This is a genomic window from Micromonospora palomenae, assembly GCF_007829925.1.
Lineage (GTDB): Bacteria > Actinomycetota > Actinomycetes > Mycobacteriales > Micromonosporaceae > Micromonospora > Micromonospora purpureochromogenes.
Genome location: NZ_VIXA01000001.1, coordinates 2,399,320 through 2,456,990, shown reverse-complemented (window position 1 = coordinate 2,456,990; position 57,671 = coordinate 2,399,320). Strand labels below are relative to the sequence as shown.

Annotated in this window: 11 protein-coding genes and 3 pseudogenes (2 of these 14 only partly in view); 13 read left to right on the top strand and 1 reads right to left on the bottom strand. The window is 75.8% G+C overall.

Features of this window, described 5'->3' with window-relative positions; translation table 11 throughout:
- From FHX75_RS10910 to FHX75_RS10890, 5 genes and pseudogenes are all read left to right on the top strand, one after another.
- Positions 1-5,969: the 3' portion of a type I polyketide synthase gene (locus tag FHX75_RS10910; RefSeq protein WP_154938601.1), read on the top strand. Its footprint begins 10,828 nt before the window's first position; only the last 5,969 of its 16,797 coding nucleotides appear in the window; its start codon lies off the left edge, out of view; its stop codon occupies positions 5,967-5,969.
- A pseudogene (locus FHX75_RS10905) lies at positions 5,966-7,342 on the top strand (type I polyketide synthase); the annotation flags it as partial. The gene FHX75_RS10910 and the pseudogene FHX75_RS10905, both read left to right, overlap by 4 nt.
- Positions 7,343-7,362: 20 nt before the next feature.
- Positions 7,363-7,953, top strand: coding sequence for a flavin reductase family protein (locus FHX75_RS10900; protein WP_154938599.1), 591 nt, complete (start codon positions 7,363-7,365; stop codon positions 7,951-7,953).
- Between the two features lie 126 nt (positions 7,954-8,079).
- On the top strand, positions 8,080-9,363 hold the full coding sequence (locus FHX75_RS10895; RefSeq protein ID WP_154938597.1) for an LLM class flavin-dependent oxidoreductase: 1,284 nt from the start codon (positions 8,080-8,082) through the stop codon (positions 9,361-9,363).
- Between the two features lie 106 nt (positions 9,364-9,469).
- On the top strand, positions 9,470-10,243 hold the full coding sequence (locus FHX75_RS10890) for a thioesterase II family protein (RefSeq protein ID WP_154938595.1): 774 nt from the start codon (positions 9,470-9,472) through the stop codon (positions 10,241-10,243).
- Between the two features lie 246 nt (positions 10,244-10,489).
- On the opposite strand, the gene FHX75_RS10885 is transcribed toward FHX75_RS10890, so the two are convergent.
- Positions 10,490-11,272: a TetR/AcrR family transcriptional regulator gene (locus FHX75_RS10885; protein WP_211364384.1), complete on the bottom strand. Its 783-nt coding sequence runs from the start codon at positions 11,270-11,272 to the stop codon at positions 10,490-10,492.
- Between the two features lie 305 nt (positions 11,273-11,577).
- Here FHX75_RS10885 and FHX75_RS10880 point away from each other — a divergent pair, with 305 nt between their 5' ends.
- From FHX75_RS10880 to FHX75_RS10820, 8 genes and pseudogenes are all read left to right on the top strand, one after another.
- Complete coding sequence (locus FHX75_RS10880; protein WP_211364383.1) at positions 11,578-12,789, top strand: cytochrome P450; 1,212 nt, start codon at positions 11,578-11,580, stop codon at positions 12,787-12,789.
- Positions 12,786-13,037, top strand: a complete 252-nt coding sequence (locus FHX75_RS10875; protein ID WP_238450351.1) for a ferredoxin — start codon at positions 12,786-12,788, stop codon at positions 13,035-13,037. Before FHX75_RS10880 ends, FHX75_RS10875 begins: the two co-directional genes overlap by 4 nt.
- Positions 13,038-13,170: 133 nt before the next feature.
- Positions 13,171-14,364: a DUF993 family protein gene (locus tag FHX75_RS10870; RefSeq protein WP_154938589.1), complete on the top strand. Its 1,194-nt coding sequence runs from the start codon at positions 13,171-13,173 to the stop codon at positions 14,362-14,364.
- Positions 14,361-15,770, top strand: a complete 1,410-nt coding sequence (locus tag FHX75_RS31215; protein ID WP_154938586.1) for an NAD(P)/FAD-dependent oxidoreductase — start codon at positions 14,361-14,363, stop codon at positions 15,768-15,770. Before FHX75_RS10870 ends, FHX75_RS31215 begins: the two co-directional genes overlap by 4 nt.
- A gap of 89 nt (positions 15,771-15,859) precedes the next feature.
- A pseudogene (locus FHX75_RS31210) lies at positions 15,860-25,336 on the top strand (SDR family NAD(P)-dependent oxidoreductase); the annotation flags it as partial.
- Between the two features lie 6 nt (positions 25,337-25,342).
- Positions 25,343-30,130, top strand: a complete 4,788-nt coding sequence (locus FHX75_RS10830) for a type I polyketide synthase (RefSeq protein WP_154938584.1) — start codon at positions 25,343-25,345, stop codon at positions 30,128-30,130.
- 62 nt (positions 30,131-30,192) lie between these two features.
- Positions 30,193-46,116, top strand: a complete 15,924-nt coding sequence (locus tag FHX75_RS31570) for an SDR family NAD(P)-dependent oxidoreductase (protein ID WP_425463488.1) — start codon at positions 30,193-30,195, stop codon at positions 46,114-46,116.
- 29 nt (positions 46,117-46,145) lie between these two features.
- A pseudogene (locus FHX75_RS10820) lies at positions 46,146-57,671 on the top strand (type I polyketide synthase); its annotated part runs 357 nt beyond the window's last position; the annotation flags it as partial.

Genomic DNA, 57,671 nt, shown 5'->3' with positions numbered 1-57,671 from the left:
TCAACGAGGCGACCGGTCTGCGGCTGCCCGCCACCCTGGTCTTCGACCACCCGACCGCCGAGGCCGCCGCGCGTTTCCTCGCCGACCGGCTGGTCGGCGTCGCTCCCGCCGCCGCACCCGCGCTCGCCCCGACCACCCCGGCCGCGCCCGACGACGACCCGATCGCCATCGTCGCGATCCACTGCCGCTACCCCGGCGAGGTGCGCTCCGCCGACGACCTGTGGCGGCTGCTGATCGACGAGCGCGACGCGATCTCCGAGTTCCCGGCAGACCGGGGCTGGGACGTCGACGCGGTCTACGACCCGCAGCCCGGCGCGGCCGGGAAGACGTACGTCAAGACCGGGGGGTTCCTGCACGACGCCGCTGAGTTCGACCCGGAGTTCTTCGGCATCATGCCGCGCGAGGCGCTCGCCATGGATCCGCAGCAGCGGCTGCTGCTCCAGGGCGCCTGGGAGGCGTTCGAGCGGGCCGGTATCGACCCCGCCTCGATGCGGGGCAGCCGCACCGGCGTCTACGTCGGCGTCATGTACACCGAGTACGGCAGCCGGGTGCAGCAGCACGTGCCCGAGGAGATCGCGGCGTACCTCAGCGGCGGCAGCGGCGCCAGCATCGCCTCCGGGCGGGTGGCGTATGCGCTGGGGCTGGAGGGGCCGGCGGTCACCATCGACACGGCCTGCTCCTCGTCGCTGGTCGCGCTGCACATCGCCTGCCAGGCGCTGCGCCAGGGCGAGGTGGAGATGGCGCTGGCCGGCGGCGTGACGGTGCTGCCCACGCCGGACGTCTTCGTCGACTTCAGCCGGCAGCGGGGCCTCGCCCCGGACGGCCGGTGCAAGGCCTACGCGAACGGCGCCGACGGCACCGGTTGGTCCGAGGGGATCGGGCTGCTGCTGGTGGAACGCCTCTCCGACGCCCGGCGCAAGGGTCACCCCGTGCTGGCCGTGGTGCGCGGGTCGGCGATCAACCAGGACGGCGCGTCCAACGGGCTGACCGCCCCGAACGGCCCCTCCCAGCAGCGGGTCATCGAGGCCGCCCTGGCCGCCGCCGCGCTCGCCCCGGCCGAGGTGGATCTGGTCGAGGGGCACGGCACCGGCACCGCCCTCGGCGACCCGATCGAGGCGCAGGCCCTGCTGGCGACGTACGGCCGGGACCGGGACCGGGACCGGCCGCTGTGGCTCGGGTCGGTCAAGTCGAACCTCGGGCACACCCAGGCCGCCGCCGGCGTGGCCGGGGTGATCAAGGCGGTGCAGGCGATGCGGCACGGGCTGATGCCGGCGACGCTGCACGTCGACGCCCCCTCCGACGAGGTGGACTGGTCCTCCGGCGCGGTCGAACTGCTGACCCGGCCGCGGGAGTGGCCGAAGCAGCCCCGCCCCCGCCGGGCGGCGGTCTCCTCGTTCGGGCTCAGCGGCACCAACGCTCACATGATCATCGAGGAGGCGCCGGCGGACCTCGCCGGCCCGGCCCGGCCCGCCGACCCGCCGGCTGGTGACGCCGACACGGCGCCGGTACGGCCGTGGGTGCTGTCCGGGCGTACCGACCGGGCGTTGCGGGCGCAGGCGGAGCGGCTGGCCGCCCACCTCGACGGGCGGGACGACCTGGCCGACCGGGACGTCGCGTGGTCCCTGGCCACCGGCCGGGCCGCCCTGGAGCACCGGGCCGTGGTGCTCGGCGCGGACCGGAACGAGCTGACCGCCCGCCTGACCGCCCTGGCGGCCGGGGAGGTCGCCACCGGCGTGGTCACCGGCGTCGCGCGCTCCGGCGGCCGGTCGGCAGTGGTCTTCACCGGTCAGGGCGCGCAGCGCCTGGGCATGGGTCGCTCGCTGCACGCGGCCTTCCCGGGTTTCGCCGCTGCTTTCGACGCGGTCGTGTCCGAGCTGGACGCGCATCTGGACCGGCCGTTGCGTGAGGTGATCTGGGGTGATGACGAGGAGCTGATCCGGCGGACGGGTTACGCGCAGGCGGGGTTGTTCGCGGTTGAGGTGGCGTTGTTCCGGCTGGTGGAGTCGTGGGGTGTGCGGGCTGATTTCGTGGCCGGGCATTCGATCGGTGAGTTGGCGGCGGCGCATGTGGCCGGGGTGTTGTCGTTGGCGGATGCGGCGCGTCTGGTGGCGGCGCGGGGTCGGTTGATGCAGGCGTTGCCCGAGGGCGGGGCGATGGTGGCGGTGCAGGCGTCGGAGGAGGAGGTGCGGGCGGCGCTGGCGGGGTCGGGTGTGGTGGTCGGGTCCTTTGGAGCTGATGTCGTAAACGACTCAGCCTTCACCGGCAACGGCACCGGCAACGGCACCGGCAACGGCACCGGCACCGGCACCGCCGCGGCCGCGGCGAACGGCGATGGCATCGGCGCGGTCCCGGCGGTCGGCCACGACACCGGCGCGGTTGCGGGGAACGGGTACGGCACCGGCGCGGTCGCGGCCAGCGGCGGTGGCGATGGCACGGTCGCGGCCCACGGCACGGACCTCCTGGCGGCAGGCGCTGGGGTGGACGTCGCCGCCGTGAACGGTCCCCGGTCGGTGGTGATTTCCGGCCCGGAGGCCGCCGTGCTCGCGGTCGCCGAGCACTTCACCAACCTTGGCCGCAAGACCACCCGGCTGCGGGTCAGCCACGCCTTCCACAGCCGACTGATGGACCCGATGCTCGACGACTTCCGGGCCGTCGCGGCGAGCCTCACCTACGCCGAGCCGCAACTCCCGGTGGTCTCGAACCTGACCGGTGCCGTGGCCACCCGCGAGCTGACCGACCCGGACTACTGGGTGCGGCACGTCCGTGAGGCGGTCCGCTTCGCCGACGGCATCAACGCCCTGCACCAGGCGGGAGTCACGACGTTCCTGGAACTCGGCCCGGACGCCGCGCTCACCCCGATGATCGGGGGCGTCGTGACCGACACCGTCGTCGCGCCGGCCCAGCGCCGGGACCGACCCGAGGTGACCCAGCTGCTCGACGCCCTGGCCCGGCTGCACGTCACCGGCACCCCGGCCCGCTGGACGGAGGTCCTCGGCGGCGGCACCCGGGTCGACCTGCCCACGTACCCGTTCGAGCGGCGGCACCTGTGGTTGAACGCCCCGAAGACCCGGGCCGGCGACGCCACCGGGCACGGCCAGCGCGACGCCGACCACCCGCTGCTCAGCGCCGTCATGGTGGCGCCGCAGGGCGGTGGCGTGGTGCTCACCGGCCGGCTCGCCCTCGACACCCACGCCTGGCTGGCCGACCACAACGTGATGGGCATGGGGCTGCTCCCCGGCACCGGCTTCGTCGAGCTGGCACTGCGGGCCGCCGAGGAGGTCGGCTGCGACGTCGTCGAGGAACTGATCATCGAGCAGTTGATGCCGCTGCCCGACCACGGCGGCGCGGCCGTCCAGGTGGTGGTGGGGGAGCCGGACGCCGGCAACCGGCGGAGCATCGCCATCTGGTCCCGGTTCGACGACGCCCCGCCGGAGGTGGGCTGGACCCGGCACGTCACCGGCTGGCTTGCCACCGAGAACGCGCCGCCGGTCACCGCGGAGGAGTTCGGTGTCGGGGTCGGCCAGTGGCCGCCGGCCGACGCCCAGCCGGTCGACATCAGCGGCGTCTACGACTACCTGACCGCGCAGGGCTACCACTTCGGACCCATGTTCCGCGGGCTGCGTGCCGTCTGGCTGCGCGGCCGGGACCTCTTCGTCGAGGTGGCGCTCCCCGACGAGGCCCGGCAGGACGCGGCCGCGTACCGGCTGCACCCGTCGCTGCTCGACGCCGCGCTCAGCGCCACCGACTTCCTCGGCGGACGCAAGCCGCAGGACATCGGCGCCGGCCAGCTGCCGTTCTCCTGGACCGGGGTACGGCTGCACTCCGGCGGCCGCAGCCGCCTGCGGGTACGGATCAACTGGACCAACTCCGACGAGAGCGCCGGCTCCGAGGCGGTCCGCCTGGACCTGGCCGACACCGCCGGCACCCCGGTCGCCACCGTCGAGTCGCTGGTGGTCCGGCCGGTCACCGCGGACCGGCTGGTGGCCGCCGGAGCGGCGATGACCGGCACCCGCCACCTCGACTCGGTGTTCCGGGTCGACTGGCCCCAACTGCCGCTGGGCGAGGCCGCCGAGGCCGTACCCGGGCGGTGGGCGGTGCTCGGCGGCGAGGTCGACCTCGGCCGCGCGGACGTGCCCGCGTACCCGGACCTGGCGGCGCTGGCCGCGGCGGCCGCGACGGACGGCGTACCCGATGTGGTGTTCCTGCCGGTCGAGCCGGCGGACGGCGAGGTGCCCGAGGCGGTCCGCGACGGCCTGGCCGGGGTGCTGGAGACCACCCGGGCCTGGCTCGCCGACGAGCGGTACGCCGCCACCCGGCTGGTGGTGCTGACCTGGTTCGCGGCCGACGACGACAGCGGGCACCTCGACCTGACCGTCGCCCCCGTCTGGGGCCTGCTGCGCGCCGCGCAGGCCGAGAACCCGGACCGGCTGATGCTGGTCGACCTCGACTCCGACGAGGCCAGCCTGCGGATGCTGCCGGCCGTGGTCACGCTGCCCGAGCCGGAGGTCGCCGTGCGCGGCAACCAGGTGAAGGTGCCCCGACTCGCCCCCGTCCCGGTGCCGACCGAGCTGCCCCCGTCGCCCTGGCGGCCCGACGGCACGGTGCTGGTCACCGGCGGCACCACCGGCCTCGGCGCGCTGGTCGCCCGGCACCTGGTCGGCACGCACGGCGTGCGGCACCTGGCGCTGGTCAGCCGGCGCGGCCCGGACACCCCCGGCGCGGCGCAACTGCGCGACGAACTGGCTGCGCTCGGCGCCCAGGTGACCGTCGCCGCCTGCGACGTCACCGACCCGAAGGCCCTGGCGGCGCTGGTCGACGGGCTGCCGCAACCGCTGACCGCCGTGGTGCACGCCGCCGCCGTGCTCGACGACGCGCTGTTCACCTCGCTCACCCCGGACCGGCTCGCCGCGGTGCTGGCGCCCAAGGTCGACGCCGCCTGGGCGTTGCACGAGCTGACCGAGGAGCGGGAGCTGACCGCGTTCGTCCTGTTCTCCTCGGTGGCCGGCCTGCTCGACCCGGCCGGCCAGGGCAACTACGCGGCGGCGAACAGCTTCCTCGACGCGCTGGCCCGGCACCGCCGGTCGATGGGACTGCCCGCCACCTCGCTGGTCTGGAACCTGTGGGGCGAGGGCGCCGGCCTGGCCGGCGGCACCGACCCCGGCGTCACCCGGCGGCTCGCCGCGATGGGCATGCCGGCACTGTCACCGGCCGACGGGCTCGCCCTGTTCGACCAGGCGCTGCGGGTCGACGAGCCGGTGCTGGTGCCGCTGCGCCCCGACCCGACCGGCACCGAGATCCCGGCCAAGCTGCGCGACGTCGCCCGCGCCGCCGGTCGCCGGCCCGCCCCGGCGGCCACCCCGGCCGCCATCGCCGAGGCGCCGGCGGCCCCGGTGGACGAGGGCAGCCTCGTCCCGCGCCTCGCCGCGCTGCCCGAGGAGGGCCGGCAGCGGATGCTGCTGGACCTGGTCCGCGGCCACGTCGCCGCCGTCCGGCACGCCGAACCGGGCGAGATCGACGTCCACCGGGGCTTCACCGAGCTCGGTCTGGACTCGCTGGCCGCGATCGAGCTGCGCAACCGGCTCAGCGCGGCGACCGGGCTGCGGCTCGCCGCCACGCTGATGTTCGACCACCCGACGCCGGCCGAGGTGGCGCGGCTGCTGCGCGAGGAACTGGCCGAGGAGGTGCCGGTCGGGCCGTCCGCCGACGCGCCCGCCGGGCCGGCGGGCGCCGACGGCGAGGACGAGGACGAGGACGACGTACGCCGCCGGCTGGCCACCATCCCGCTGGACGCGCTGCGCGAGGCGGGCCTGCTCGACGCCCTGCTGCGGCTCACCGCGCCGGGCGTCGAACCCCCGCCCAGCGCGGCGCCCGCCGCCGCCGACCGCAGTGAGGAGATCCGGAACATGGCGGTGGACGACCTGGTCCGCGCCGCCCTCGGCGGCGCCGACCCGAACGGAGCGCACCGGTGAGCGGCGTGGACACCGACCAGATCGTCGCGGCGCTGCGGACCTCGCTGCTGGAGAACGACCGGCTCCGGCAGGAGAACGCCCGGCTCACCCAGGCCGCCGACGAACCGATCGCCATCGTGGGGATGGCCTGCCGGCTGCCCGGCGGGGTGGACTCCCCGGAGAGCTACTGGGAGCTGCTGGCCCGGGGCCGGGACGCGGTCACCCCGTTCCCCACCGACCGCGGCTGGGACACCGACGCCCTGTACGACCCGGAGCCCGGCCGCCCCGGCAAGACCGTCACCCGGGAGGGCGCGTTCCTGCACGACGCGGCCGACTTCGACGCCGACCTGTTCGGCATCTCCCCCAGGGAGGCCCGGGACATCGACCCGCAGCAGCGGGTGATCCTGGAGACCGCCTGGGAGGCCCTGGAGCACGCGCGGATCGACCCGCTCTCGCTCAAGGAGAGCCGCACCGGCGTGTACTGCGGGGTGATGTACCACGACTACGACGGCGCGGACGGCGGCGGCAGCATCACCAGCGGCCGGATCTCCTACACGCTGGGCATGCAGGGGCCGTCGGTCTCGCTGGACACCGCCTGCTCGTCCTCGCTGGTCGCGCTGAACCTGGCCGGGCACGCGCTGCGCTCCGGGGAGTGCACCCTCGCGCTGGCCGGCGGTATCACCGTGATGTCCACCCCGGAGACGTTCGTCTACTTCAGCTCCCAGCGCGGGCTCGCCCCGGACGGCCGGTGCAAGTCGTTCGCCGCCGCCGCCGACGGCACCGGCTGGGGGGAGGGCAGCGGCCTGCTGGTCCTGGAACGGCTCTCCGACGCCCGCCGCAACGGCCGGCGGATCCTCGCCGTGATCCGGGGCGCGGCGGTGAACTCCGACGGCGCGTCCAGCGGCATCACCGTGCCCAACGGGCCGGCCCAGCAGCGGGTCATCCGCCAGGCCCTCGACAGCGCCGGGCTGCGGCCGGCCGACGTGGACGCGGTGGAGGCGCACGGCACCGGCACCCGGCTCGGCGACCCGATCGAGGCCCAGGCGCTGCTGGCCACGTACGGGCGGGACCGGGTGGGGGAGCCGCTCTGGCTGGGGTCGGTCAAGTCCAACCTCGGGCACACCCAGGCCGCCGCCGGGGTCGCCGGGGTGATCAAGATGGTGCTCGCCATGCGGCACGGGCTGCTCCCCGCCACGCTGCACGTCGACGCGCCCACCCCGCAGGTCGACTGGTCGGCCGGGCGGGTGGAGCTGCTGACCGAGGCCCGGCCCTGGCCGGAGACCGGCCGGCCGCGCCGGGCCGCCGTGTCCTCCTTCGGCATCAGCGGCACCAACGCACACGTGATCCTCGAAGAGGCGCCGGCCGAGGGCGGGGACGCCCCCGCGCCGGCGCCGGGCTGACGGGCGGGAGAGCGATGACATCGCGTACGGGCACCACGGCGGGCCGGGTCGACCCCGGCGCCTTCCGGCACGTCCTCGGACTCTTCTGCACCGGGGTCACCATCATCACCGCCGCCGGCGACGGGGTGCGGCCGGTCGGCTTCACCTGCCAGTCGTTCGTCTCGCTCTCCCTCGATCCGCCGCTGGTCTCCTTCTCGGTGTCCCGCACCTCCCGCTCCTGGCCGCTGATCCGCGCCCGGGGCGCGTTCGGGGTGAACATCCTGACCGCCGAGCAGGAGGGGCTGTGCCGGACCTTCGCCAGCCGGGCCGTCGACAAGTTCACCGGGGTGGACTGGACGCCCGGCCCGGTGACCGGGTCACCCCGGCTGCCCGGCTCACTGGCCTGGGTGGAGTGCACCGTGGAGGCGGAGTACCCGGGCGGGGACCACGTCATCGCCGTCGGCCGGGTACGCGACCTGGAGGTGGTCGACGGCGACGCCGACCCGCTGCTGTTCTTCCTCGCCGGGTTCCGCCGTCCCGCCCCGGCCGTCCCGCCGGCCCCCGCCGTACCCGGGTCGGTGCTGGCCGCCGGCGGCACCGCGCCCGCCGTCCCGGGCACCCCCTAGGCCGCGCCGCCCGACCCCTGAACGGGCCCCGCCGGCCCCCTGATTACGGCCTCCGCCAGGCCGGATCCGGCGGCCGCGGCCCTAGCGTCATGGCCACCGGGCAGCTCTCGTCACGCGGAGGAACGCATGCGCTTCGGCTTGACCTATCACCACCAACTTCCCCGGCCGTGGGCCGAGGACAGCGAGGAACGCCTGTTCCAGGAGGCGCTGGCGCAGATCGAGCTGGCCGACCGGCTCGGCTTCGACTACGCCTGGGGCACCGAACACCACTTCTTCGAGGAGTACTCGCACTCCTCGGCGCCGGAGGTCTTCCTCGCCGCCGCCGCGGCCCGGACCAAGAACATCCGGCTCGCGCACGGCATCATCCACATGCCGCCGGCGGTGAACCACCCGGTGCGGATCGCCGAGCGCCTGGCCATGCTGGACCTGATCTCCGGCGGCCGGGTGGACTTCGGCTCCGGCCAGGGCAGCTCCCAGCTGGAGGTGGGTGCCTTCGGCATCGAGCTGGCGGACAAGCAGGAGCAGTGGCACGAGGCGCTCGAGGTGGTCATCCGGATGATGACCGAGACCCCGTTCACCGGCCACAAGGGCAAGTGGGTCGACGTGCCCGTCCGCAACGTCATCCCCAAGCCGAAGCAGAAGCCGCACCCGCCGCTGTGGCGGGCCTGCACCCGGCGGGAGAGCATCCAGGAGGCGGCCCGCGAGGGCATGGGCGCGCTCGCCTTCTCCTTCGTCAACCCGGAGGAGGCCGAGGAGTGGGTCGAGGCCTACTACCGGACGCTGGAGTCGGACGACTGCGTCCCGATCGGCCAGGCGGTCAACGCCAACGTCGCCATGGTGCTGCCGTTCATGTGCCACGAGGACGAGGAGGTCGCCCTCGACCGCGGGCTGGAGGGCGCCTACTTCTTCTCGTACGCCCTGATGCACTACTACATCACCGGTCAGCACCAGCCGGGCGTGACCGACATCTGGCAGAGCTTCCAGGACGCCCGGGAGAGCATGGGTTTCACCCGGGACGCGATCGTGCCGGACGAGAAGGACCTCCAGTCGGCCGAGTCGCAGGCCATGATGGACCAGGTCGGGCAGTTGCGCCGGGGCATCGGCACGCCGGCGCAGATCGCCGACATCATCCGCCGGTACGAGGCGGTCGGTGTCGACCAGATCATCTTCTCGGTGCAGATCGGCAAGAACAAGCACGAGCACATCATGGAGTCGCTGGAGCTGTTCGCCCGCGAGGTGATGCCGGAGTTCGTCGACCGCCGGGAGGCCCGCGAGGCCGCCAAGCGGGACCGGCTCGACGTCGCCGTCAAGGCGGCCCTCGGCCGGGTCAGGCGACGCACCAAGGACGTCTCCGACTTCGTCATCGCCCCGGAGATGTCGCTCTACGGCGACGCCGACGACGACGACTGACCACCGCCGTGTCCCCGGCCGGGTCGACCCCCGGCCGGGCCGGCGGCGGCCGGGCCGTTCCTCCCGCGCCGGCCGCGCCGGCGCACCGACGCGAAGGATGCACGAGATGGCCGTACCCACGGACAACGGCGCCTGGATCCGCCGCTTCCACCCCGCCCCGGACGCCCCCACCCGGCTGGTCTGCTTCGCCCACGCCGGTGGCTCCGCGTCGTACTTCTACCCGGTGTCCCAGGCGCTGAGCCCCAGCCTGGACGTCCTGGCCGTGCAGTACCCGGGCCGCCAGGACCGCCGCGCGGAGCCGGCCTTCGAGGACGTGCCCCGGCTGGTCGACGCCCTCGTCGACGAGGTGGCCGTCTGGGCCGACCGGCCGCTGGCGCTGTTCGGGCACAGCCTGGGCGCGACCGTGGCGTTCGAGGTGGCCCGGCGGCTGCAGGCGCGCGGGACCGAGGTGTCCGCGCTGTTCGCCTCCGGCCGGCGGGCGCCGTCGCGGCACCGCCCCGCCTGGGTGCACGAGGGCGACGACGACGCGCTGATCAGGGAGATGCTGAAGCTGGAGGGCACCGACGCCCAGATGCTCACCGACCCCGAGCTGGTCCGCATGATCCTGCCGGCGCTGCGCGCCGACTACAAGGCCGCCGAGACCTACCGCTACCAGCCGGGTCCGCCGCTGACCTGCCCGGTGTACGCGCTGACCGGCGACGCCGACCCGCAGGTCGACGTGCCGGACGCGGAGAGCTGGCGGGAGCACACCACCGGCCCGTTCGCGCTGCACGTCTTCTCCGGCGGGCACTTCTACCTCAACCGGCACGCCCCCCAGGTCATGGCCCTGATCCGCCGGCACGCCGCGGACGGGGTGGTGGCCGGCCACGCCCGCGCCTGACCGGCTCGGGCCGCCGCCGGCGGAACAGCCGTGCGCGGGCGCTGTCGAGCTGATGACGTGGACGACTCGCGACCCGCGCCGGCCGGGCAGCGGCGCCACCCCGCGAGCCGAGGTCCCAGGCGGGCGGGAGGGCGCGGGTCACCGCGACGGATCAGCGCGTGGGCTGAGTCGTTCACGACATCAGGTCCACAGCGACGGGAACAGGGTGCGCGTCGGTCGGCGGGGGCGGGCCGTCCGGGCGGAGGGTCAGTGCCCTTCGCCGCCCGCGTTCCTCGCCGCGGCGCGCTGCTCGAGCAGGGCGCCGACCCCGTCGAGGATGCGCTCCAGGCCGAAGACGAACTCGTCGTCCGGGCCGGCCGGGGTGTCCAGCACGCCGGCGTCGATCACCGCGGTGAACGCCGGGAAGCGGTCCGGCCCGGCGAGCTTGCGGACCAGCTGGCCGTAGGAGGACATTGCGGCCAGCTCGTCGGGGGCCTTGGCCATGAACGAGGCCTGCACGTCGGCGGAGACGGTGGCGTCGTTGCGGCAGAAGCCGCTCAGCAGCATGATCACCGACAGCTTCTCGCCCTCGCCCAGCGCGGTGCCGCCCAGGCACTCCAGCCCCCGCTCCAGCCAGATGATCTGGTTGGGGGTGACCGGCGGGCCGAGGGTCGGGATGTGCAGCGCCCAGGTGTGCTTGCGCAGGATCGCGTGCTGCTCCCAGGTCCACCGGGCCAGCCCGGCGCGCCAGCCCTCGTCCGGCGAGTCGGGCCCGGACGGCGGGGTCTGGTAGATCGCGTCCATCATCAGCTGGAGCAGCTCGTCCTTGGCCGACAGGTAGCGGTACAGCGACATGGTCGAGGCGCCGAGATCCGCCGCGACCCGGCTCATCGACACCGCCGACAGACCCTCCGACGCGGCGATGGCGACCGCCGCGTCGACGATGCGCGGAAGGCTCAGCGCGCGCTTGGGACCCTTGTTCGGTCGGTCCCGCAAACCCCAGGCGTCCCCGATGTATCCCGGCAGCCCCGGATCAATGCTTCCGCCCATCGACTCCACTTTCCCTCTGAGACGCCCGGCCGCGGTCATCCGCCCTTCGCCGCTGCCCGTCGCTGCGGTTCAGGGTATGCCGCCGCCCGAACGATGTCTGCACGGGATTGGAAACCGGACCGTCGGTGCCGTGACAGTAACCGTTCCGCCCCGTCCCGTGGTGCCGGCATAGGGGGCTCATCGCCGACCTTAGGGGGTGCGGAACCTGTCCGCCGTGCCGGCGCGCTGCTTGAATCGATCCGATCGATTCCCCGCCGCCCCCTGAAGAGAGAGGCGTCGCAGCGATGACCGAAACAGCCGATGCCGTGACCACCGGTACCGAGCGCCCGGATTTTCCGCTGGACCGGCGCCGGTGCCCGCTCGCCGTTCCGCAGGAATACGAGCGGATGCGTGAGGAGAATCCACTCGCTCCGGTGACCAACCGGATGACCGGCAAACCCGTCTGGGCACTGACCCGCTACCGGGACGTGCGCCAGGTGCTGGGTGACCCGTCGATGAGTTCGAATGCGCGTAACCCTTCCTATCCGGCGCAGTTCCACGTGCCGGAGGAGATGCTGCCGTACATCGCCTTCCCGTTCCCGGCGATGGACCCGCCGGAGCACACCGTCCGCCGGCGAATGGTGATCCCCGAATTCACCGCCGCGCGGATCAACAAGCTCCGCCCGCGGATGCAGCAGATCGTCGACACGCAGATCGACCAGATGCTGGCCAAGGGCGGCCCGCTGGACCTGATGGCCGAGCTCGCGCTGCCCGTGCCGGCGCTGCTGTTCTGCGAGATGCTCGGCGTCGACCCGGTGCACATCGGCTATTTCCGCCGCTACGCCGAGACCACCACCGGCCGGGACTCGACGCAGGAGGCGGTGGCCGGCGCGATCGCCGAGATGGACGAGTTCCTCGACGAGCTGATCACCGAGAAGACCAAGAACCCGGGCGACGACCTGCTCAGCCGGATCGCGGCCCGGCTGCCCGACGAGCCCACCCTCGAACACGAGGACCTGGTCGCCATCGCCCGGGTGCTGGTGATCGCCGGCTCCGACACCACCGCCAACGTCGTCTCCCTCGGCACGGTGGTGCTGCTGGAGCACCCGGAGCAGCTCGCCGAGCTCAAGGCGGACCCGTCGCTGTGGCCGGGCGCGGTCGAGGAGCTGCTGCGCTTCCTCAGCATCCTCGACTCGGCCACCGTGCGGGTGGCCACCCACGACGTCGAGGTCAGCGGCGGCACCATCCGCCAGGGCGAGGGCGTGCTGGCGCTCAACGGCGCGGCGAACTGGGACCCGGAGCGTTTCCCGGAACCGGATAGGTTCGACATCCACCGCAACGCCGAAGGGCACCTGGCCTTCAGTTACGGCAACCACATGTGCCCCGGCGCGAACCTCGCCCGGATGCAGCTCGAAACCGTCTTCCGTACGCTCTTCGAGCGCATTCCGGAGCTGCGCCTGGCCGCCGACGTCGACAAACTGTCGTACATGTTCGACGCGCACGCGTACGGGTTGCACGAACTGCCCGTCACCTGGTGAGCGACGGGTCGCCGACAATGCGTGTCGAGGTCGACCGGGAAACCTGCGTCGGTTCCGGCAACTGCGTGTACTTCGCGCCCACCGTGTTCGACCAGGACGACCGCGACGGTCTCGTGGTCGTCCTGGTGGAATCGCCGGAACCGGCGCTGCGCGCGGCGACCCGTACGGCCGCGCTGAACTGTCCGGTCGGCGCCATCTCGGTCGATCGGACCAATTCCGGCAGCCCGCCGGTCCGGCCCGCCCCCTAGGGGCGCGGTCGGGCCGGCGGAAGCCGTTCAGGGGTTGCCCCGGAATTAGGGGGTCGCCGCTATGGAACCGCACTCCCGTGAGTCGCTTGAATTGTGCCGACTCGATCCAGACGACGGTTCGGAGCAGAAAAAAATGATCAAGCTTCCGGAGTCGGACGGCACCCTGACCGTCTACCACCCGACCCAGGCGCCACGCGTGGTGCAGCCCGCCGACCCCTCCCCGTTCCGGACCCGTTCCGTGCTGGCCACCGCGCACGTGCTGGGTGACCCGCTGGCCGACAACGAGCCCTTCGGCCCGCCCGGCGGGTCGCCGCCGCCGCAGTCGCTGGACTGGGAGGCGACCCTGGCCTTCCGCCGGCACCTCTGGTCGTACGGCTTCACGCTCTGCGAGGGCATGGACACCGCCCACCGCGGCATGGGGCTGGACTGGCCCGGCGCCGCCGAGCTGATCCGCCGCTGCGGCGCCGAGGCGAAGGCGGTCGGCGGCCGGATGGCCGCGGCCGTCCTCACCGACCAGCTGGAGCCGTTCGCCCCGGTCACCCTCGCCGAGGTCCAGGCCGCCTACGAGGAACAGCTGGCCGTGGTCGAGGAGGCCGGTGCGCAGCCGGTGATCATGTGCAGCCCGCACCTGAACGTCGCCGTCCGCGGCCCCGAGGACTTCGCCACCGTGTACGGCAACCTGCTGCGCCAGTCGAGCCAGCCGGCGATCGTGCACTGGATCACCTCGGAGTGGGACCCGCGCAACTCGGAGTACTTCGGCTACGAGGAGCCCGACGACGCGTACGACGCGCTGATCGCCATCGTCCGCGACAACCTCGACAAGGTCGACGGCGTCAAGATCGGCCCGGCGTCGCTGGCCCGGCAGGTCGAGTGGCGCAAGCGGCTGCCCGAGGGCGTGAAGTTCTACACCAGCGACACCACCGAGTACCCGGAGATGTTCGTCGGCGACGGGTCCGGGCACAGCCACCCGCTCACCCCGGTCATCGACGCGGTCGTGCCGATCGCCGCCGAGGCCTTCCGGGCGCTCGACGCCGGCGACGACAGCCGGGCCCGGGGGCTGCTGGAGGAGACCCTGCCGCTGAACCGGCACCTGTTCAGCGGCGAGGGCCGGAGCATCTTCTTCTTCAAGACCGGAGTGGTCTTCCTGGGCTGGCTGGCCGGGCACCACGACCACTTCCGGATGGTCTGGGGCGAGCAGTCGGCCCGCTCGGTGCCGCACCTGGCCGCCGCGTACCGGCTGGCCGACAGCCTCGGCGCGCTGCCGGACCCGGAGCTCGCCGAGCGGCGGATGAAACTCTTCCTCGCCACCTCGGGGATCGAGCAGTGAGCCGGGCCGTCGTCCTCGGCGGCGGCCTCGCCGGGATGCTCGCCGCCGCCGCGCTGGCCCGCGCCGTCGACGAGGTCACCGTCGTGGAACGGGACCAGCTCCCCACCGAGCCGCAGCCGCGCAAGGGGCTGCCGCAGGGCCACCACAGCCACATCCTCATGCGCGGCGGCGTCGAGGCGCTCGACCAGCTGCTGCCCGGCGTCACCGACCGGCTGTACGCCGCCGGCGCCAAGCGCCGGGGGCTGCCCTCCGGGGCGCTGGCCCGCGGTCCCGAGGGCTGGATGGAACGGCTGGACACCGACGCGTACCTGCTGCTGTGCAGCCGGGAGCTGCTCGACCACGTGGTCCGCGAGCAGGTGCTGCGCGAGGAGCGGATCGGCGTCCGGGAGGGCACCCGGGTGACCGGGCTGGTCGGCGACGCCGACCGGGTCACCGGCGTGCGGATCGAGCAGGGTGGCGCGGAGCGCACCCTCGACGCCGACCTGGTGGTCGACGCCACCGGCCGGGCCACCAGCGCCCCGAAGTGGCTGGTCGACCTGGGCCTGCCCCAGGTCCGTGAGGACGTGGTGGACGCCGGCATCGTCTACGTCAGCCGCTGGTTCACCGCGCCGCCCGGCACCCGCGACGACTTCCCCGGCGTGATGATCCAGATGCAGGCGGGCACCGGCCGCCCCGGCCAGGGCGCCGGGCTGCTGCCGATGGAGAACGGCCGCTGGATCCTCAGCCTCTTCGGCAGCCGGGGCGGCGAGCCCCCCACCGACGAGGAGGGCTTCGCGCAGTTCGCCCGGGAACGGCACCACCCGATCATCGCCGACCTGATCGCGCAGGCCCGCCCGGCCGGGCCGATCCGCGCCTACCGGAGCATCCCGGACCAGCGGCGGCGCTTCGAGAAGCTGCCCGTGCCGGAGGGCTTCCTGGTGATCGGCGACGCCGCCCAGGCGCTGAACCCGGTGCACGGCACCGGCATGTCAGTCGCCGCGCAGTGCGCGCTGGCGCTGCGTACCGAGCTGGACGTGCGAGGCCTGCGGCCCGGCTTCTCCCGCAACGTGCAGGCCGCGATCGCGAAGATCAACCAGGGCGCCTGGCAGATCGCCGTCAACACCGACCAGGGGTTGCCGCACGTGCGGGCCAACGTGCCGCTGCGCGGCGGCGCGTTCGCCAACAAGATGGCCGCCCGGGTTGCCCGGACCGGCTGCGGCAACCGCATGGTCATCAACACCGTGTTCAACGTGGCGTCGCTCTGCGCGCCGATGACCCGGATGATGACGCCCGCCTTCCTCTGGGCGGTGCTGCGCGGCCCCCGTACGCCGGCGCTGACCGCCGAGCAGGCCATCGCGCAGTTCCCCGAGTTCGGCGACCTCGTCAAGGTCGACGCGGCGCCCCGGTCCACGGCCAGCCCGGCCTGACCCATGCACGACCCGCAGACGGCTCACCTCGCGATCGGAACAGGCGGTGGTACCCGGTGAACCAGGAGAAGCCGTCGCGGGACGGCGCGGTGCTGCCCTGGGTGCTCTCCGGGCGCGGCGCCGACGCGCTGCGCGGGCAGGCGGCCCGCCTGTCGGCGTACCTGGAAAAGGCCGCCGACCCGCGGGCGGCGGACGTCGGCCACTCGCTGCTGACCACCCGGGCCCGGCTCGGCCACCGCGCCGTGGTGCTCGGCGCGGACCGCGCCGAGCTGCTGACCGGGGTACGCGCACTGGCCGACGCCGCCGACGCCCCCGGCGTGGTGACCGGCACGGTCCTGCCCGACGCCCGGGCGGTCTTCGTCTTCCCCGGCCAGGGCTCCCAGTGGCCCGGGATGGCCCGGGCGCTGCTCGACGAGGCGCCGGCCTTCGCCGCCCGGCTCACCGAGTGCGCCACCGCGCTCGAGCCGTACGTCGAGTGGCGGCTGCTGGACGTGCTGCGCGACCCCGACTCCCCGCTCTGGGACTCCGTCGACGTGGTGCAGCCGATGCTCTGGGCGGTGATGGTGTCGCTGGCCCACCTCTGGCAGGAACACGGGGTACGGCCCGCCGCGGTGGTCGGCCATTCCCAGGGCGAGATCGCCGCCGCCTGCGTCGCCGGCGCGCTCACCCTGGACGACGGCGCCCGCGTCGTCGCCCTGCGCAGCCGGCTCATCGGCGCGGAACTCGCCGGCCTCGGCGGGATGATGTCCGTGCTGCTGCCCCGCGACGCCGTCGAGGCCCGGCTGGAGCGGTGGGCCGGCCGACTCCAGCTCGCCGTCGTCAACGGCCCGTCGTCCATGGTGGTCTGCGGCGAGGTCGCCGCCCTCGACGAGTTCCACGCCGAGCTGACCGCCGACGGCGTGCAGGTCCGCCGGATCGCCGTCGACTACGCCTCGCACTCGCACTACGTCGAGGGCATCCGGGAGAAGCTGATCGAGGCGCTCGCCCCGGTCAGCCCGCGTACCGCCGGGGTGGCCTTCTACTCCACCGTCACCGGGGGCCCGCTGGACACCGCCACGGTGACCGCCGACTACTGGTACCGCAACCTGCGCCAGACGGTCCGCTTCACGGAGGCCGTCCGGGCGCTGCTCGCCGACGGGCACCGCGTGTTCGTGGAGTCCAGCGCCCACCCGGTGCTCACCTCCGCCGTGCAGGAGACCGCCGAGGCGGCCGGCGTCACCGCCGTACCGATCGGGTCGCTGCGCCGCGAGGACGGCGGGCTGCGTCGCTTCGCCACCTCGCTCGCCGAGGCGTACGTGCAAGGCGCGCCGGTGGACTGGGCCGGTTTCCTCGCCGGCGGCCGGGTCGTCGACCTGCCCACCTACGCCTTCCAGCGGCGGCGCTACTGGAAGAACCCGACCGGGCGCACCACCGGCGCCGGCGAGGGCGCCCCGGGCCACCCGCTGCTGACCGGGCTGGTCCGGCCCGCCGACGGCGACGGGCTGCTGCTCACCGGCCGGCTCTCCGTGACCCGGCACCCCTGGCTCGCCGACCACGAGGTCCACGGCCGGCCGGTGCTCCCCGGCGCCGCCCTGGTGGAGCTGGCACTGCACGCCGGCGAGCAGGTCGACCTGCCAGGAGTGGCGGAGCTGACCCTCGGCGCGCCGCTGGTGCTGCCCGAGCGCGGCGCCGTCGCGCTCCAGGTGGTCGTCGGCGCCCCCGCCGCCGACGGCGCGCGCCCGGTCAGCGTCCACTCCCGCCCCGAGGACGGGGACCGGCCGTGGACCCGGCACGCCGAGGGGCTGCTGGCACCCGCCGCGCCGGCCCCCGCCGCCGGACCGGCCGACTGGCCGCCGCGCGACGCGACCGCCGTCGACATCCGCGACGGGTACGCCCGGCTGACCGGGCGGGGCTACGGCTACGGTCCGGCGTTCCAGGGCCTGACCGGGCTCTGGCGGCACGGCGACGACCTCTTCGCCGAGGTGACCCTGCCGGAGGCGGCCCAGCCGGACGCCGACCGGTTCGGGGTGCATCCGGCGCTGCTCGACGCCTGCCTGCACGCCGGCGTGATCGAGGACGCGGGCGGGGACACCCTGCTGCCGTTCGCCTGGACCGACGTCACCCTGCACGCAGTCGGGGCCACCGCGCTGCGGGTACGGGTGCGGCGCCTCGGGCCGGACCGGGCCACCATCGAGGCGGTCGACCCGGCCGGCGCACCGGTGATCTCGGTCGGCGCGCTGGTGGCCCGCCCGGTCGCCGCGGAGCAACTGGCCGCCGCCGGCGGTGCTCCGGCCGTGGAGCCGCTGCGCCTGGACCGCCGACCGGTCGATCTGGCGACGGGCGTCGGCTCGTTCGACGGCTGGGCGGTGCTCGGCGCGGACCCGCCCATCGGCGCGCCCGCCACCAACCACCCCGACCTGGCCGCGCTCCGGGCCGACCTGGACGCCGGTGCCGCCGTACCCGAGGTGGCGCTCTGGCCCGTCACCGCCGGCGACGGCGACGTGGTCGACGGCGCGCACGCGGCGGCCCGTCTGGCGTTGCGGGTCGTCCAGGAGTGGCTGGCCGACGAGCGGCTGGCCGGCGCGACCCTGGTGGCACTCCTGCCCGACGCCGACGACGACCTGCGCACCGCGCCGGTTCGGGGTGTGCTCCGGGCCGCCGCGGCCGAGCACCCGGGGCGCTTCCTGCTGGTCGACGCCGACGACGATCCCGCCTCCCTGGCGGCGCTGCCGGCCGTGCTGCGCCTCGGCGAGCCCGAGGTGACGCTGCGGGCCGGCGCGGCGGCCGTACCCCGGCTGGTGCGCGCCCCCGCGAAGGGCGACGCCGCGCTGGCGCTGGCGCCCGACGGCACCGTCCTGGTCACCGGCGGTACCGGCGGCCTCGGCGCCCTGGTGGCCCGCCACCTGGCCGCCGTCCACGGCGTGCGGCACCTGCTGCTGACCAGCCGCCGCGGCCCGGACGCCCCCGGCGTCGACGCGCTGCGCGCCGAGCTGACCGACCTCGGCGCGCGGGTCACCGTCGCCGCCTGCGACGCCGCCGATCCGGTGGCGCTGCGCGCCCTGCTCGACGCCGTGGACCCCGCGCACCCGCTGACCGGGGTGGTGCACGCCGCCGGGGTGCTCGACGACGGCCTCGTGCAGTCGCTGACGCCCGAGCGGATGGACGTCGTGCTGGCGCCGAAGGTCGACGCCGCCTGGCACCTGCACGAGCTGACCCGCGACGCCGACCTGGCGCTGTTCTGCCTCTTCTCCTCCGCCGCCGGGGTACTCGCCCCGGCCGGGCAGGCCAACTACGCCGCCGCGAACCTCTTCCTGGACGCCCTCGCCGCGCACCGCCGCGGCCGCGGCCTGCCCGCCCACTCCCTGGGCTGGGGGCTCTGGGCCGGCGGCACCGGGATGACCGGCCACCTCGACGAGACGGCGCTGCGCCGGCTGCGCCAGCAGGGCTTCGACGCCCTCTCCGAGGCCGACGGCCTGGCCCTGCTCGACGCCGCGCTGGCGGGCGACGTCACCGCGCCGGTGCTGCTCCGGCTGGACCGGGCCGGCCTGCGCGCCCAGGCCACCTCCGGTGCGCTGCCGGCCGTGCTGCGCGACCTGGTCCGGGTGCCCCGCCGCCAGGCCCATCGGGGCGCCGGCGCCGCTTCGCTGGCCGACCGGCTGCGGCGGCTGCCCGAGGAGGACCGCCGCCGCACCCTGCTGGACCTAGTCCGCGCCGAGGTCGCCGGGGTCCTCGGCCACGCCACCCCGGACGCCGTGGACGCCGGCCGCGCCCTCAAGGAACTCGGCTTCGACTCGCTCACCGCGGTGGAGCTGCGCAACCGGCTCAACGCGGCGACCGGCCTGCGGCTGCCCGCCACCCTGGTCTTCGACCACCCGACCGTCTCGGCGGTCGCCGCCCACCTCGCCACGACGTTGCTCGGCGCGGCTTACCCGACCAGCCCGGTGACGGCGGCCCCGGCGGTCGCCGACGAGCCGATCGCGATCGTCGCGATGGGCTGCCGCTTTCCCGGTGGGGTCGGCTCGCCGGAGCAGCTGTGGCGGCTGGTCGCCGACGGGGTGGATGCCATCTCCGGGTTCCCCACCGACCGGGGCTGGGACACCGACGGCCTGTACCACCCGGAGCCGGGACTGGCCGGGCGTACGTACACCCGGTCGGGCGGGTTCCTGGCCGACGCGGGGGAGTTCGACGCCGACTTCTTCGGGATCAGCCCGAACGAGGCCGTGGCGATGGACCCGCAGCAGCGGCTGCTGCTGGAGTGCGCCTGGGAGACCCTGGAACGCGCCGGCATCGACCCGGCCACGCTGCGCGGCAGCGACACCGGCGTCTTCGCCGGCCTGATGTACCACGACTACGCCGGCAGCACCGCCACCGGCTCCATCGCCTCCGGTCGGGTCGCGTACGCGCTCGGGCTGGAGGGGCCGGCGGTCACCGTCGACACTGCCTGCTCGTCGTCGCTGGTGGCGCTGCACTGGGCGGTCCGCGCGCTGCGCGCCGGGGAGTGCTCGCTGGCCCTGGCGGGTGGGGCGACCGTGATGGCCACCCCGGAGGTGATCCTGGAGTTCAGCCGGCAGCGCGGGCTCTCCCCGGACGGCCGGTGCCGCTCCTTCGGCGCGGGCGCCGACGGCACCGGCTTCTCCGAGGGCGTCGGCCTGCTCCTGGTCGAACGGCTCTCCGACGCCCGCCGCAACGGGCACCCGGTCCTGGCAGTGGTGCGGGGCTCGGCGGTGAATCAGGACGGCGCGTCGAACGGGCTGACCGCCCCGAACGGCCCGTCCCAGCAGCGGGTGATCCGGGCCGCCCTGGCGTCGGCCGGTGTGCCGGCCGCCGAGGTGGACGTGGTCGAGGCCCACGGCACGGGTACGACCCTCGGTGACCCGATCGAGGCGCAGGCGCTGCTGGCCACCTACGGCCAGGACCGGCCCGCCGACCGTCCGCTGTGGTTGGGGTCGATCAAGTCGAACCTGGGGCACACCCAGGCCGCCGCCGGTGTCGCCGGCGTGATCAAGATGGTCCTGGCGATGCGGCACGGGGTGCTGCCCCGCACCCTGCACGCCGAGGAGTCCTCCCCGCAGGTGGACTGGTCGACCGGCGCGGTGGAGCTGCTGACCGAGGCGCGCGAGTGGCCGGTCGACGGCCGCCCCCGCCGGGCCGGGGTGTCGTCGTTCGGCATCAGCGGCACCAACGCGCACGTCATCATCGAGCAGGCCCCGGACGACGCGTCGACCGGCGCGGCCGGCGCTGGCGCTCTCGGCTCCGGCACGTCCCGCTCCGACGTCGCCCTCTCCGACGCGTCCGGCTCTGGCGCGTCCGTCTCCGAAGCGTCCGGCTCTGGCGCGTCGGTCTCCGAAGCGTCCGGCTCTGGCGGGGACGGCACCGGCGCGGACTCCGGGGTGACCGGCGTGCTGCCGTGGCTGGTGTCCGCGAGGTCGGTACCGGCGCTGCGGGCCCTCGCCGGTCGGCTGGCGGAGGTCGCCGGCCCGATGGACCCGGCGGACGCGGCTGCGGCGGCTCGCACCCTGGCGACCGGCCGGGCGCTGCATCCTCACCGGGCCGTGGTGCTGGGCGCGGACCCGGTGGAACTGTCCGCCGGCCTGGCCGCCCTGGTCGCCGGCGAGACCGTGCCGAACACGGTGACCGGCACGCCCCGGGGCGGTCGGTTGGCGGTGTTGTTCACCGGTCAGGGCGCGCAGCGCCTGGGCATGGGTCGTGAGCTGCACGCGGTGTTCCCGGTCTTCGCCGCTGCCTTCGACGCGGTGGTGGCGGAGCTGGACGCGCACCTGGACCGGCCGTTGCGTGAGGTGGTCTGGGGTGACGATGAGGAGCTGAGCCGGCGGACGGGTTACGCGCAGGCGGGGTTGTTCGCGGTCGAGGTGGCGTTGTTCCGGCTGGTGGAGTCGTGGGGTGTGCGGCCGGACTTCGTGGCGGGGCACTCGATCGGTGAGTTGGCTGCCGCGCACGTCGCTGGGGTGTTGTCGCTGTCGGATGCGGCGCGTCTGGTGGCGGCGCGGGGTCGGTTGATGCAGGCGCTGCCCGAGGGCGGCGCGATGGTGGCGGTGCAGGCGTCGGAGGAGGAGGTACGGGCGGCGCTGGCGGGACCGGATGCCTCTGTCGCGTCCTACCGACCTGATGACGCAAACGACTCAGCCTCCGTCGGCACCGGCGCCGGCTCGGCCGCAGCCAGCGGCGGTGGCGATGGCACGGTCGCCGCCAACGGCACCGACACCGACTACGGCACCGGTGCGGTCGCGACCAACGGCAGGGTCGCGGCCCACGGCGTGGGTCTCGGCATCCCGGCGGCAGATGCTGCTGTGGACGTCGCGGCCGTCAACGGCCCCCGGTCCGTGGTCATCTCCGGCCCCGAAGCCGCCGTGCTCGCGGTCGCCGAGCACTTCACCAAGCTGGGTCGCAAGACCACCCGCCTGCGGGTCAGTCACGCCTTCCACAGCGGGCTGATGGACCCGATGCTCGACGAGTTCCGGGCCGTCGCATCGGAGCTGACCTACGCCGAGCCGCAGCTCCCGGTCGTGTCCAACCTGACCGGCGCCATCGCCACGACCGAGCTGACCGACCCGGACTACTGGGTCCGCCACGTCCGTGAGGCGGTCCGCTTCGTCGACGGAATCACCGCCCTGCACCAGGCGGGAGCCACGACGTTCCTCGAACTAGGCCCGGACGCCGCGCTCACCCCGCTCATCGAGGGAATCATGACCGACACCGTCGTGGTGCCCAGCCTGCGGCGGGGACACGACGAACAGCGGCAGGCCCTGACCGCCCTGGCCAGGCTGCACGTCACCGGCACCACCGTCGACTGGACCGCACTGCTCCCGCAGACGACCCGCACCGTCGACCTGCCCACGTACCCCTTCCAGCGGCAGCGGTACTGGCTCGCCGCGCCCTCCACCGCCGACCTCTCCGGCTTCGGGCAGGTCGCCACCGGCCATCCGCTGCTCGGCGCCAAGGTGAGCGTCCCCGACGACGACCTGCTGGTGCTCACGGGCAGGATCTCGCTGCCGGGGCAGCCGTGGCTGGCCGACCACGACCTGCACGGCCGCGTCGTCTTCCCCGGCACCGGCCTGCTCGACCTCGCCCTGCACGCCGGGGCGCAGGTCGGCTGCGACCGGCTGGTCGAGCTGACCGCCGAGACCCCGCTCGTCCTCACCGACGAGGCGGTCACCGTACGCGTGGTGGTCGGGCCGCCCGACGACCACGGCGCGCGGCCGGTCGGGGTGCACACCCGCGGCGCCGACGAGGAGCTGCCGTGGACCCGGCACGCCACCGGCGTGCTCGCCCCCGGCGGACCCACCCCGACCCCGCCGCCGGCCGCCTGGCCACCCCCGGGCGCGGTCCGCGCGGACGTCGAGGACGTCCACCGCGGCCTGCTGCGCCACGGCTACGGGTACGGCCCGACCTTCCAGGGCCTGCGGGCGGTGTGGCGACGGGGCACGGAGCTGTTCGCCGAGGTGAGCCTGCCCGAGGGGGTCACCGCCGACGGCCACGAGACGCATCCCGCGCTGCTCGACGCGGCCCTGCACCCGTACCGCCTCGACGACGCCGCCGGACCGGTCCAGCCGTCGGTCTGGCGGGACGTCACCCGCCACGCCGTCGCCCCGGCGACGCTGCGCGTACACCTGGTGCCGGTCGGCGGCGGGGTCACGCTGACCGCCACCGACGCCGACGGCCGCCCGGTGCTCACCGTCGGGCACCTGGAGAGCCGGCTGGTCGGCCCCGCCGAACTGGCCGCCGTCACCGGCGCCGGCGACGAGAGCCTGCTTCGCCTCGACTGGGTGCCCGCGCCCGAGGCCGCCCCCGACGTCGCGCCGGCCACCTGGGCGGTGCTCGGTGAGGACCGGTTCGGGGTGGCCCCCGACGCGCCCGCGCACCCCGACCTGGCCGCGCTGCTCGCCGCCGTGGACGCCGGGGCGCCGGAACCGGCGTACGTGCTGCACGCCCCGGCCACCCCCGCCGGGCAGGCACCGGAGGCGGTCCGCGCCCTGCTCACCGACCTGCTCGGCACGCTGCGGGACTGGTTGGCCCAGAGCCGGCTGCCCCGGACCCGGCTGGTGCTGCTCACCCAGGGCGCGGTCGGGGCGGGGGAGCTGCCCGCCGACCCGCTGCTCGCGCCGGTGTGGGGGCTGGTCCGCGCCGCCCAGTCCGAGCAGCCGGGGCGGCTGGTACTCGTCGACACCGACGGCAGCGGACCCTCCTGGGTGGCCCTGCCGGCGCTGCTCGCGTACGACGAACCGGAGCTGGCCGTCCGCGACGGCCGCGCCCTGCTGCCCCGCCTGACCCGCGCCGCCGCCGGGGCCGGCGCGCCGCCGCGCTGGGACACCGACGGCACGGTGCTGGTCACCGGCGGGACCGGCGGACCCGGCGCGGCCATCGCCCGGCACCTGGTCGCCGAGCATCGGATCGACCACCTGCTGCTCGCCGTCGACCCCGCCGAGGACGCCGACAAGGACCTCCTCGCCGAGCTGGCCGAGCTCGGCGCCGACGTCACCGTCGCCGCGTGCGACCTGACCGACCGGGATGCGGTGGCCGCACTGCTCGACTCGATCCCCGAGGAGCACCCGCTCACCGCCGTCGTGCACGCCCCCGCCGTACGCGAGGAGAGCCTGCTCGCCACCACCGCGCCGGGGGCGTTCGCCGCCGCCCTGCGCGCCACCGTCGACCCGGCCTGGCACCTGCACGAGCTGACCGCCGACCAGCCCCTCGCGGCGTTCGTGCTGGTCTCCTCGGCCGCCGGGCTGATGTTCGGCGCCGGCCGGCCGGCCACCGCGGCGGCGGCCACCTTCCTCGACGCGCTCGCCGCCCACCGGGCCGCCCGCGAGCTGCCGGCCACCGCCCTCGCCTTCGGCGCGTGGGAGGCCGGTCCGCCCTGGCTGGACCGGATGGGCCTGCACCCGCTCGGCGTCGCCGAGGGGCTGGCCCTGGTCGACCGGGCGCTCGGGCAGGCCACCCCCGCCCTGGTCCCGGTCCGCCTCGACGTCGCCGCGCTGCGCGCCACCGGCGACGCGCTGCCGGCGCTGCTGCGCCAGGTGGTCCGGGTACCGGCCCGCCGCGTCGCGCCGACCGGTCCCGACCTGGCGCAGCGGCTCGCCGGGCTTTCCGACGACCAGCGCGACCGCTTCCTGCTGGAGCTGGTCCGCACCCACGTCGCCGCCGTCCTCGGCCACCCCGACTGGCGTTCGGTCGAGCCGGACCGGGCCTTCCAGGACCTCGGCTTCGACTCGCTGGCCGCGGTGGAGCTGCGCAGGACGCTCAGCGAGGCGTGCGGGCGGTGGCTCTCGCCGACGCTGGTCTTCGACTACCCGACCTCCCGTGAGCTGGCCGCCCACCTCGCCGCCGAGCTGGGCGCGCGGGACGTCGCCGGGGACGACCCGGTGCTGACCGAACTGGACCGGCTCGCGGCGGTGCTCGCCGGCCCCACCGACGGCGACCCGGCCCGGGTCACCGCCCGGCTGGAGGCGGTGCTGCGCGAATGGCGGACCCGGCACGACCCGGCCGGGCCGGACGGCACGGACGACGACCTGGCCACGGCGACCGACGACGAACTGTTCGCGGTGCTGGACAACCTGGGGATGGGCTGAGCGGCGATGGCGACCGACGACAAGCTGCGCGACTACCTCAAGCGCGCCACGGCTGACCTCCAGCAGACCCGGCGGCGGCTGCACGACGCCGAGCAGCGCTGGCACGAACCCATCGCGATCGTCGCCGCGGCCTGCCGGTTCCCCGGCGGCGTCCGCACCCCCGACGACCTGTGGGAGCTGGTCGCCTCCGGCGGCGACGCGATCAGCGGGTTCCCGCAGAACCGGGGCTGGGACGTCGCCGGCCTGTACGACCCGGAGCCGGCCACGCCCGGGCGGACGTACTGCGTCAACGGCGGGTTCCTGCACGACGCGGGGGAGTTCGACGCCGACTTCTTCAAGATCAGCCCACGGGAGGCGCGGGAGACCGACCCGCAGCAGCGGCTGCTGCTGGAGACCGCCTGGGAGGTCGTCGAGCGGGCCGGCATCGACCCCGCCTCGCTCAAGGGCAGCGCCACCGGCGTCTTCGCCGGCCTCGTCTACCACGACTACGCCGCCAAGGGCGTCGGCAGCCTGGCCAGCGTCGCCTCCGGCCGGGTCGCGTACGCGCTGGGCCTGGAGGGCCCGGCGGTCACCGTGGACACCGCCTGCTCCTCGTCGCTGGTCTCGGTACACCTGGCCGCGCACGCGCTGCGCGCCGGCGAGTGCGGCCTCGCCCTGGCCGGCGGGGTGACGGTGATGTCCACCCCGGACTCGTTCGTCGGGTTCAGCCAGGACCGGGGGCTGGCCCCCAACGGCCGGTGCAAGTCCTTCTCCTCCGACGCTGACGGCACCGCCTGGGGCGAGGGCATCGGCCTGCTGCTGCTGGAACGCCTCGCCGACGCCCGCCGCCACGGCCACCCGGTGCTCGGGCTGGTCCGGGGCAGCGCGGTCAACTCCGACGGCGCCAGCAACGGCCTCTCCGCCCCCAACGGGCCGGCCCAGCAGCGGGTGATCCGGGCCGCGCTGGCCGCCGCGCAGCTCACCGCCGACCAGATCGACGCCGTCGAGGCGCACGGCACCGGCACCACCCTCGGCGACCCGATCGAGGCGCAGGCGCTGCTCGCCACGTACGGGCAGGGCCGGCCGGCGGACCGGCCGCTCTGGTTGGGCTCGTTCAAGTCCAACGTCGGGCACGCGCAGGCCGCCGCCGGGGTCGGCGGGATCATCAAGATGCTGGCGGCGATGCGGCACGACACGCTGCCGCAGACCCTGCACGTCAAGGAACCGACCCCCAACGTGGACTGGTCCACCGGCAACGTGCGGCTGCTCACCGAGGCCCGGCCCTGGCCGCGCGGCGACCGCCCCCGCCGGGCCGGGGTCTCCGCGTTCGGGCTCAGCGGCACCAACGCCCACGTCATCGTCGAGGAGCCGCCCGCCGAGCCCGCCCAGCCCCAGGTGACGGCCGCCCCGATCCGGGACGACGCCGGCACGCGGCCGGTGGCGCTGCTGGTCTCCGGGCGCGACGAGCCGGCGCTGCGGGCGCAGGCCCGCCGGCTCGCCGGCCACCTGGAGGAGCGCGCCGACCAGGCCCCGGCCGACGTGGCGTACTCGCTGGCCACCACCCGCGCCGCGCTGGAGCACCGGGCCGCCGTCATCGGCGCCGACCACGCCGCGCTCCGCGCCGGACTGGCCGCCCTCGCCGACGGCACCGCCGCCGCCCACCTGGTCCGCGACACGGTACGCGTCGACGGCCGCACCGCCTTCTGCTTCACCGGGCAGGGCGCCCAGCGCCCCGGCATGGGACGGCAGCTGCACGCCGCCTTCCCGGCCTTCGCCGACGCGTTCGACGCCGCCGTCGCCGCCCTCGACCCGCACCTGGCCCGGCCGCTGCGCGAGGTGGTGTGGGGCGCCGACGCCGACCCGCTCAACGACACCGGGTACGCCCAACCGGCACTCTTCGCGCTGGAGGTGGCGCTGTACCGGCTGCTGGAGAGCTGGGGGGTGCGCCCGGCGTACCTGGTCGGGCACTCCATCGGCGAGCTGGCCGCCGCGCACGTCGCCGGCGTGCTCACCCTGCTCGACGCGGCGGCGCTGGTCGCCGCCCGGGGCCGGCTGATGGCGGCGTTGCCCGCCGGCGGGGCGATGGTCGCCGTGGAGGCGACCGAGGCGGAGGTCCGGCCGCTGCTCGACGAGCGGGTCGACCTGGCCGCGGTGAACGGCCCGACCGCCGTGGTGGTCTCCGGTGTGGAGGCCGCCGCGCTTGCCGTCGCCGAGCAGTTGCGCGGCCTCGGCCGGCGGACCCGTCGGCTCGCCGCCTCGCACGCCTTCCACAGCCCGCTGATGGAACCCATGCTCACCGACTTCGCCGAGGTCGCCCGGTCGCTGCGCTACACCGCGCCGACCCTGGCGGTGGTCTCCACCCTGACCGGGCAGCCGGTCACCGGCGAGCTGACCGACCCGGAGCACTGGGTACGCCAGGTGCGCGGCACCGTCCGCTTCCACGACTCCGTACGGTGGCTCGCCGACCAGGGCGTCACCACGTTCCTGGAGCTCGGCCCGGACGCGGCGCTCTCGGCCACCGGCCCGGACTGCGTCGGCGACGGCCGGGACGCGGTCTTCGTGCCGCTGCTGCGCCGGGACCGGGACGAGGAGCGGGAGCTGGTCACCGCGCTGGCCCGCGCGCACACCCGGGGCACGGCGGTCGACTGGGCGGCAGCGCACCCCGGCGCCCGCCGGGTCGAGCTGCCCACCTACGAGTTCCAGCGCCGCTGGTACTGGTGGGAGGCGCCCGAGCCGGTCGCCGCCGACCCGAGCTTCCTCGACGACCTCGCCGCCGCCGACCCCGCCGCCCTCGCCGCCGACCTCGGCGTCGACCCGGTCGCCCTCGGCCAGGTGCTGCCCGCCCTGTCCGCGCTGCGCCGCCGGCACGCCGACCGGTCCGCGGTGGACGGCTGGCGCTACCGGGTGGTGTGGGAGTCCGTCGCCGACCCCGAGCCGGGCCCGGCGCCGGCCCGCTGGCTGGTCGCCGTGCCCGACGGGTACGACAACGACCTGCGGGTCGGCATGATCGCGGCCACCCTGGCCGAGCACGGCGGCGAGGTGGTCCGCGTCCCGGTGGCCGACGCCGACCGGGGCGCCCTCGCCGCCCGGCTGCGCGAGCTGCCCGGCCCCGGCACGGTGCTGCTCTCCCTGCTCGCCCTCGACGACCGGCCGCACCCCGACCACCCGGCGCTGACCCGCGGCCTCGCCGGGACGGTCGCGCTGGTCCAGGCGCTCGGCGACGCCCAGCTCGACGCCCCGATCTGGTGCCTCACCACCGGCGCGGTCGTCGTCGACCCGAGCGAGTCCGCCGACCCGGCCCAGGCCGCCGTGCACGGCCTCGGCACCGGCCTCGCCCTCGACCTGCCCCGGCACTGGGGCGGGCTGGTCGACCTGCCCGAGTTCCCCGACCCGGCCGCCCTGCGCCGGCTGCGCGCCCTGGTCACCACCACCGGCGGCGAGGACCACGTGGCCATCCGCGACGGCGGGGTGCGCGCCCGCCGGATGGTCCGGGCCGCCCGCCCGGTGGCGCCGCCGTCGTGGCGGCCGCGCGGCACCGTGCTGGTCACCGGCGGCACCGGCGGCCTCGGCGCGCACGTGGCCCGCGCCCTGGCCCGGGCCGGCGCCGAGCACCTGGTGCTGGTCGGCCGGCGCGGCATGGACACCCCCGGCGCGGACGCGCTGGCCGCCGAGCTGACCGGCCTCGGCGCCGAGGTGACCCTCGCCGCGTGCGACGTCGCCGACCGCGACCAGCTCCGGGACCTGCTCGACGGGCTGCCCGCCCGGTGGCCGCTGACCGCCGTGGTGCACGCCGCCGGGGCCATGCAGCGCATCGCCCCGGTCGGGGAGCTGACCCTCGCCGAGATCGCCGATGTGGCCGCCGCCAAGGTGGCCGGCGCCGCCCACCTCGACGACCTGCTCGCCGAGACCGAGCTGGACGCGTTCGTGCTCTTCTCCTCCGGCGCCGCCGTCTGGGGCAGCGCCGGGCAGGCCGGCTACGCCGCCGCGAACGCCTACCTGGACGCGCTCGCCGCCCGCCGCCGGGCCCGGGGCCGCGCCGCCGCCTCGATCGCCTGGGGTTCCTGGGACAGCGGCATGGTCGACGCCGACCTGGCCGCCGGGATGCGCCGCCTCGGTGCGCCGCCGATGCGACCGGAGCTGGCGATCACCGCACTGCCCGAGGCGTACCGGGCCGACGCCGGGGACCTTGTCGTCGCCGACATCGACTGGTCGCGCTTCGCCCCCGTCTACACCATGGCCCGCCGGCGGCCGCTGCTCGACGCGCTGCCCGAGGTGGCCGAGGCGGTCGCCGGTGACGCCACGAACGCCCCGACCGGCCTGGCCGACCGGCTCGCCGGGCTGCCGCCGGCCCAGCGGGCGCGGGCCCTGCTGGACACCGTCCGCGCCGAGGTGGCCGCGCTGCTCGGCTACGACAGCCCGGCCACCCTCGACCCCGCCCGCCCCTTCGCCGACCTGGGCTTCGACTCGGTCGCCGCGATGGACCTGCGGCAGCGGCTCACCGCCGCCACCGGTCAGGCGCTGCCCGCCACGCTGGTCTTCGACCACCCGACGCCGGCCGCCGTGGCGGAGTTCCTCGGTGCGGAGCTGGGCGTCGGCGCCGCCGACGCGACGACCGGGCCGGCGGCCGATCTCGACCGGCTGGAGGCGTCCCTCGCCGCGCTGCCCGAGGACGACGCCGACCGGCCCGCGCTCGCCGCCCGGCTGCGCGCCCTGATCGGCCTGGTCGACCCCTCCGCCGGCGACGACCGGCTGGGCGAGGCGGCGACCGCCGACGAGATCTTCGACTTCATCGACAACGAACTCGGGTTGCGCTGACCCGCACAGGGGTGAGGACGGGCATGGCGGAGGACGGCAAGCTTCTCGACTACCTGAAGCGGGTGACCGCGGATCTCACGCAGACCCGCCAGCGGCTCCAGGAGGTCGAGGGCGTCGAGCGGGACCCGATCGCGATCGTGGCGATGGCCTGCCGCTACCCCGGGGACGTGCGGACCCCGGAGCAGCTGTGGGACCTGGTGGCCGGCGGGGTGGATGCGGTCGGCCCGCTCCCCACCGACCGGGGCTGGGACCTCGCCCGGCTGCTCGCCGACGACCCCGACCGGATCGGCACCAGCTACGTCGCCGAGGGCGGCTTCCTCGCCGAGGCCGCCGAGTTCGACGCCGCCTTCTTCGGCATCTCCCCCCGCGAGGCGGCGGCGATGGACCCGCAGCAGCGGCTGATGCTGGAGGTCTCCTGGGAGGTGCTGGAACGCGCCGGCATCGCCCCGGACGCCGTCCGGGGCAAGCCGGTGGGCGTCTTCACCGGCTCCGGCTACCAGGACTACGGCGACCTGCTCAACGCCGCCCCAGAGGCGGCCGAGGCGTACCTGGGCACCGCGGCGGCGGCCTCGGTGATCGCCGGGCGGGTCGCGTACACGCTGGGGCTGGAGGGGCCCACGCTGACCGTGGACACCGCCTGCTCGTCGTCGCTGGTCGCGCTGCACCTGGCGGTGCAGGCGCTGCGCCGGCGCGAGTGCACCCTCGCGCTGGCCGGCGGGGTGATGGTGATGTCCACCCCGGCGCCGTTCGTGGCGTTCAGCAGGCAGCGCGGGCTCGCCCCCGACGGCCGCTGCAAGGCGTACTCCGACGACGCCGACGGCACCGGCTGGGCCGAGGGCGCCGGCGTGCTGCTGCTCGAACGGCTCTCCGACGCCCGCCGCAACGGCCACCCGGTGCTCGCCGTCGTGCGCGGCAGCGCGGTCAACCAGGACGGCGCGTCCAACGGCCTCACCGCCCCCAGCGGGCCGGCCCAGCAGCGGGTCATCCGCGCCGCCCTGGCCAACGCGCAGCTGCCGCCCGGCGAGGTCGACGTGGTCGAGGGGCACGGCACCGGCACCACCCTCGGCGACCCGATCGAGGCGCAAGCGCTGCTGGCCACGTACGGGCAGGGCCGGCCGGTGGACCGGCCGCTCTGGCTCGGCTCGCTGAAGTCCAACTTCGGGCATGCGCAGGCCGCCGCCGGGGTCGGCGGTGTGATCAAGATGGTGCAGGCCATCCGGCACGGCCTGCTGCCGAAGAGCCTGCACGTCGGCACCCCGTCGTCGCACGTGGACTGGTCGCCGGGGACCGTCCGGCCGCTCGCCGAGGCGCTACCCTGGCCCGAGTCGGGCCGCCCCCGCCGGGCCGGCGTCTCCTCCTTCGGCGTCAGCGGCACCAACGCGCACGCCATCATCGAGCAGGCCCCGGAGGAGGAGCCGGCCGAGGTCACGACGCCGGAGCCGGCGCCGTCGGGGCGTACCCTCGCCTGGGTCCTGTCGGCCCGCGACCCGCAGGCGCTGCGCGCGCAGGCCGCGCGGCTCGCCGCCGTCGAGGCCGGGCCCGACCCGGCCGACGTCGGGCACGCCCTGGTCACCGGCCGCTCGGCGCTGGACCACCGCGCGGTCGTCACCGGTACGGACACCGGCGCGCTGCTGGCCGGCCTGGCCGCCCTCGCCGACGACCGCGACGCCGCCAACCTGGTACGCGGCACCGCCCGCACCGACGCCCGGGTGGCCTTCGTCTTCCCCGGCCAGGGCTCGCAGTGGGCCGGGATGGCGGTCGAGCTGCTCGACTCGTCGCCGGTCTTCGCCGAGAAGATCGCCGAGTGCGCCCGCGCGCTGGCGCCCTTCGTCGACTGGGACCTGGTCGACGTGCTGCGCGGCGCGCCCGGCGCGCCCACCCTCGACCCGGTCGACGTGGTGCAGCCGGTGCTCTGGTCGGTGATGGTCTCGCTGGCCCAGCTGTGGCGCAGCCACGGCGTCGAGCCGGCCGCCGTGGTCGGCCACTCGCAGGGCGAGATCGCCGCCGCCTGCGTCGCCGGCGCGCTCACCCTCGACGACGGCGCCCGGGTGGTCGCCCTGCGCAGCCAGGTCATCGCCGCCGAGCTGGCCGGCCTGGGCGGGATGATGTCGGTCTCGCTGCCCGCCGACGCCGCCCGCGAGCGGCTCGCCGGCTGGGCCGGACGGCTCTCCCTCGCCGCCGTCAACGGCCCCGGCTCGGTGGTGGTCTGCGGCGAGGTAGACGCCCTCACCGCGTTCCAGGCCGAACTGGCCGCCGAGGAGATCCGCACCCGGATGATCCCGGTGGACTACGCCTCGCACTCCGTCTTCGTCGAGGGCATCCGCGACCGGCTCGCCGAACTGCTCGCCCCGGTCCGCCCCCGCACCGCCGAGGTGCCGTTCTACTCGGCGGTCACCGGTGCCCTGCTGGACACCACCGCCCTCGACGGCGGCTACTGGTACACCAACCTGCGGCAGACCGTGCTCTTCGCCGACGCCACCCGGGCCATGCTCGCCGACGGGCTGACCGTCTTCGTCGAGCCCAGCGCCCACCCGACGCTCAAGGTCGGTATCGAGGAGACCGTCACCGACGCCGGCGCCCCGGCCGTCGTGATCGGTACCCTGCGCCGCGACGACGGCGGACCCGACCGCCTCGCCGCCTCGCTCGCCGAGGCGTACGTCCACGGCGTCGCGGTGGACTGGCAGCCGCTGTTCCAGGGGCGGCCGGGGCGGCGGGTGGAGCTGCCGACGTACCCGTTCCAGCGTCGCCGGCACTGGCTGGACGCGGCCGCCACCGGCGCCGGGGACGTCACCGGCGCCGGCCAGCGCCCCGCCGACCACCTGCTGCTCAGCGCGGTCGTCGCGACCCCCGCCGACGACGGGGTGGTGCTCACCGGACGCATCTCCACCGGCACCCACCCGTGGCTGGCCGACCACGCCGTCGCCGGCGCCGTGCTGGTCCCCGGCACCGGCCTGGTCGAGCTGGCGCTGCGTGCCGGCGACGAGGTCGGCTGCCCGACCGTCAGCGAGCTGACCATCGGCGCGCCGCTGGTGCTCGCCGACGGCGCCGGCGTGCAACTGCGGGTCGCCGTCGGCGCGGCGGGGGAGCGCGGCGCCCGCCCGGTCAGCGTCTGGTCCCGGGCCGAGGACGCCACCCCCGACGCACCCTGGCAGCGGCACGCCACCGGCCAGCTCGCCCCGGCCACCGCCCGCCCCGCCGACGACCTGCGGCAGTGGCCGCCGGCCGGTGCCACCGCCGTGGACGTCGCCGCCCTCTACCCGGAGCTGGCCGACGCCGGGCTGGCCTACGGGCCGGTGTTCCAGGGGCTGCGGGCCGCCTGGCGGGCCGGCGCCGAGGTGTACGCCGAGGTGGAGCTGCCCGAGGAGGCCACCGCCGACGCCGAGCGCGCCGACCTGCATCCCGCCCTGCTCGACGCCGCGCTGCACGCGGTCGCCCTCACCGACGCCGTCGACGACCGGGCGCTGCTGCCGTTCGCCTTCACCGGGGTCACCCTGCACGCGGTCGGGGCGTCCAGCCTGCGGGTGCGGATCACCCCGCTGCGCGCCGGCGAGGTCGCCGTCGAGGCTGCCGATGCCACCGGCGCGCCGGTGCTCTCGCTGGACTCCCTCGTCCTGCGGCCGCTTCCGGCCGACGTCGCCCCGGCGGCGGCCGGACCGGTCGCCGAGGCGCTCTACCGCACCGCCTGGACGCCCGTGCCCACCCCGCCGCCCGCGCCCGTCCAGGTCGGACGGTGGGACGCCGGCGAGGTCGCCGACGTGGTGGTGCTGCCGGTCACCGGCGGCGCCGACGCGGCGTCGGTGCACGACACCACCCGCCGCGTGCTCGCCGACCTCCAGACCTGGCTGGCCGACGACCGGTACGCCGCCAGCACCCTGCTGGTGCTCACCCGCGGCGCGGTCGGCCGCGACGGCGAGGACGTCACCGACCTGGCCGGCGCCGCCGTCTGGGGCCTGGTCCGTTCCGCCCAGTCGGAGCACCCGGACCGGATCGTCCTCGCCGACACCGACGTCGGCGTCACCGACGCCGTCGCGCTCGCCCCGACCCTCGTCGCGGCCGGCGAGCCGCAACTGCTGCGACGCGACGGTGACCTGCTCGCCACCCGACTGGTCCGCGCGCCGGCCACCGCCGAGGAGCCGCCGGCCGGCCGGATCGACCCGGCCGGCACCGTGCTGGTCACCGGCGCCAGCGGCACCCTCGCCGCCATCGTCGCCCGCCACCTGGTCCTCGCCCACGGGGTACGCCACCTGCTGCTGCTCAGCCGGCGCGGACCGGCCGCCCCCGACGCGGCCGACCTGGCCGCCGAGCTGACCGGCCTCGGCGCCTCGGTCGACCAGGTCGCCTGCGACGTCACCGACCGGGACGCACTCGCCGCCGTGCTGGCCGACGTCCCCGCCGGACGGCCGCTGACCGCGGTGGTGCACACCGCCGGCGTGCTCGACGACGGCACCATCGCCTCGCTCACCCCCGAACAGCTCGACGCCGTGCTCGCCCCGAAGGTGGACGCGGCCCTGCACCTGCACGAGCTGACCCGCGACGCGGACCTCGGCGCGTTCGTCCTGTTCGGCTCCGCGGCCGGCGTGGTCGGCGCGCCCGGGCAGGGCAACTACGCGGCGGCGAACGCGTTCCTCGCCGGCCTCGCCGCGCACCGCCGGGCCCACGGGCTCGCCGGCCAGTGCCTGGCCTGGGGGTTCTGGGCACAGGCCACCGGCATGACCGGGCGGCTCGGCGGCGTCGACCGGGCGCGTATCTCCCGCAGCGGCATGATCGGCCTCGCCGTCGACGAGGGCCTGACCCTGCTCGACGCCGCCCTGGACCGCCCCGACGCCCTGCTGCTGCCGGTCCGCTTCGACCTCGCCGCCGTGCGCGCCCAGGGCGACGTGCCGGCGCTGTTCCGTACCCTGCTGCCGGTCGCCCGGCGCAGCGCCGCCGGGGTACGCGCCGACGCCGGTTCCCTGGTGGACCGGCTGCTCCGGCTGCCCGAGGTGGACCGCGAGCAGGCGCTGCTCGACCTGGTGCTGGACCGGGTGGCGCTGGTGCTCGGCTTCACCTCCGCCGCCGCCGTCGCCCCGGAGCGGGCGTTCCGCGAGCTGGGCTTCGACTCGCTGACCGCGGTCGAGTTCCGCAACCGGCTCAACCAGACCCTCGGCCTGCGGCTGCCGGTCACCGCGGTCTTCGACTACCCCTCACCGGCCGGGCTCGCCCGCTTCCTGGTCGACGAGCTCTCCGGTACCGCCGCCGTGACGTCCGCCGTGGCGGCGGCGAAGCCGGTCGACGAGCCGATCGCCATCGTCGCCATGAGCTGCCGCTTCCCCGGCGGGGTCAGCTCGCCGGAGGAGCTGTGGCGGCTGGTCGCCGACGGGGTGGACGCGATCGGCGACTTCCCGGCCGACCGGGGCTGGAACGTCGACCAGCTCCACGACCCCGACTTCACCACGCCGAACAGCAGCTACACCCGCTCCGGCGGCTTCCTCCACGACGCCGCCGAATTCGACCCCGCGTTCTTCGGGATCAGCCCGAACGAGGCGCTGGGCATGGACCCGCAGCAGCGGCTGCTGCTGGAGTGCGCCTGGGAGACCTTCGAACGGGCCGGCATCGACCCGGGCACGCTCAAGGGCAGCCCCACCGGCGTCTTCGCCGGCCTGATGTACCACGACTACCCGGCCAACAGCGGCACCGGCGCGGTGGCCTCCGGCCGGGTGGCGTACGTGCTCGGCCTGGAGGGGCCGGCGGTGACGATCGACACCGCCTGTTCGTCGTCGCTGGTGGCGCTGCACCTGGCCGCGCAGGCGCTGCGGTCGGGGGAGTGCGACCTGGCGCTCGCCGGCGGGGTCAGCGTGATGGCCACCCCGGAGATCTTCGTCGAGTTCAGCCGGCAGCGGGCACTGTCGCCGGACGGCCGCTGCCGCGCCTTCGCCGCCGCCGCGGCCGGCACCGGCATCGCCGAGGGCGCCGGGTTCCTGCTGGTCGAGCGGCTCTCCGACGCCCGCCGCAACGGTCACCCGATCCTCGCCGTGGTGCGCGGCTCGGCGGTCAACCAGGACGGCGCGTCGAACGGCATGACCGCGCCGAACGGCCCGTCGCAGCAGCGGGTGATCCGGGCCGCGCTCGCCGCGGCCGGCGTCCCGGCCGCCGAGGTCGACCTGGTCGAGGCGCACGGCACGGGGACCACCCTGGGCGACCCGATCGAGGCGCAGGCCCTGCTCGGCACGTACGGCCGGGAGCGGCCCGCCGACCGGCCGCTCTGGCTGGGTTCGGTCAAGTCGAACCTGGGCCACACCCAGGCCGCCGCCGGGGTGGCCGGGGTGATGAAGGTCGTCCTCGCCATGCGGCACGGGGCGATGCCCCGGACGCTGCACGTGGACGCGCCGTCGCCGCAGGTGGACTGGTCCGCCGGTGCGGTGGAGCTGTTGACCGAGGCGCGCGCGTGGCCGGTGAACGGGCATCCGCGCCGGGCCGGGGTGTCGTCGTTCGGCATCAGCGGCACCAACGCGCACGTCATCATCGAGCAGGCCCCGGACGACACCCCGGCGGCGGCCGGCCCTGTCGGATCCACCGCCGGCCCGGTCGTGCCCTGGCTGGTGTCCGCCCGGTCGGAGGCGGCGTTGCGGGCCCAGGCCGGGCGGCTCTCCGCGTACGCGGGCGAGCACCCCGACCTGCGCGACGGCGACATCGGGTGGTCCCTCGCCACCGGGCGGGCTCGATGGGAACGGCGGGCCGTCGTCCTCGGCACCGACCGGACCGAGCTGCGGCGCGGCCTTGACGCCCTCGCAGCCGGCACCCCCGACCCGACGCTGGTGTCCGGCGTGGCCCGATCGGGTGGTCGGCTGGCGGTGCTGTTCACCGGTCAGGGCGCGCAGCGCCTGGGCATGGGTCGCTCGCTGCACGCGGTGTTTCCGGTGTTCGCTGCTGCGTTCGACGCGGTGGTGTCCGAGCTGGACGCGCACCTGGATCGGCCGTTGCGTGAGGTGGTCTGGGGTGATGACGAGGAGCTGATCCGGCGGACGGGCTATGCGCAGGCGGGGTTGTTCGCCGTCGAGGTGGCCCTGTTCCGCTTGGTGGAGTCGTGGGGTGTGCGGCCGGACTTCGTGGCGGGGCACTCGATCGGTGAGTTGGCTGCCGCGCATGTGGCCGGGGTGTTGTCGCTGTCGGATGCCGCAAGGTTGGTCGCTGCGCGGGGTCGGTTGATGCAGGCGTTGCCGGCTGGTGGGGCGATGGTGGCGGTGCAGGCGTCGGAGGCGGAGGTGCGGGCGGCGCTGGCGGGACAGGATGTCTCTGTCGCGTCCTATCGACCTGATGACGTAAACGATTCAACCTCCAACGGCAACGGCAACGGCAACGGCAACGGCAACGGCAACGGCAACGGCAACGGCCTGGCGGCCGGCGCTGGTGTGGACATCGCGGCCGTCAACGGCCCCCAGTCGGTGGTCATCTCCGGTCCGGAAGCCGCAGTGCTCGTGGTCGCCGAGCACTTCGCCGAGCTGGGCCGCAAAACCACGCGACTGCGAGTCAGCCACGCCTTCCACAGCGGGTTGATGGATCCCATGCTCGACGATCTCCGGAGCATCGCGGCGAGCCTGACCTACGCCGAGCCGCAGCTCCCGGTCGTGTCGAACCTGACCGGCGACCTCGCCAGCACCGAGTTGACCGACCCCGACTACTGGGTCCGGCACGTCCGCGAGGCGGTCCGCTTCGCCGACGGCGTCACCGCCCTGCACGAGGCAGGAGCCACGACGTTCTTGGAACTGGGCCCGGACGCCGCGCTCACGCCGATGATGGAGGGCATCCTCACCGACGACGCGACGATCATCCCCAGCCTGCGGCGGGGACACAACGAACAGCGGCAGGCCCTGACCGCCCTGGCCAGGCTGCACGTCACCGGCACCCCCGTCGACTGGACCGCCCTGCTCACCGGCACCCGTGTCGAGCTGCCCACCTACCCCTTCCAGCGGCAGCGCTACTGGGCCGACGCGCGGGAGTACTGGGCCGACGCCTGGGCCGGGGCCGGTGACGGCGAGGTCGTCGCCGCCGGCCTCGCCGCGCTGCGCCACCCGCTGCTCGGCGCCGAGCTGGTCGTACCGGACTCCGGCGAGGTGGTGCTGACCGGACGGGTCTCGCTCGCCACCCACCCGTGGCTCGCCGACCACGCCGTCGCCGGGACGGTGCTGCTGCCCGGCGCCGCCCTGGTCGACCTGGCCGTGCACGCCGGTGACCGGGTCGGCTGCCCCCATCTGGTCGAGCTGACCCTCCAGGCGCCGCTGCCGCTGCCCGACCAGGCGGCCGTCGTGCTGCGGGTCGTCGTCGGTGGGGCGGACGAGGCGGGCAACCGTACCGTCGTCGTCTACTCCGGCGACGACGCCGAGGACACCGCCTGGACGGCGCACGCCACCGGGCTGCTCTCGGCGTCCGTACCCGCACCGGCCGCGCCGCTGGACGCCTGGCCGCCGGCCGGCGCGAGCCCGCTTCCGGTGGACGACGGCTACCAGCGGCTGCTCGCCGACGGCTACGCGTACGGGCCGACGTTCCAGGGTCTGCGGGCGGCCTGGCGGCACGGCGACGAGGTGTACGCCGAGGTCGTGCTCCCCGAGCCGGCCCACCCGGACGCCGCCCGCTTCGGCCTGCACCCCGCGCTGCTCGACGCCGGCCTGCACGCCGCCCTGCTCGACGCCGCCGACCGCGACGCCGCCGACCCGTCGACCGGGGACGCGTTGCTGCCGTTCTCCTGGAGCGGGGTGTCCCTGCACGCCGCCGGCGCGACCGCGCTGCGGGTACGCATCACCCGCCGCGGCCCCCGCAGCGCCTCCGTCACGGTGGCCGACGCGGCCGGGCAGCCGGTGCTCACCGTCGACTCGCTGGACTACCGCGCGGTCAGCGCCGACCAGCTCGACCCCGGCACCCGACCCGAGGCGATGTACCGGCTCGACTGGGTGCCGCTGACCACGCCTGCCCCGCCGGCCGGGGGAGGGTCGGTCGTGCTGGTCGGTACGCCGCCGGCGGGCGCGGCGGAGCTGCCGGCCCACCCCGACCTGGCCGCGCTCGCCGATGCCGTCGACGCGGGCGCCCCGCTGCCCGACCGGGTGCTGGTCACTGTGCCGGCGTTCACCGGCGACGACGTGCCGGCGCGACTGCGCGCGGTGGTGGCGTGGACGTTGCGGCTGACGCAGGACTGGATCGCCGACGCCCGCTTCGGCGCGGCCCGGCTGGTGCTGGTCACCACGGAGGCCGTACCGGTGGCCGACGGTGAGGTGGACCTCGCCACCGCGCCCCTGTGGGGCCTGGTCCGGGCGGCGGAGGCCGAGCATCCGGGCCGGTTCGGGCTGCTGGACGTCGACCGTACCGTCGAATCGGGTCGCCGCCTGCCCGCGGCGCTGGCCTGGGGCGAGCCGGAGGCGGCGCTGCGCGGCGGCGAGATCCGGGTGCCGCGGCTGGTCCGCGCGGCGGAGGCCGCCGCCCCGGCCGCGCCGCACGAGCACGGCACCGTCCTGGTCACCGGCGGCACCGGCGGTCTCGGCGCGCTGGTCGCCCGGCACCTCGTCACCGAGCTGGGCGTCCGGCATCTGCTGCTGACCAGCCGGCGCGGCCTCGACGCGCCCGGCGCCCGCGACCTGGTCGCGGAGCTGGCGGACCTGGGTGGCGACGTCACCGTCGCCGCCTGCGACGTCGCCGACCGGGACGCGCTGACCCGGCTGCTGGCCAGCGTGCCCACCGCCCGTCCGCTGACCGGGGTGGTGCACGCCGCCGGCGTGCTCGACGACGGCGTCCTCGCCGCGCTCACCCCCGAGCGGGTCGACGCCGTCCTCGCCCCCAAGGCGACCGCCGCGTGGCACCTGCACGAACTCACCCGTGACCTGCGGATGTTCGTGCTCTTCTCGTCGGCGGCCGGGGTGCTCGGCGCGCCCGGCCAGAGCGGCTACGCCGCCGCGAACGTCTTCCTCGACGCCCTGGCCGCGCACCGCCGCGCCGCCGGGCTGCCGGCCGTCTCGCTGGCCTGGGGACTGTGGGCGGCCGACGGGATGGGCGACCGGCTCACCGCCGCCGAGCTGCGCCGGCTGGGCCGCAACGGCTTCCCCCCGCTCACCCGCACCGAAGGGCTGGCCCTGTTCACCGCGGCGCTCGACGCCGCCGAGCCGCTGCGGGTGCCGGTCCGGCTCGACCTGCCGGCCCTGCGCGCGGTCGCCGCCAGTCAACCCCTCCCGGCCGCCCTGCGCGGCCTCGTCCCGCCGGCCCGGCCGGTCGCGCGAGCCGGCGCGACCGCGCCGGCCGGTGGTGACGACCTGCGCCGCCGGCTCGCCGGCCGGTCCGGGTCCGAGCGCCGCGAGGCCCTCCTCGATCTGGTACGCGTCGAGATCGCCGCCGTGCTCGGCCACGCCACGGTGGACGCCGTCCAGCCCGACCAGGCGTTCAAGGACCTCGGTTTCGACTCCCTGTCGGCGGTGGAACTGCGCAACCGGCTGACCGCGGTGACCGGGCTGCGGCTGCCGGCCACCCTGGTCTTCGACCACCCCACGGCTCTCGCCGTGGCCGCGCACCTCGACGAGGTGCTCACCCCCGGTGAGGCGGCCCCGTCCATCGACGCCCCGGCGGCGCGGCCGGCCGACGAGCCGATCGCCATCGTCGCGATGAGCTGCCGCTTCCCCGGCGGCGTCGGCTCGCCCGAGCAGCTGTGGCGGCTGGTCGCCGACGGCGTGGACGCGATCGGCGAGTTCCCCGCCGACCGGGGCTGGGACGTCGACGGCATCTACCACGCGGAGCGCGGCGCCGAGGGGCGGACCTACTCCCGTTCCGGCGGCTTCCTCGCCGACGCCGCCGAGTTCGACGCCGGCTTCTTCGGCATCAGCCCGAACGAGGCGGTGGCGATGGACCCGCAGCAGCGGTTGCTGCTGGAGTGCGCCTGGGAGACCTTCGAGCGGGCCGGCATCGACCCGGGCACGCTCAAGGGTAGCCCCACCGGCGTCTTCGCCGGCGTGATGTACCACGACTACCAGGACAACACGAACACCGGCTCGATCGCCTCCGGCCGCGTCGCCTACGCCTTCGGGCTGGAGGGGCCGGCGGTCACCGTCGACACTGCCTGCTCGTCCTCGCTGGTGGCGCTGCACCTGGCCGCCCAGGCGCTGCGGTCGGGGGAGTGCACGCTCGCGCTCGCCGGCGGGGTGACCGTGATGGCCACCCCGGACACCTTCGTCGAGTTCAGCCGGCAGCGCGGGCTCTCCCCGGACGGTCGGTGCAAGTCCTTCGGCGCGGGCGCCGACGGCACCGGCTTCTCCGAGGGCGCCGGGCTGCTGCTGGTGGAACGCCTCTCCGACGCCCGCCGCCACGGCCACCCGGTCCTGGCGGTGGTGCGCGGTTCGGCGGTGAACCAGGACGGTGCGTCGAACGGCCTGACCGCGCCGAACGGCCCCGCCCAGCAACGGGTCATCCGCGCGGCGCTCGCCTCGGCCCGGGTGCCGGCCGCCGAGGTGGACGTAGTCGAGGCGCACGGCACGGGTACGACCCTCGGCGACCCGATCGAGGCGCAGGCGCTGCTGGCCACCTACGGGCAGGACCGCCCGGGGGACCGGCCGCTCTGGCTGGGGTCGGTCAAGTCGAATGTCGGCCACACCCAGGCCGCCGCCGGGGTGGCCGGGGTGATGAAGATGATCCTGGCGATGCGACACGGGCTGATGCCCCGCACCCTGCACGCCGAGGAGCGCTCGCCGCAGGTCGACTGGTCCGCCGGCGCGGTAGAGCTGCTGACCGAGGCACGCGAGTGGCCGGCGAACGGGCATCCGCGCCGGGCCGGCATCTCCTCCTTCGGGCTCTCCGGCACCAACGCCCACGTGATCATCGAGGAGGCGCCCACCGACGGTGACGCGTCCACGCCCCGACCGGTCGACGGCCTGGTGCCCTGGCTGGTGTCGGCGCGGTCCGACACCGCCGTACGCGACCTGGCCGGACGGCTGGCCGACCTCGCCGCCCGGATCGACCCGGCCAATGTGCCGGCGGCGGGCCGGACGCTCGCCACCGGACGGGCGCTCTTCGCCCACCGGGCGGTGGTGCTCGGCGCGGACCCGGCGGAGCTGTCGGCCGGCCTGACCGCCCTGGCCGCCGGCGCCGGCGCTCCCGGCCTGGTCACCGGCGTGGCCCGGCCGGGTGGTCGGCTGGCGGTGCTGTTCACCGGTCAGGGCGCACAGCGCCTCGGCATGGGTCGCTCGCTGCACGCGGTGTTCCCGGTGTTCGCCTCGGCGTTCGACGCAGTGGTGGCGGAGCTGGACGCGCACCTGGACCGGCCGTTGCGTGAGGTTATCTGGGGCGACGATGAGGAGCTGATCCGCCAGACGGGTTATGCGCAGGCCGGGTTGTTCGCGGTCGAGGTGGCGTTGTTCCGGCTGATGGAGTCGTGGGGTGTGCGGCCGGACTTCGTGGCCGGGCATTCGATCGGTGAGTTGGCTGCCGCGCATGTTACCGGGGTGTTGTCGCTGTCGGATGCGGCCCGTCTGGTGGCCGCGCGGGGGCGGTTGATGCAGGCGTTGCCGGCTGGTGGGGCGATGGTGGCGGTGCAGGCGTCGGAGGAGGAGGTGCGGGCGGCGCTGGCGGGTCCGGGTGTGGTGGTCGGATCCTTTGGAGCTGATGTCGTAAACGACTCAGCCTCCACCGGCACCGGCACCGGCACCGGCAGCGGCACCGGCAACGGCAGCGGCAGCGGCAACGGCAGCGGCCTGGCGGTAGGCGCTGGTGTGGACGTCGCGGCCGTCAACGGCCCCCGGTCGGTGGTCATCTCCGGCCCCGAAGCCGCCGTGCTGCACCTGGCCGAGCACTTCACCAACCTGGGGCGGAAGACGACCCGGCTGCGGGTGAGTCATGCGTTCCACAGCGGGCTGATGGAGCCGATGCTCGACGAGTTCCGGGCCGTCGCGGCGAGCCTGTCCTACGCCGAGCCGCACCTCCCGGTCGTGTCGAACCTGACCGGCGCCCTCGCCACCAGCGAACTGACCGACCCGGACTACTGGGTCCGCCACGTTCGTGAGGCGGTGCGTTTCGCCGACGGCATCACCGCCCTGCACACCGCCGGCGCGACCACGTTCCTGGAACTGGGTCCGGACGCCGCGCTCACCCCGATGATCGAGGGCATCCTCACCGACGCCGCGACGATCATCCCCAGCCTGCGGCGGGGACACGACGAACAGCGGCAGGCCCTGGCCGCCCTGGCCAGGCTGCACGTCACCGGCACTGCCGTCGACTGGACCGCCCTGCTGCCGCAGACCACCCGCACCGTCGACCTGCCCACCTACCCGTTTGAGCGGCAGCGCTACTGGCAGCGGACCAGCACCGCCGACGGGGACCTCGGTGCGGTCGGCGTCGACGCCGCCCGCCATCCGCTGCTCGGCGCCGCCGTCACCCTCGCCGGCTCGGACAGCACCGTCCTCACCGGACGGCTCTCCGTGCACAGCCAGCCCTGGCTCGCCGACCACGTGGTGGGCGACGCGATCCTCCTGCCGGGCACCGGTTTCGTCGAACTGGCGCTCAGCGCGGGCGGGCAGGTCGGCTGCGGCGCCCTCACCGAACTGGTCCTCGAGGCGCCGCTGGTCGTACCGGAACGCGGCGGGGTCACCGTCCAGGTGTTGCTCGGCGCGGCTGACGAGGCGGGCAGCCGGCCGGTCACCGTGCACTCCCGCGATGGCGGACCGGACCAGCCGTGGACCCGGCACGCCACCGGCGCCGTCGCCCCGGCCACCCGGCCGCCGTCGTTCGACCTGGCCGCGTGGCCGCCGCCGGGCGCCGTCCCGGTCGACCTCACCGGGCGGTACGACGCCCAGGCCGCCGCCGGACTGGCGTACGGGCCGGCGTTCCAAGGGCTGCGCGCCGCGTGGACCGCCGGCGAGCAGGTGTACGCCGAGGTGGCCCTGCCGGCCGGGGACGGCGCCGACGACGGGTACCGGATGCACCCGGCCCTCCTCGACGCCTGCCTCCAGGCGGTCGGCCTCGACGCTGGCCGGGTCGGGCCGGTCCGGCTGCCGTTCGCCTTCGCCGGCGTCACCGTCGTCGTCCCCGACGCCACCACCATCCGGGTCCGGGTCACCCCGGCCGGCGACGGGGTGCGCCTCGACATCGCCGACGCCGCCGGGCTGCCGGTCGCCTCGGTGGAGTCGCTCACCCTCCGGGAGCTCTCCGCGGCCCAGCTCGCCGCCGGCCGGCCGGAACCGCTGTACCGGCTGGCCTGGCAGCCCGCCGCGCCGGTGACCGCGCCCCCGGTGCGCTGGGCGGCGTGGGAGGACGTCCGCGAGGACGTACCCGAGGTGGTGGTGCTGCGGTCGGAGCCCGGTCGGGACACCGCCGCCGTGCACCGGGGGACCCACCGGGCCCTGGAGCGGGTCCAGGCCTGGCTCGCCGACGACCGGTACGCCCGGTCCACCCTGGTGGTGGTCACCCGGGGGGCGGTCGCGGTGGCCGACGAGGAGGCCGCCGACCTGGCCGGAGCCGCCGTCTGGGGGCTGGTCCGCTCCGCGCAGTCGGAGCAGCCCGACCGGATCGTCCTGGCCGACCTCGACGACCCGGACGACCCGGCGGCGCTCGCACTGGCCGTCGCCACGGGCGAACCGCAGGTCGCCGTTCGCGCCGGCGTCGCCCACGTCGCCCGGCTCGCCCGGCTCGCGGTTACCCCGGAGGCCCCGCCGGCCAGCGTGTTCGGCGCCGAGGGGACGGTCCTGGTGACCGGCGCGACCGGCCTGCTCGGCCGGCTCGTCGCCCGGCATCTGGTCACCACGCACGGCGTACGCCGACTGCTGCTGACCAGCCGGCGGGGCGCCGCGGCGGCCGGGGCGGACGACCTCGTCGCCGAGCTGACCGCGCTCGGCGCGGACGTCCGGCTCGCTGCCTGCGACATGGGCGACCGGGAAGCCGTGGTGGCCCTGCTGGCCGGGCTCGACCCGGCGCACCCGCTCACCGGGGTCGTGCACTCGGCCGGCGTGCTCGACGACGGGGTGATCGGGTCGCTCACCCCGGACCGCGTCGACGTCGTGTTCCGCCCCAAGGTGGACGCGGCGCTGCACCTGCACGAGCTGACCGCCGACCTGCCGCTCACCGCGTTCGTGCTCTTCTCCTCCGCCGCCGGCGTGGTCGGCAACCCGGGCCAGGGCAGCTACGCCGCCGCCAACGCCTGCCTCGACGCGCTCGCCGCGCACCGCCGGGCCGCCGGCCTGCCCGCCCAGTCGCTCGCCTGGGGAGCCTGGGCCGGCGACGCGGGGATGGCCGCCGATTTCACCGCCGGCGACCGGGCCCGCGTCGAGCGGACCGGCGTCCGCCCGCTCGCGCCCGCCGAAGGGCTCGCGCTGCTGGACGCGGCCGCCGCCACCGACGCGGCCGTGGTCGTACCGGTGGCGCTGGACCTGGCGGCGCTGGCCGGCGTACCCGACCTGCCGCCGCTCTTCCGCGGCCTGGTGCGGCGACCGGCGCGCCCCGGTGGGGCCGGACCGGACGCTGCGGCGCTGACCCGGCGGCTCGCCGCGCTGCCGGCCGACGAGCGCGAAGCCGCGCTGCTCGACGTCGTGCTCACCCAGGCGGCGGCGATCCTCGGGCACGCCGGTCCGCACGACGTCGACCCGGACCGGGCGTTCCAGGAACTCGGCTTCGACTCGCTGAGCGCGGTGGAGTTCCGCAACCAGCTCAACACCGCAACCGGCCTGCGGCTGCCCGCGACGCTGGTCTTCGACCACCCCAACGCGCGGGTCCTCGCCGCCGAGCTGGCCACCGCGCTGGCCCCGGCGCCGGCCGACGGGCTGCCCGAGGACCGGGTGCGGGAGGTCCTCCAGGGCATCCCGCTGAGCCGGCTGCGGGAGGCCGGGCTGCTGGACCGGCTGCTCGAACTCGGTGGACTCGCCCCCACGCCGGACACGGCCACGGCGGACGACGAGGCCGGCCGCTCGATCGACGAGATGGACGCCGACGACCTGATCAGCATGGCGCTGGGCGACCAGGACCTCGACGACCTCATGACGGGAGACCCTCGATGACCGACGACAAGCTCGTCGCCGCGCTGCGCAGCTCGCTCAAGGAGACCGAGCGGCTGCGCGCGCAGAACCGGCGGCTCACCGCGGCCGCCCACGAGCCGGTCGCGATCGTCGGGATGAGCTGCCGCTTCCCCGGCGGGGTGAGCACGCCGGAGCAGCTGTGGCGGCTGGTCGCCGACGGGGTCGACGCGATCGGCGACTTCCCCGCCGACCGGGGCTGGAACGTCGACGAGCTCTACGACCCGACCGGCGAGCGCCCGCACACCAGCTACGTCCGGCAGGGCGGGTTCCTCACCGACGCCGCCGCCTTCGACCCGGCGTTCTTCGGGATCAGCCCCAACGAGGCGACCATCATGGATCCGCAGCAGCGGCTGCTGCTGGAGTGCGCCTGGGAGGCGTTCGAGCGGGCCGGCATCGACCCCGGCACGCTGCGCGGCAGCCGTACCGGGGTGTTCGCCGGGCTGATGTACCACGACTACGCCAGCAGCCACGCCACCGGCTCGATCGCCTCCGGCCGGGTGGCGTACGCGCTGGGGTTGGAGGGGCCGGCGGTCACCGTGGACACCGCCTGCTCGTCGTCGCTGGTCGCGTTGCACCTGGCGGTGCAGGCGCTGCGCTCGGGGGAGTGCACCCTGGCGCTCGCCGGTGGCGCGGCGGTGATGGCGACGCCGGAGGCCTTCGTCGAGTTCAGCCGCCAGCGAGGGCTGGCCCCGGATGGCCGGTGCAAGTCGTTCGGGGCGGGCGCCGACGGCACCGGCTGGGGCGAGGGTGCCGGCTTCCTGCTGGTGGAACGCCTCTCTGACGCCCAGCGCCTCGGCCACCCGGTGCTCGCCGTGGTTCGCGGCACGGCCGTCAACCAGGACGGCGCGTCGAACGGCTTCTTCGCCCCGAACGGCCCCGCCCAGCAGCGGGTGATCCGCGCCGCCCTCGCCTCGGCCGGCGTCCCGGCCGCCGAGGTGGACGTCGTGGAGGCGCACGGCACCGGCACCACCCTCGGCGACCCGATCGAGGCGCAGGCCCTGCTCGCCACGTACGGGCAGGACCGGCCCGCCGACCGGCCGCTCCGGCTCGGGTCGATCAAGTCGAACCTCGGGCACACCCAGGCCGCCGCCGGCGTCGCCGCCGTCATCAAGATGGTGCAGGCGATGCGGCACGGGGTGATGCCCCGGACCCTGCACGCCGAGGAGCGCTCGCCCAAGGTGGAGTGGTCGTCCGGCGCGGTCGAGCTGCTGACCGAGGCACGCGAGTGGCCGGCGGACGGGCACCCGCGCCGGGCCGGCATCTCGTCGTTCGGCCTCTCCGGCACCAACGCCCATGTCATCGTCGAACAGGCCCCGGAGTCCGCCCCGCAGCCGGACGCCGGCGTGCCCTCGTCGCTGGTGCCCTGGGTGTTGTCGGCGAAGTCCGACCCGGCGCTCCGCGAACTCGCGGACCGCTTCGCTTCTGTCGCCGGAGACTTGTCGCCGGTGGACCTGGGGGCCGCGGCCCGAACCCTGGTCACCGGTCGAGCGGCGTTCGGCCACCGGGCGGTGGTGCTGGGCGCGGACCCGGCCGAGCTGTCCGCCGGCCTGGCGGCGGTGGCGGCGGGGGGGCGGGCGCCCAACGCCGTCTCCGGCGTGGCCCAGGCCGGTCGGTTGGCGGTGTTGTTCACCGGTCAGGGCGCGCAGCGCCTGGGTATGGGTCGCTCGCTGCACGCGGTGTTCCCGGTCTTCGCCGCTGCTTTCGACGCGGTGGTGTCCGAGCTGGACGCGCACCTGGACCGGCCGTTGCGTGAGGTGACCTGGGGCGATGACGAGGAGCTGATCCGCCAGACGGGTCATGCGCAGGCCGGGTTGTTCGCGGTCGAGGTCGCCCTGTTCCGCCTAGCTGAGTCGTGGGGTGTGCGGCCGGACTTCGTGGCGGGGCATTCGATCGGTGAGTTGGCCGCCGCGCACGTCGCTGGGGTGTTGTCGCTGGCGGATGCGGCTCGGCTGGTGGCGGCGCGGGGTCGGTTGATGCAGGCGTTGCCGGCTGGTGGGGCGATGGTGGCCGTGCAGGCGTCGGAGGAGGAGGTGCGGGCGGCGCTGGCGGCACAGGATGCCTCCTTCGCGTCCTACCGACCTGATGACGCAGACGATTCAACCTCCAACGGCCCAGCGGCCGGTGTGGACATCGCGGCCGTCAACGGCCCCCGGTCCGTGGTCATCTCCGGCCCCGAAGCAGCGGTGCTGCGCCTGGCCGAGCACTTCACCAACCTGGGGCGGAAGACGACCCGCCTGCGGGTGAGTCATGCGTTCCACAGCGCGTTGATGGCCCCGATGCTCGACGAGTTCCGGGCCGTCGCAGCAGACCTGACCTACGCCGACCCGCAACTCCCGGTCGTGTCCAACCTGACCGGCGCCCTGGTCACGACCGAGCTGACCGACCCGGACTACTGGGTCCGCCACGTTCGCGAGGCCGTCCGCTTCGCCGACGGCATCACCACCCTGCATCAGGCGGGCGCGACCACGTTCCTGGAACTCGGTCCGGACGCCGCGCTCGCCCCGATGATCGAGGGCATCCTCACCGACGACGTCACGGTCGTGCCCAGCCTGCGGCGGGGACACGACGAACCGCGGCAGGCCCTGACCGCCCTGGCGAGGCTGCACGTCACGGGCACCACCGTCGACTGGACCGCACTGCTCCCGCAGGCCACCCGCACCGTCGACCTGCCCACCTACCCGTTCCAGCGGCAGCGGTACTGGCTGCACACCCTGGACTACCTCGCCGAGTCCTGGCTGGCCGGCGCGCTCGGCGACGACCCGGCCGCGCTCGGCCTGACCCCCGTCGACCATCCGCTGCTGCGGGCCGCCGTGGCCACCGCCCACGCCGACGGCCTCGTCCTCACCGGCCGGCTGTCCCGGCAGGTGCAGCCCTGGCTCGCCGATCACGACGTGCTCGGCACCGTGCTGCTGCCCGGCACCGGCCTGGTGGAACTCGCCCTGCGCGCCGGCGAGGAGGCCGGCTGCCACCGGCTCGACGAACTGACCCTCACCGCGCCCCTGGTGCTGCCCGAACGCGGCGACGTCATGGTGCAGGTGGTCGTCGGCGACCCCGACACCGCCGGGCGCCGTACCGTCGGCGTCTACTCCCGGGCCACCGGGGGTCGCTGGACGCTGCACGCCGACGGGCTGCTCGCCGCCGACGCCGCCGCGCCGTCCGTCGACCTGACCGCCTGGCCGCCGGCGGGCGCGACCCCGCTGGCCACCGAGGGCGCATACGAGCGGTTGCGCGGGCGGGGGTACGCGTACGGGCCGACGTTCCAGGGGCTGCAGGCCGCCTGGGAACGCGGCGACGAGCTGTACGCGGAGGTGGCCCTGCCCGACGAGGCGCACCCGGACGCCGCCCGGTTCGGCCTGCACCCGGCCCTGCTCGACGCCGCCATGCACGCCTCCCTGCTCCAGGACCACGACGGCTCCGGGGCGACGCTGCTGCCGTTCGCCTGGAACGGCGTCTCCCGGCACGCCGTCGGCGCCACCGCACTGCGGCTGCGGATGGCACCCACCGGGCCGGACAGCGTCACCCTCGCCGTCGCCGACCCGTCCGGGCAGCCGGTGCTCACCGTCGGGTCGCTGGTCTCCCGGCCGGTCTCCGCCGCCCAACTCGACGGCGTCCGGGCCGGCCGCGACCAGGTGCTGCACCGGGTGAGCTGGCAGTCGGCGGCCACCCCGGACGGGGCGCCGGACCCGTCCCGCTGGGCGGTGGTCGGCGACGCCGTCGCGGTGCCGGGGGTGCCGTCGTACGCCGATCTGGACGCGGCCGGCGCGGCGGACGACGTACCGGAGGTGGTGCTGCTGCCGCTCGCTGCCGGCGACGGCGACGTGCCGACGGCGGTCCGGGAGGTGACCGGGGCGGCGCTGGCGGCCGTGCGGGCCTGGCTGGCCGACGACCGGTTCGCCGACTCGCGGCTGGTGCTGCTCACCCGGGAGGCCGTCGTCACCGGCCCCGACGACCGGGTGGCGCTGGACCAGGCGCCGGTCTGGGGCCTGGTCCGGGCGGCGCAGGCGGAGAACCCGGAACGGTTCGTCCTCGCCGACACCGACGGCCGGCCGGAGTCCTGGGCCGCGCTGCCGGCGGCCCTCGCGGCGAGGGAGCCGGAGTTGGCGCTGCGCGCAGGCCGCCTGTTCGTGCCCCGGCTCGTCCCGGTATCCGACGTCGCGACGCCCGAGAGCCCGACCGGCGATGCCGCGACCGACACCCCCGACGACGCGACGACCGACGGCGCGACGACCGACGGCGCGTCGCGCGACCACGCGGCGACCGCCGCCGGGACGCCCGAGCACGCCACGGTCGGCGAGCCGGCGACCGGCGGCCCGAGCGACGGCACGGCGCTGGTCACCGGGGGCGCCGGCGGTCTCGGCGCGCTGGTGGCCCGGCACCTGGTCACCGCGCACGGCGTCCGCCACCTGGTGCTCACCAGTCGGCGCGGGCCCGCCGCCCCCGGCGTGGACGCGCTGGTCAGCGACCTGACCGCGCTCGGCGCGACGGTACGCGTGGCGGCCTGCGACGCCGCCGACCGGGACGCCCTGGCCGCCGTGCTGGCCGACATCCCCGCCGCCCACCCGCTGCGGATCGTGGTGCACGCCGCCGGGGTCGCCGACAACGGCGTGACCGCCACGCTCACCCCGGAACGGCTCGCGGCGACCCTCGCGCCCAAGGTGGACGGTGCCTGGCACCTGCACGAGCTGACCCGCGAATCGGACCTGTCCGCCTTCGTGCTCTTCTCCTCCGCGGGCGGGCTGGTGCTCGCCGCCGGCCAGGCCGGCTACGCGGCGGCGAACGTCTTCCTCGACGCGCTCGCCGAGCACCGGGCCGCCCGAGGGCTGCCGGCGACCTCGCTGGCGTACGGGCTGTGGGGCACCGACGCGGGGCTGGGTGCCGTGCTCAGTGACGCCGACCTGGAACGGATGGCCCGACAGGGCTTCCCCGCGCTCACCGAGGCCGACGGGCTGGCCGCGTTCGACACCGCGCTGCGGGACCGGCCGGTCACCCTCGTTCCACTCCGGATCGACCCGGCCGCCGTGCGCACCGACGCCGGCATTCCCGCGCTGCTGCGCGCCCTGGTCCGGGCGCCCCGGCGGATGCGCCGGGCCACCGACACCCCGGCCGCCGCCGGGCGGTTCGCCGGCCGGTCCGGCCCCGACCGGCTCCGCGCCCTGCGGGACCTGGTCCGCGCCCAGGTCGCCGCCGTCCTCGGGTACGACTCCGCCGAGGCGGTGGAGCCGGACCGCGCCTTCTCCGAGCTGGGCTTCGACTCGCTGTCGGCGGTGGAACTGCGCAACGCGCTGGGCGCGGCGACCGACCTGCGGCTGCCCGCCACGCTGGTCTTCGACTACCCGACTGCCGACGCCGTCGCGGCCTACCTCGACTCGCTGCTCGGCGGCGTGCAGGCCGACGCCCCCACCCAGGTCGGGCCGCGCCCGGTGGACGAGCCGATCGCCATCGTCGGGATGAGCTGCCGCTTCCCCGGCGGGGTCGGCTCGCCGGAGGAGCTGTGGCGGTTGGTCGCCGACGGGGTGGACGCGATCGCGCCGCTGCCCACCGACCGGGGCTGGGCCGACGACCTGTACCACCCCGAGCCGGGCCGCCCCGGCCGCTGCTACGCCCGGGCCGGCGGGTTCCTGTCGGACGCCGCCGACTTCGACGCCGGCTTCTTCGGGATCAGCCCCAACGAGGCGTACGCGGTGGACCCGCAGCAGCGGCTGCTGCTGGAGTGCGCCTGGGAGGCGTTCGAGCGGGCCGGGATCGACCCGGGCACGCTCAAGGGCAGCCCCACCGGCGTCTTCGCGGGCCTGATGTACCACGACTACGGGTACGGCAGCTCCGCCGGCGGCAGCGCGGCGGCCGGTCGGGTGTCGTACGTGCTTGGCCTGGAGGGCCCGGCGGTGGCGGTGGACACCGCCTGCTCGTCGTCGCTGGTGGCGTTGCACCTCGCGGTGCAGGCGCTGCGGTCGGGGGAGTGCTCGCTGGCGCTCGCCGGCGGCGTGACCGTGATGGCCACCCCCGAGATCCTGATCGAGTTCTCCCGGCAGCGCGGCCTCTCCCCGGACGGCCGGTGCCGCTCCTTCGGGGCGGGCGCCGACGGCACCGGCTGGGCCGAGGGCGCCGGTTTCCTGCTGGTCGAGCGCCTGTCCGACGCCCAGCGGCTCGGCCACCCGGTGCTGGCCGTGGTACGCGGCACGGCGGTCAACCAGGACGGCGCGTCGAACGGCTTCTTCGCCCCGAACGGCCCCTCGCAGCAGCGGGTGATCCGGGCCGCCCTGGCGTCGGCCGGTGTGCCGGCCGCCGAGGTGGACGTGGTCGAGGCCCACGGCACGGGTACGACCCTCGGTGACCCGATCGAGGCGCAGGCGCTGCTGGCCACCTACGGTCAGGACCGGCCCGCGGATCGTCCGCTGTGGCTGGGGTCGATCAAGTCGAACCTGGGGCACACCCAGGCCGCCGCCGGTGTGGCCGGCGTGATCAAGATGGTGCAGGCGATGCGGCACGGCCTGATGCCGCCGACGCTGCACGCCGAGGAGCGCTCGCCGCAGGTGGACTGGTCCGCCGGGGCGGTCGAGCTGCTGACCCGGCCCCGCGAGTGGTCGGCGAACGGGCATCCGCGCCGGGCCGGCATCTCGTCGTTCGGGCTCTCCGGCACCAACGCCCACGTCATCGTCGAACAGGCCCCACCGCCCCCGGCCACCCCCACGGAATCGGAGACCGGGACGCAGGGGCGGCTGCTCTGGCTGCTCTCCGCCCGCTCCGAGGTGGCGCTGCGGGCCCAGGCCGCCCGGCTGCACCGGCACCTGTCGGGCCGGCCGGAGCTGCGGCTGCCGGACGTGGCGTACTCGCTGGCGACCGGCCGCGCCGCCCTGGAACAGCGGGCTGCCGTGCTGGGCGCCGACCGCGACGAACTCCTCGCCGGGCTGGCCACCCTCGCCGACGGCGGGACGGCGGCGCCCGTCCTGTCGGGGACAGCCCGGGCTGGTCGGTTGGCGGTGCTGTTCACCGGTCAGGGCGCGCAGCGGCTCGGCATGGGTCGCTCGCTGCACGCAGCCTTCCCGGTGTTCGCCGCTGCGTTCGACGCGGTGGTGTCCGAGCTGGACGCGCACTTGGACCGGCCGTTGCGTGAGGTGATCTGGGGTGACGATGAGGAGCTGATCCGCCAGACGGGCCATGCGCAGGCCGGGTTGTTCGCCGTCGAGGTGGCGCTGTTCCGGCTGATGGAGTCGTGGGGCGTGCGGGCCGATTTCGTCGCCGGACACTCGATCGGTGAGCTGGCGGCGGCGCATGTGGCCGGTGTGTTGTCGCTGGCCGATGCCGCGAAGCTGGTGGCGGCGCGGGGTCGGTTGATGCAGGCGCTGCCCGAGGGCGGCGCGATGGTGGCGGTGCAGGCGTCGGAGGAGGAGGTGCGGGCGGCGCTGGCGGGGCCGGACGCCTCTGTCGTGTCCTACGGACCTGATGACGCAAACGATTCAGCCTCCACCGGCACCGGCACCGGCGCCGGCAGCGGCAACGGCACGGTCGCCGGCAGCGGTCCGGTCGCGGCTAACGGCAGCGACGGCGGCGGTGATGGCCGGGTCGTTGCGGACGGCGGCGCCGGCGGCCGTGGAACGGTCGCGGCCAACGGCGATGGGCTCTTCGCCGCAACGGCCACCGGCATCGGCCCGGCGGCAGGTGCCGGGGTGGACATCGCTGCCGTCAACGGCCCCCGGTCGGTGGTCATCTCCGGCCCCGAAGCCGCCGTGCTGCGCTTGGCCGAGCACTTCACCAAGCTCGGGCGCAAGACGACCCGTCTTCGAGTGAGTCACGCGTTCCACTGCGGGCTGATGGAGCCGATGCTCGACGACTTCCGGGCCGTCGCGGCAAGCCTGACCTACGCCGAGCCGCAACTCCCGGTCGTGTCGAACCTGACCGGCGCTATCGCCACCTCCGAGCTGACCGACCCCGACTACTGGGTCCGCCACGTCCGCGAGGCCGTCCGCTTCGCCGACGGCATCACCGCCCTGCATCAGGCGGGAGCGACCACGTTCCTGGAACTCGGCCCGGACGCCGCGCTCACCCCGATGATCGGGGGCATCCTCACCGACGACGCGACGATCATCCCGAGCCTGCGGCGGGGACACGACGAACACCGGCAGGCCCTGACCGCCCTGGCCAGGCTGCACATCTCCGGCACCATCGTCGACTGGACCACACTGCTCACCGGCACCCGTGTCGAGCTGCCCACCTACCCCTTCCAGCGGCAGCGCTACTGGCGTCCGGAACGGCCCGGTGGCGAGGGGGCCGCCCCGGCCGGTCTCGCCGCGACCGAGCATCCGCTGCTCGGCGCGTCGGTCACCCTCGCCGACACCGACGGCGTGCTCTTCACCGGCCGGCTCTCCGTCGACACCCAGCCGTGGCTCGCCGACCACACGGTCGGCGACACCGTCCTCTTCCCCGGCACCGGCTTCGTCGAGCTGGCGGTCGCCGCCGGCGAGCGGACCGACGCGCCGGTGATCGAGGAGCTGATCCTGCACGCCCCGTTGATGCTGCCCGAGAACACGGCGGTCACCCTCCAGGTCGCTGTCGGCCCACCCGACGAGGGCGGCTCCCGGTCCGTCACCGTCCACTCCTGCGCTGGCGAGGCCGACCCGTGGACCCGGCACGCCGACGGCCGGATCGGCGCCGGCGGCACGGCGCCCGCCGTGGACCTGACCGCCTGGCCACCGCCGGGCGCGACTCCGCTGCCGACCGGCGACGCGTACGAGCGGATGGCCGAGCGCGGCTACGGCTACGGGCCCACCTTCCAGGGGCTGCGCGCCGCCTGGCAGCGCGGCGACGAGCTGTACGCCGAGATCAGCCTGCCGGACGTCGCGCACGCCGAGGCCGAGCAGTTCGTGCTGCACCCGGCCCTGCTCGACGCCGCGCTGCACGTGCTCGGGCTCGCCGACGGCGACGGCGACGACCAGGGCGGCACCATGCTGCCGTTCTCCTGGAACACCGTCACCCCGCACGCCACCGGCGCCCGGGGGCTGCGGGTCGCGATCCGCCCGACCGGGCCCCGCGAGGTCTCGCTCGACCTGGCCGACCTGTCCGGCGCGCCGGTCGCCGCCATCGGCTCCCTCGCCCTGCGGGAGGTCGACGCGGCGCAGCTCCGGACCGCCACGCCGAACCGGCAGGACGGCCTGTACCGGCTCGCCTGGACCCCCGCCGCCGAGCTGCCGACCGCCACCACCGGCACCGGGTGGGCCGTCATCGGCCAGCCCGGCCCTCACCGCGCCGCGCCCGACGCCGACACCGGTCCGGCGAGCGCATCGGCCCCGCACGCTTCCGGCATCAACGCCGATCCGGTGAACGCCCCGGAACTCGACGCGCTCGGCCGGGCCGTCGGCCCGGCGAACGACGGAGATCTCGCCGCGCTTGGCATCAACGGCGGCCCGGCAAACGACCAGAATCTTGCCGTGCTCGGCAGGGACGGCGGCCCGGCGAACGACAGGGATCTCGTCCCGCTTGGCGGTGACGGCGACCTTCCCAGCTACCCGGACCTCGCCGCGCTCGGTGCCGCCGTGGACGCCGGCCTTCCGGCGCCCGACGTGGTGCTCTTCCGGGTCCCCCGCCCGGCGACCACACCCGGCACCGCCGAGCGTCCCGAGCCGAACACCGGCGTCGACGTCCTGGCCGGCGTCCGTAGCTGCGTGTACGAGGTCCTGGACCTCGTCCAGGGCTGGCTCGCCGACCCCCGCTTCACCGCCACCCGGCTGGTCCTGCTCACCGAGGGCGCGGTCGGCGTCGACGGGGCGGACGTGGCGCTGACCCAGGCGCCGGTGTGGGGCCTGCTCCGAGCCGCCCAGGCGGAGAACCCCGGCCGCTTCGTGCTGCTCGACACCGACCGGACCGTCGCCTCCCGGGACGCCCTCGGGGCCGCCCTCGCCACCGACGAGCCGGAACTGATGATCCGGGCCGGCCGTGTCCTGGTGCCCCGCCTGGTCCGCGAGCCGTACGCCCCGGCCGACGCCCCGGCCGGGTTGGACCCCGACGGCACCGTGCTGATCACCGGTGGCACCGGCGGGCTGGGCGCCCTGGTGGCCCGGCACCTCGCCGGGGCGTACGGGATCAGGCACCTGCTGCTGACCAGCCGGCGCGGGCCGGCGGCGCCCGGGGTGGACGAGCTCCGCGCCGACCTGGCCGCGCTCGGCGCCACCGCCGACGTGGTGGCCTGCGACGTGGGCGACCGCGACCAGCTCGCCGCGCTGCTCGCCGGCGTGCCCGACCGGCGTCCGCTGACCGCGGTGGTGCACGCGGCGGCGGTGGTGGACGACGGGGTGGTGGGCTCGCTGACCCCGGAGCGGATCGACGGGGTGCTGCGCCCGAAGGTGGACGCCGCCTGGCACCTGCACGAGCTGACCCGCGACGCCGACCTGGCCGCGTTCGTGCTCTTCTCCTCGGCCGGCGGGCTGGTGCTCGCCGCCGGGCAGGGCGGGTACGCCACCGCGAACGTCTTCCTCGACGCGCTCGCGCAGCACCGGGTGGCGGCCGGCCTGCCCGCCACCTCGGTCGCCTACGGGCTCTGGGGCACCGACGTCGGCCTGGGCGCCTGGCTCACCGAGGCGGACCTGCAACGGATGGCCCGGCAGGGCCTGCCCGCGCTGACCGTGCCGGAGGGGCTGGCCGCGCTCGACACCGCGCTGCGCAGTCCCCGCGCCACGCTGGTGCCGGTGAAGGTCGACGTGGCGGCGCTGCGCGCCCGCGCCGACGAGCCGCCCGCGCTGCTGCGTGGCCTGCTGCCCCGGGTACGCCGACGCAGCGCCGCGGCCGCCGTCGACCCGGAGTGGTTCGCCCGCCGGCTCGCCGGGCAGTCCCCGGCCGAACAGGAGCGCCAGGTCACCGAGCTGGTACGCGGCCACGCCGCCGCCGTGCTCGGCCACGACGGCCCCGAGGCGGTCGACCCGGAGCGGGACTTCCTCGAACTGGGTTTCGACTCCCTCGCCGCGGTGGAGCTGCGCAACCGGCTCAACGCGGCGACCGGGCTGCGGCTGGCCCCGATGGCGGTGTTCGACAACAAGAATCCCGCCGCGCTGGCCCGGCACCTGCGCGCCGAGCTGGCCCCGGCGGCCGGTGGCGCGCCCGCACCGGAGCCGGCCGGCGAGCCGGACACCCTGGCCGGGCTGTTCCGGGCGGCGGTGCTGGGCAACGAGGTGCTCAAGGGCTTCAACCTGCTGCGGGCGGTGGCCGACCTGCGACCCCGGTTCACCTCCGCCGCCGACTTCGGGGCGGTGCCACCGGGCGTCACCATGGCCGACGGCCCCGGGTCACCCGTGCTCATCGGGATCAGCACGCCGATGGCCACCGGCGGCCCGCACCAGCACGCCCGGCTGGCCGCCGCGTTCCGGGGCCGGCGTCCGATGGTGTCGCTGACCAACCCGGGCTTCGTCGCCGGGGAGCGGCTGCCCGACTCGGTGGACGCGGTGGTCGACGTGCTCGCCGAGAGCGTCGTCCGGGCCGCCGCCGGACGCTCGTTCGTTCTCATCGGCTACTCCTCGGGCGGGACGCTCGCCTACGCCACCGCCGGGCACCTG

What these genes read in the sequence shown, in the direction of transcription:
- FHX75_RS10900 (WP_154938599.1), top strand. Translation starts at nt 7,363, where the DNA reads ATGACATCGCGTACGGGCACCACGGCGGGCCGGGTCGACCCCGGCGCC.
- FHX75_RS10895 (WP_154938597.1), top strand. Translation starts at nt 8,080, where the DNA reads ATGCGCTTCGGCTTGACCTATCACCACCAACTTCCCCGGCCGTGGGCC.
- FHX75_RS10890 (WP_154938595.1), top strand. Translation starts at nt 9,470, where the DNA reads ATGGCCGTACCCACGGACAACGGCGCCTGGATCCGCCGCTTCCACCCC.
- FHX75_RS10885 (WP_211364384.1), bottom strand. Translation starts at nt 11,272, where the DNA reads ATGGGCGGAAGCATTGATCCGGGGCTGCCGGGATACATCGGGGACGCC.
- FHX75_RS10870 (WP_154938589.1), top strand. Translation starts at nt 13,171, where the DNA reads ATGATCAAGCTTCCGGAGTCGGACGGCACCCTGACCGTCTACCACCCG.
- FHX75_RS10830 (WP_154938584.1), top strand. Translation starts at nt 25,343, where the DNA reads ATGGCGACCGACGACAAGCTGCGCGACTACCTCAAGCGCGCCACGGCT.